Source organism: Bifidobacterium sp. N4G05 (assembly GCF_002742445.1).
GTDB lineage: Bacteria > Actinomycetota > Actinomycetes > Actinomycetales > Bifidobacteriaceae > Bifidobacterium > Bifidobacterium hominis.
The window spans coordinates 1-57,671 of record NZ_NJNQ01000002.1; the positions used below are offsets into that span (position 1 = coordinate 1).

The 57,671-nt window shown below is 56.4% G+C and carries 43 protein-coding genes and 2 pseudogenes; 21 read left to right on the forward strand and 24 right to left on the reverse strand.

What is annotated here, in order from left to right; translation table 11 throughout:
- Both CE153_RS08935 and CE153_RS08940 read right to left on the reverse strand, forming a co-directional pair.
- The coding region (locus CE153_RS08935) for a hypothetical protein (RefSeq protein WP_236824426.1) at positions 1-238 on the reverse strand (238 nt) is incomplete at its 3' end.
- Positions 239-353: 115 nt separating this feature from the next.
- Positions 354-650 carry an alpha/beta hydrolase family protein gene (locus tag CE153_RS08940; RefSeq protein WP_236824427.1) on the reverse strand — a complete coding sequence of 99 codons (297 nt, stop codon included), beginning with the start codon at positions 648-650 and terminating at the stop codon, positions 354-356.
- Between the two features lie 128 nt (positions 651-778).
- Here CE153_RS08940 and CE153_RS01890 point away from each other — a divergent pair, with 128 nt between their 5' ends.
- The gene (locus CE153_RS01890) at positions 779-1,540 is read left to right on the forward strand and encodes an SIR2 family NAD-dependent protein deacylase (RefSeq protein WP_099594954.1); all 762 of its coding nucleotides are present in this window, start codon (positions 779-781) and stop codon (positions 1,538-1,540) included.
- A 106-nt stretch (positions 1,541-1,646) separates the two neighbouring features.
- Here the strand turns inward: CE153_RS01890 and ilvA are convergent, their stop codons facing one another.
- The 5 genes from ilvA to CE153_RS01915 all read right to left on the reverse strand — a co-directional run bounded on the left by ilvA (position 1,647) and on the right by CE153_RS01915 (position 8,536).
- Positions 1,647-2,912 (reverse strand): threonine ammonia-lyase, encoded by a 1,266-nt coding sequence (gene ilvA / locus CE153_RS01895; RefSeq protein WP_099571442.1) that lies wholly within the window; start codon positions 2,910-2,912, stop codon positions 1,647-1,649.
- 236 nt (positions 2,913-3,148) lie between these two features.
- Complete coding sequence (locus CE153_RS01900) at positions 3,149-4,969, reverse strand: alpha-glucosidase (protein ID WP_099594955.1); 1,821 nt, start codon at positions 4,967-4,969, stop codon at positions 3,149-3,151.
- A gap of 401 nt (positions 4,970-5,370) precedes the next feature.
- Entirely contained in the window at positions 5,371-6,255 is an 885-nt protein-coding gene (locus CE153_RS01905; RefSeq protein ID WP_099594956.1) for a carbohydrate ABC transporter permease, read from the reverse strand.
- A 38-nt stretch (positions 6,256-6,293) separates the two neighbouring features.
- Complete coding sequence (locus CE153_RS01910) at positions 6,294-7,229, reverse strand: carbohydrate ABC transporter permease (RefSeq protein ID WP_099594957.1); 936 nt, start codon at positions 7,227-7,229, stop codon at positions 6,294-6,296.
- Positions 7,230-7,243: 14 nt separating this feature from the next.
- Complete coding sequence (locus tag CE153_RS01915) at positions 7,244-8,536, reverse strand: ABC transporter substrate-binding protein (protein ID WP_099594958.1); 1,293 nt, start codon at positions 8,534-8,536, stop codon at positions 7,244-7,246.
- 207 nt (positions 8,537-8,743) lie between these two features.
- Between CE153_RS01915 and CE153_RS01920 the strand changes: the two genes are divergently transcribed.
- A complete protein-coding gene (locus CE153_RS01920) occupies positions 8,744-9,946 on the forward strand; it encodes an ROK family protein (RefSeq protein ID WP_099571447.1) in 1,203 nt (400 codons plus the stop codon).
- A 184-nt stretch (positions 9,947-10,130) separates the two neighbouring features.
- On the opposite strand, the gene CE153_RS01925 is transcribed toward CE153_RS01920, so the two are convergent.
- The gene (locus tag CE153_RS01925; protein ID WP_099594959.1) at positions 10,131-12,443 is read right to left on the reverse strand and encodes an alpha-galactosidase; all 2,313 of its coding nucleotides are present in this window, start codon (positions 12,441-12,443) and stop codon (positions 10,131-10,133) included.
- A 234-nt stretch (positions 12,444-12,677) separates the two neighbouring features.
- Positions 12,678-13,127 (reverse strand): nucleoside deaminase, encoded by a 450-nt coding sequence (locus tag CE153_RS01930; protein ID WP_003835363.1) that lies wholly within the window; start codon positions 13,125-13,127, stop codon positions 12,678-12,680.
- A 107-nt stretch (positions 13,128-13,234) separates the two neighbouring features.
- Between CE153_RS01930 and CE153_RS01935 the strand changes: the two genes are divergently transcribed.
- The 3 genes from CE153_RS01935 to dcd all read left to right on the forward strand — a co-directional run bounded on the left by CE153_RS01935 (position 13,235) and on the right by dcd (position 17,541).
- Positions 13,235-15,307, forward strand: coding sequence for a cation:proton antiporter (locus CE153_RS01935; RefSeq protein ID WP_099594960.1), 2,073 nt, complete (start codon positions 13,235-13,237; stop codon positions 15,305-15,307).
- A gap of 628 nt (positions 15,308-15,935) precedes the next feature.
- A complete protein-coding gene (locus CE153_RS01940; protein ID WP_099594961.1) occupies positions 15,936-16,739 on the forward strand; it encodes an alpha/beta hydrolase in 804 nt (267 codons plus the stop codon).
- 220 nt (positions 16,740-16,959) lie between these two features.
- Positions 16,960-17,541: a dCTP deaminase gene (dcd, locus tag CE153_RS01945; RefSeq protein WP_055063865.1), complete on the forward strand. Its 582-nt coding sequence runs from the start codon at positions 16,960-16,962 to the stop codon at positions 17,539-17,541.
- 288 nt (positions 17,542-17,829) lie between these two features.
- Here dcd and CE153_RS01950 read toward each other — a convergent pair.
- Positions 17,830-20,742, reverse strand: a pseudogene (locus CE153_RS01950) (cation-translocating P-type ATPase); the annotation flags it as partial.
- Between the two features lie 644 nt (positions 20,743-21,386).
- Here CE153_RS01950 and CE153_RS01955 point away from each other — a divergent pair.
- The 4 genes from CE153_RS01955 to CE153_RS09075 all read left to right on the forward strand — a co-directional run bounded on the left by CE153_RS01955 (position 21,387) and on the right by CE153_RS09075 (position 23,482).
- On the forward strand, positions 21,387-22,307 hold the full coding sequence (locus CE153_RS01955) for an HdeD family acid-resistance protein (protein WP_099594963.1): 921 nt from the start codon (positions 21,387-21,389) through the stop codon (positions 22,305-22,307).
- A gap of 183 nt (positions 22,308-22,490) precedes the next feature.
- Positions 22,491-22,808 (forward strand): type II toxin-antitoxin system Phd/YefM family antitoxin, encoded by a 318-nt coding sequence (locus CE153_RS01960; RefSeq protein ID WP_099594964.1) that lies wholly within the window; start codon positions 22,491-22,493, stop codon positions 22,806-22,808.
- The gene (locus tag CE153_RS01965; protein ID WP_099594965.1) at positions 22,805-23,134 is read left to right on the forward strand and encodes a type II toxin-antitoxin system RelE family toxin; all 330 of its coding nucleotides are present in this window, start codon (positions 22,805-22,807) and stop codon (positions 23,132-23,134) included. Before CE153_RS01960 ends, CE153_RS01965 begins: the two co-directional genes overlap by 4 nt.
- A 225-nt stretch (positions 23,135-23,359) precedes the next feature.
- Entirely contained in the window at positions 23,360-23,482 is a 123-nt protein-coding gene (locus tag CE153_RS09075; protein WP_260847255.1) for a hypothetical protein, read from the forward strand.
- A gap of 134 nt (positions 23,483-23,616) precedes the next feature.
- Here the strand turns inward: CE153_RS09075 and CE153_RS01970 are convergent, their stop codons facing one another.
- A complete protein-coding gene (locus CE153_RS01970) occupies positions 23,617-24,897 on the reverse strand; it encodes an MDR family MFS transporter (protein ID WP_236824332.1) in 1,281 nt (426 codons plus the stop codon).
- A 67-nt stretch (positions 24,898-24,964) separates the two neighbouring features.
- Between CE153_RS01970 and rlmB the strand changes: the two genes are divergently transcribed.
- Entirely contained in the window at positions 24,965-25,966 is a 1,002-nt protein-coding gene (gene rlmB / locus CE153_RS01975) for a 23S rRNA (guanosine(2251)-2'-O)-methyltransferase RlmB (protein WP_099571454.1), read from the forward strand.
- A gap of 407 nt (positions 25,967-26,373) precedes the next feature.
- Here rlmB and CE153_RS01980 read toward each other — a convergent pair whose 3' ends face one another.
- Positions 26,374-27,783 (reverse strand): DUF4032 domain-containing protein, encoded by a 1,410-nt coding sequence (locus CE153_RS01980; RefSeq protein ID WP_099571455.1) that lies wholly within the window; start codon positions 27,781-27,783, stop codon positions 26,374-26,376.
- 383 nt (positions 27,784-28,166) lie between these two features.
- Positions 28,167-29,294 carry an ABC transporter ATP-binding protein gene (locus CE153_RS01985; RefSeq protein ID WP_039199539.1) on the reverse strand — a complete coding sequence of 376 codons (1,128 nt, stop codon included), beginning with the start codon at positions 29,292-29,294 and terminating at the stop codon, positions 28,167-28,169.
- Positions 29,295-29,612: 318 nt separating this feature from the next.
- Here CE153_RS01985 and CE153_RS01990 point away from each other — a divergent pair, with 318 nt between their 5' ends.
- Both CE153_RS01990 and CE153_RS01995 read left to right on the forward strand, forming a co-directional pair.
- Positions 29,613-30,329 carry a LytR/AlgR family response regulator transcription factor gene (locus CE153_RS01990; RefSeq protein ID WP_180753368.1) on the forward strand — a complete coding sequence of 239 codons (717 nt, stop codon included), beginning with the start codon at positions 29,613-29,615 and terminating at the stop codon, positions 30,327-30,329.
- 89 nt (positions 30,330-30,418) lie between these two features.
- Entirely contained in the window at positions 30,419-31,762 is a 1,344-nt protein-coding gene (locus tag CE153_RS01995; protein WP_099595091.1) for a sensor histidine kinase, read from the forward strand.
- A gap of 234 nt (positions 31,763-31,996) precedes the next feature.
- On the opposite strand, the gene CE153_RS02000 is transcribed toward CE153_RS01995, so the two are convergent.
- The 5 genes from CE153_RS02000 to CE153_RS08750 all read right to left on the reverse strand — a co-directional run bounded on the left by CE153_RS02000 (position 31,997) and on the right by CE153_RS08750 (position 38,651).
- Positions 31,997-33,337: a chloride channel protein gene (locus CE153_RS02000; RefSeq protein ID WP_099594967.1), complete on the reverse strand. Its 1,341-nt coding sequence runs from the start codon at positions 33,335-33,337 to the stop codon at positions 31,997-31,999.
- A 77-nt stretch (positions 33,338-33,414) separates the two neighbouring features.
- Positions 33,415-34,704, reverse strand: a complete 1,290-nt coding sequence (locus tag CE153_RS02005) for an ATP-binding protein (protein WP_099594968.1) — start codon at positions 34,702-34,704, stop codon at positions 33,415-33,417.
- A gap of 230 nt (positions 34,705-34,934) precedes the next feature.
- Positions 34,935-35,492: a GtrA family protein gene (locus tag CE153_RS02010; RefSeq protein ID WP_099594969.1), complete on the reverse strand. Its 558-nt coding sequence runs from the start codon at positions 35,490-35,492 to the stop codon at positions 34,935-34,937.
- Entirely contained in the window at positions 35,485-37,914 is a 2,430-nt protein-coding gene (gluB, locus tag CE153_RS02015) for a beta-glucosidase GluB (RefSeq protein WP_099594970.1), read from the reverse strand. The genes CE153_RS02010 and gluB overlap by 8 nt, the downstream gene beginning before the upstream one ends.
- 329 nt (positions 37,915-38,243) lie before the next feature.
- On the reverse strand, positions 38,244-38,651 hold the full coding sequence (locus CE153_RS08750; RefSeq protein ID WP_143433062.1) for a hypothetical protein: 408 nt from the start codon (positions 38,649-38,651) through the stop codon (positions 38,244-38,246).
- Positions 38,652-38,666: 15 nt separating this feature from the next.
- Here CE153_RS08750 and CE153_RS02025 point away from each other — a divergent pair, with 15 nt between their 5' ends.
- Together CE153_RS02025 and CE153_RS02030 are read left to right on the forward strand one after the other, a co-directional pair.
- A complete protein-coding gene (locus CE153_RS02025) occupies positions 38,667-41,192 on the forward strand; it encodes a glycoside hydrolase family 31 protein (protein WP_099571463.1) in 2,526 nt (841 codons plus the stop codon).
- 587 nt (positions 41,193-41,779) lie between these two features.
- Entirely contained in the window at positions 41,780-43,621 is a 1,842-nt protein-coding gene (locus tag CE153_RS02030) for a glycoside hydrolase family 13 protein (RefSeq protein ID WP_099571464.1), read from the forward strand.
- A 431-nt stretch (positions 43,622-44,052) separates the two neighbouring features.
- On the opposite strand, the gene CE153_RS02035 is transcribed toward CE153_RS02030, so the two are convergent.
- Positions 44,053-45,066, reverse strand: coding sequence for a LacI family DNA-binding transcriptional regulator (locus CE153_RS02035; RefSeq protein ID WP_039776024.1), 1,014 nt, complete (start codon positions 45,064-45,066; stop codon positions 44,053-44,055).
- A 186-nt stretch (positions 45,067-45,252) separates the two neighbouring features.
- On the opposite strand from CE153_RS02035, the gene CE153_RS02040 reads away from it, so the two are divergent.
- The 6 genes and pseudogenes from CE153_RS02040 to CE153_RS08950 form a co-directional block, all read left to right on the forward strand.
- Positions 45,253-46,602: an ABC transporter substrate-binding protein gene (locus tag CE153_RS02040; RefSeq protein ID WP_226560252.1), complete on the forward strand. Its 1,350-nt coding sequence runs from the start codon at positions 45,253-45,255 to the stop codon at positions 46,600-46,602.
- Between the two features lie 12 nt (positions 46,603-46,614).
- The gene (locus CE153_RS02045; protein ID WP_039776028.1) at positions 46,615-47,469 is read left to right on the forward strand and encodes a carbohydrate ABC transporter permease; all 855 of its coding nucleotides are present in this window, start codon (positions 46,615-46,617) and stop codon (positions 47,467-47,469) included.
- Positions 47,466-48,302: a carbohydrate ABC transporter permease gene (locus CE153_RS02050; protein WP_021913073.1), complete on the forward strand. Its 837-nt coding sequence runs from the start codon at positions 47,466-47,468 to the stop codon at positions 48,300-48,302. Before CE153_RS02045 ends, CE153_RS02050 begins: the two co-directional genes overlap by 4 nt.
- Positions 48,303-48,308: 6 nt before the next feature.
- Positions 48,309-48,923: a YesL family protein gene (locus CE153_RS02055; RefSeq protein ID WP_099571466.1), complete on the forward strand. Its 615-nt coding sequence runs from the start codon at positions 48,309-48,311 to the stop codon at positions 48,921-48,923.
- A 183-nt stretch (positions 48,924-49,106) separates the two neighbouring features.
- Positions 49,107-49,925, forward strand: coding sequence for a hypothetical protein (locus CE153_RS08945; protein ID WP_236824428.1), 819 nt, complete (start codon positions 49,107-49,109; stop codon positions 49,923-49,925).
- 7 nt (positions 49,926-49,932) lie between these two features.
- A pseudogene (locus CE153_RS08950) lies at positions 49,933-50,715 on the forward strand (IS3 family transposase); the annotation flags it as partial.
- A gap of 311 nt (positions 50,716-51,026) precedes the next feature.
- Here the strand turns inward: CE153_RS08950 and CE153_RS02065 are convergent.
- Entirely contained in the window at positions 51,027-51,728 is a 702-nt protein-coding gene (locus tag CE153_RS02065; RefSeq protein WP_099594971.1) for a phosphatase PAP2 family protein, read from the reverse strand.
- A 213-nt stretch (positions 51,729-51,941) separates the two neighbouring features.
- Between CE153_RS02065 and CE153_RS02070 the strand changes: the two genes are divergently transcribed.
- Positions 51,942-52,379 carry a GNAT family N-acetyltransferase gene (locus CE153_RS02070; protein ID WP_099594972.1) on the forward strand — a complete coding sequence of 146 codons (438 nt, stop codon included), beginning with the start codon at positions 51,942-51,944 and terminating at the stop codon, positions 52,377-52,379.
- Positions 52,380-52,624: 245 nt separating this feature from the next.
- Here CE153_RS02070 and CE153_RS02075 read toward each other — a convergent pair whose 3' ends face one another.
- The 4 genes from CE153_RS02075 to CE153_RS02090 form a co-directional block, all read right to left on the reverse strand.
- On the reverse strand, positions 52,625-53,260 hold the full coding sequence (locus CE153_RS02075) for an ABC transporter ATP-binding protein (protein WP_099594973.1): 636 nt from the start codon (positions 53,258-53,260) through the stop codon (positions 52,625-52,627).
- Positions 53,261-53,272: 12 nt separating this feature from the next.
- A complete protein-coding gene (locus CE153_RS02080) occupies positions 53,273-54,496 on the reverse strand; it encodes an ABC transporter permease (protein ID WP_099594974.1) in 1,224 nt (407 codons plus the stop codon).
- The gene (locus tag CE153_RS02085; RefSeq protein ID WP_099594975.1) at positions 54,493-55,860 is read right to left on the reverse strand and encodes an ABC transporter permease; all 1,368 of its coding nucleotides are present in this window, start codon (positions 55,858-55,860) and stop codon (positions 54,493-54,495) included. The genes CE153_RS02080 and CE153_RS02085 overlap by 4 nt, the downstream gene beginning before the upstream one ends.
- Positions 55,861-56,147: 287 nt before the next feature.
- Complete coding sequence (locus CE153_RS02090) at positions 56,148-57,668, reverse strand: glycoside-pentoside-hexuronide (GPH):cation symporter (protein ID WP_099594976.1); 1,521 nt, start codon at positions 57,666-57,668, stop codon at positions 56,148-56,150.
- Positions 57,669-57,671 lie beyond the last annotated feature (3 nt).

Here is a 57,671-nt window from a genome sequence, read left to right on the forward strand (position 1 = left end):
GGCAATCATTGACTATAAAGAAGTAGTACAAATACGCTTTTGAGTTCTCAAACCACCACCACTCACCCACCTCAGGGAACCCCAGCCGGGGAACCACTCGCTGAGCGGCAGCAAGAGATAAACCTACAGCACAACGGCCGGCAACGCAAATCGGACATCCACGAACACCACGAAAACCATTGAAAACACTGGACTCCACCGGCGTGTCGAAAACGGCCTTCCACGCGCCGCGAATCACAAAACAAACCCCACCACCGCCCAAAAACCGTCAGAAAAAGCTGGCAGCCGCGTGTCGCACACCGCAACAACGCGGCAACCACACGGCAACCAGCAAATCAATACATCACAGCAGATCACAAACGATCGGAAAGCCAATCAAACACTAAACGCAATGCGCGGGTGCTACAGAATCCATAACAGGCATGGCAAGTGTTATCGAGTTTGTAGAACGTCACATCCTTGCCAAGCGACTTCAACGTGGCATACAGACGACACCTTTGATTGAACGGCACCAACTGATCGCGGCCACCATGCATGATCAGCGACGGCGGCATCGCCATCGATTCGATATCGATCGCTGCAACTGCTGGAGCCGTTTCGGTCGTATCAGCGCCGTCATCCGCAATATGCCGTGCAATGTCAGTAGTCATAATGCACCTCTTATTCCATTCCTGTTCCGTATATGATTATCGAAATGGTTTTTCTCAGATTTGATTGCCTGACATTCCCTGTTTCACGTGAAACATCGGAAGTTACGATATGCGGCTATACCTAAGATATGAGCAAAAAGATCGCAGTATTGACGGGGGCGGGGATTTCCACGTCCGCAGGTATTCCCGACTTCCGTGGACCGGACGGTGTCTGGACCAAACACCCTGAACAAACGAAAGTGTATGATATCGAAGCGTTCCTTTACCACAAGGAAGACCGCGAGTATTCCTGGCGCTGGCAGAAGGAATCGCCCGTATGGAACGCGCAGCCAGGCACCGCGCACAAAGCGCTCGTCAAACTGGAACAGGCTGGACTGCTAACACTGCTCGCCACACAGAATTTCGACGCACTCCATGAAAAAGCCGGCAATAGCAGCGACATCATCGTCAATCTGCATGGCACCATCGGCACCTCGCACTGCATGAAATGTCATGCGAAATACGACACCGCCGATATTATGGCGAATCTCGACAACGAACCAGACCCGCACTGCCATCGCAGACTGCCATACAACGGCAACATGCCATGCAACGGACTCATCAAAACCGACGTAGTCTACTTCGGCGAAGCTCTGCCGGACGGCGCGCTCGAAAAATCATATCGCCTCGCGACGCAAGCCGACGAACTGTGGGTCATCGGATCCACGCTGGAAGTCATGCCCGCGGCAAGCATCGTGCCCCTGGCCGCAGAGGCTGGCGTGCCGATCACCATTATGAACATGGGGCGCACGCAATACGACCGCTTGGCAGACCGGCTCATCCACGACGATATCGCGATCTCTCTGCCGCAACTCGTTGATGAGACAATCGCCGCAGAACAAGGCAAGTGACGTCAAGTACGCAAAAGTACACGAAAAGGCTCCTCGACCCGATTGGATCGAGGAGCCTTTTTGATGCGGAAGATATGCGAAATCCGCACTTATCCACCGTGGACGATCAGTAAATACGCTTGGGCTGGAAACCGGCTTCGCGCAACGCCTCGAGCACACGATCGATGTGATCGGGACCATTCGTTTCAATAGTCACACCCAACGCCACAGCGTTCGCGTAGTGGCTGGACGCCTTGAACTGGTCGTGATCCAGCGCGATGACGTTCGCGCGCTGCTCGGCCAGCAACGTGGCAACCTTCACCAGCTGGCCCGGCGTATCAGGCAGCTCGACCTCGAAATGCATGATGCGGCCGCGGGTGATCATACCCTTTTGAATCACAGCGCCGATGGATACCGTATCTTCGTTGCCGCCAGACATGATCGGCACCACCACATGCGGGCCCTTCGCCTCGGCGAACTTGCGCGAGCGCAGGTTGAGATGCTCAAGCGCAGCCAGAGACACGGCGCCAGCAGCTTCGACAACCAGCTTGTGCTTTTCGAGCATGAGCAGGATCATCTCGTTGATGTCACGCTCGGTCACGGTAACGATGTCATCAAGGAATTCATTGAGCAGCGCGAACGTGAGATCGCCCGGACGCTTCACAGCAACGCCTTCGGCAGACGTACGCACCTGGTCGGCGGCAACCACATGCCCCGCGGCCAGCGAGTTCTTCCACGCTGGGCTGCCTTCCGGAATCGCGCCAATCACGCGCACTTCCGGCTTGAACGTCTTGATGGCAAGCGCCACGCCGGCACCGAGGCCGCCACCACCCAGCGGCACGACCACATCGGTGACGTTCGGCACGTCTTCGAGGATCTCGAGACCAATAGTGCCTTGACCGCACAGCACCTCGTAATCGTCGAACGGCGGCACGTAAATCATGCCTTCCTTGTCGCTCAATTCCTGGGCGCGGGCTGCGGATTCGTCAAATACTTCGCCGTACAGCACCACGTCTGCGCCGTACGCCTTAGTGGCGTCGACCTTCAGCGGCGGGGTGATCTGCGGCATGCAGATTGTTGCTTTTGCGCCGCGTTCGCGAGCCGCATATGCCACGCCCTGCGCATGGTTACCGGCGGAAGCGGTGACAATGCCGTGAGCCAGCTGCTCGTCGCTCAGGGATGCGATCTTGTTGTACGCGCCACGAATCTTGAACGATCCAGTGACCTGGAGATTCTCAGGCTTGAGCAGAATCTCATGTCCGGTCATGTCGGACAGCACCTTGGACGGAATGATTGCCGTGTGGCGTGCAGTGCCCTTGAGCCGTTCGGCGGCTAGTTTCAGTTCAGCTGCGTGATCGCGCTGCAATGCTTTGAGAACCTCGTTTTGTTCCATGAACGTTATTGTAAGCGCACGTCTGCCGAAACTACCTGATCATGCGGATTCTGCCATGAAAAGTGAGATTATTTTTGCAAATACTTGCGAAATTGAGATTGCTTACAAACGCAATCGGAGCAATCGGAGATAATCAGGAATAATCGCAATACAACAATCGCAATAAAAAAGCGTTCGTACGATTCCGTGATGAATCGCACGAACGCTTTTTGCAGAGAGTTTATAGGAAAGATCGATCAGAGCTGAATCACGACCCCCTCCCAGCGAGCGAGCTCGCCGCGAGCGACCGACTTTACGCTATGCACGGCATCATAGGTGCTGAGCAGTACCTGCGACTCGCCCACGCCATTTCCGAGCAATTGCGCGACCTCCGCCGGCACCCGCGCCGTCTTATCAGTGAGATTGACGATGACGAGAATCGTATCGTCGCCGCCGGTACGGGTGAAGGCATACACCTGCTCGCTGTCTGCCGCGACTAGATTCCATTCGCCCGTCGCGATGGTCGCGTTGTTGTGACGCATGGCGATGAGCTTCTTGTAGAAGCTGTACACGGATCCGGGATCGTCGAATTCCTCGGCTGCGTTGATCTCGACATGATTCGGATTGACGCCGATCCACGGTTCCGTCGCCGCGTCCGGCGCGGTGAAACCTGCATACCTGGAAGCATCCCACTGCATCGGCGTGCGTGCGTTGTCGCGGCCGATGAGCGCGAGCGCCGCCATCATCGATTCCGGCGACTGGCATTTTGCTTCTTCCACGCGCTGACGGTAGGCGTTGACGGCCTCCAGATCGCGATACTGCTCGAGCGTGGTGAAGTGTGCGTTGGTCATGCCCAGCTCCTCGCCCTCGTAAATGTACGGGGTGCCGCGGTGCATGTGCAGCAGCATGCCGAACGCCTTGGCGCTCAGCTCGCGCGACTCGCGGTCCGTGTCATTGCCCCAACGGGAGACGACGCGCGGCTGATCATGGTTGCAGAAGAACAGGCTGGCCCAGCCGGCGTTCTTCACAGCCTCCTGCTGGTCGGCGAGGCGGGCGCGCAGATTCTTGACTTCGAACGGCACGGTGTTCCACTTGGAACCTTCCTGGTCGATGCCCACGTGGTCGAAGAGGAACAGCATGTCAAGTTCGCCGTTCTTCGGATCGGTGACATGCTCGTTGCGTGCCGGAGTGATGCCCGGCGCTTCGCCGACGTTCATATAGCCTTCGCGGCCTTCGAACACTTCGCGGCGCATTTCAGCGAGGAACTCGTCGATGCGCGGACCGTCGGAGCACCATGGGAACGGGCTGGAATAGCCTTCCTCACCAACCGGATAATCCTCAATCTCGCAGCCGTCTTCTCCCGGCAGCTTGCCGTTCTTATCAACAGTCTTCGAAACCTGCGTGATCACATCCATACGGAAGCCGTCAATGCCGCGATCCATCCACCAATTCATCATCTTGTAGACGGCCTTGCGCACTTCCGGATTCTCCCAATTCAAATCCGGCTGCTTCTTGGAATACTGGTGGAAGAAATACTCGCCGCGCTTCGGATCGTACTCCCAAGCGGAACCGCCGAAATAGGAACCCCACTGGTTCGGCTCGGCACCCGGAGTGCCCGGCTCATGCCCCGGCCTGGCTGGACGCCACCAATACCAGTCGGCATGCGGATCGTCCTTGTCGCGGGAAGCCTGGAACCAAGCATGCTCGTCGGACGTGTGGTTGACCACCAAATCCATCACGATCTTCAGACCGCGCCTGTGCGCTTCGGCAAGCAGCTCGTCCATATCCTCCAAGGTGCCGAACAGCGGATCGATATCCTGATAATCGGAAATATCGTAGCCGTTGTCGTCCTGCGGCGACCTGTAGACCGGGCTCAACCACACCACGTCCACGCCAAGATCGGCCAAATAGTCAAGACGGCTGGTGATGCCCTTCAGATCGCCGACGCCGTCGCCGTTCGTGTCTTGGAAGGAACGAGGATACACCTGATACACCACCGCGTTGGCCCACCACGGGTTCGGGGTCGCGCCGTTGGAACGCACGGTGTCGGGAAGGGTGGAACGATTGAAATTCGTCATGTCGTGGAGCTCCTTTGCTTGACGTTTGTTGGATTTTCGTTCGATCTTTCGTGACTGACTCTGCCCGTTTTCAGCTCATGTCAGCTTCATGCAGAAGATCGATTTTGCCTACTCCCCTATGGTATGCAACCCTGTTTTTCTTTCTTTCCCGCGGCGAGTTGTGCAAAGCAAGAAAAGAATACGCTTCTTACGGACGCGAAAAACCAATCCGCAAAAATAAAAACGCGGGACGTTCCAGAAAGGGAAATGGAACGTCCCGCGCTGGGGAGTGGGATAGGCCAGTCCCGCTCAGAGCGGTGAAGTGTTACTTCCTGAACGGACGGCCTACGGCCGCGTTGTCCCTGCCTTCACTCGCCTATCGGCTCGCTCAGGGAGAGCCTATGAACAGACCACTGGGCTGTTCACTTAACGGCTCCCCTCATCACTCCACCGACGACCCACTTTTGGGCGAAGATGTAGACGATGAGGACCGGAGCCATGGCCATCAGATAGGACGCGAAGGCCATCGGATAGTTCGACGTGAACTGGCTTTGGAACACGTACTGTGCGAGCGGAATCGTCTGATTGCTCTGATCAGTCAGCGTGATCAACGGCAGCAGGAAGTCGTTCCAAGCCCACAGTGCGGTCAAAATCGCAATCGTGGCATTAATCGGACCCATCAGCGGGAAAATGATTGTCCAGAAAATACGCCAGGTGGAAGCACCGTCGATACGAGCCGCCTCTTCCAACGAAATCGGAATCGAACGAATAAAACCAATCGCAATAAACAGGTTGGTGCCGATGCCAAGAATCGTGTACAGAATAATCAAACCAAGCTGATTATCAAGATGCAACGAACCCATTTCCTTCGCGATCGGAAGCATGATCACCGTGAACGGCACGAACATCATCGCAAGGAAGAAGTAGTACAGGAAACGGAAGAATCGCTTATCCATATTCCTTGCCACAGCATACGCGACGAACGTGTTCGTCAGCAGCGTCAACACCACTGCGCACACGGTGATGATTGCGGAATTAAGCGCGGCCTTCGGATAGTTCACCTTATTCCACGCATCGGCGAAATTATGCCATTCCCATGTGGCCGGCAAGCTGAACGTACCAGCCTCGCTCGGAGTCTTCAACGCGGTGACCACAGCGAAATACAACGGCACGAGCACGGTAAGGCTCAACACGGCCACAGCCGCGGTCAGCCACCAGTTGACCTTATGATCCCTGCGGATTTTCTCCGGCTTTTCCTGCGATTGAGTAGTCTTGGCTGCAGTCTTTGCAACAGTTGCGCTAGTCATGATATTTCCTCTTTACCTTCAGACTTTCAGACCCTTGCTCAGACCTTTTCCTTGCCGCTGAAGAACTTCAGCTGCACGAAGGCCAGGATTGCCAGCACGATGAAGAACGTGACCGCGTTCGCCATCTGGTAGGAGTATTCGCCATTGCCAAGGCCGTTCTGGAAGATCAGATACGAGACGGTTTCGGTCTTGGAATCCGGACCGCCCTTGGTCAATGCCATGATCTGGTCGAACGCGCCGAGCGAATTCTTGAGGCTCAACACCATGTTGATGGTGAAGAACGGGCCAATCAGCGGGAAGGTGATCTGCCAGAAGTTCTGCCAAGCGTTCACGCCATCAATCGCGGCCGCCTCGTAAATCTCGTTGTCGATGGTCTGTAGGCCAGCCAAGTACAGCAGTGTGGAGTAGGCAACGCCCTGCCAGATCGACAGGAACACAATCGGGAACCATGCCAAATCCGGATTGGAAATCATTGACGTCGACAGCCAATCAATATGCAGCGCCTGACCGAGCGCCGGCAGCGGCGTCATGAAAATGTACTTGAACACATAGCCGATCACTAACACCGACAAGGTGTACGGAATGAAGAAGATCGCACGGAACCCGTTTTTGAACGCGATTTTCGAATTCAGCAGCACTGCAAGGAACATGCCAAGAAAATTCGTGCCGATCGTAATCAAAATTGCGATGAAAATAGTAAACAGGTACGCGTGACCAACGCGAGAATCCTGGAACATCGCAATGTAATTCTTCAATCCGATGAATTTGAAATCACCGTAACCCTGCGAATTGGTGAACGAGTATGCCGCGCCCTGCAGGAACGGCCAATACAGGAAGATGGACACCAGAATCACAGCCGGAACGGTCATCCAATAAAATGCCGGATCGACCTTGCGCTTGGAATATTTCGAAACCTTATTCTTGGAAGTTTTTGCCGAGTTCTTCGCAGTATTTGCAGTATGTGCGGTAGTCATGTCCGTTCCTCCTCTCACCTGAAGTTTCTGGCTTCGATCTTGTCGTATTCGGATTGCACGCTGTTCAGGAATTTTTCGGTGTTGCCCGACTGAACCAGCGTCTGCAGGAAGCCTGCGAGGTTGATGCTGGCTGGCACGTAATGGTCGCAGAAGTCGGCCAGTTTGCCCGCCTGGTAGAAGTCAAGCACACCGTTCAGCGCTTCATCGCCCACATACGTGTCTTTGTAAGGGGTAAATGCGGACTGCTGCTTGGAGTAGTCCTTGATGTTTTCGTCGTTCATCAGGAAGTCGATGAATTCGCGCGCTTCCTTCTCATGCTTGGTATGCGCACCCATGGTCAGGATCACGTCATCGCCTGCGGTGAGCTGCTGTTCTTTGGCATCATCAGTTGCCGGCATTTGCGCGAAACGCAGGTTGGCGTCGCTGTTGATGAGTCGGATCTGCGGAATCGCGTAGGTGCCGAGTGGCAGAATCGCGGCTTTGCCTGCGGCCAGATCCTGCGTGGCCTGCTGGTAAGTGACGGCCGGATTCTTCTGCGTGTAGTTCTGGTAGATCTCGACCAGCTGATCGCTGACAGTGCCCCACAGGTCGGAGAATTTCTTCGATCCGTCTTTGAGGGAAAGATATTCGGATTCCGGTACCAGCGTGGAGTTGAGTGACGCCAGCGGCGCCTGGAGTGTCCACGGATCGGCGGTGCTCGCTTCGATCGGTACAATGCCCTTGCTCTTGAAGCGTTGCAGCAGGTCGATGAATTCGCTCCACGTCTGCGGTGGATTGTCGGGATCCTCGCCCGCTTCCTCCCACACGTCGGCGTTGATGATGTAGCCGGACGCGTTGCCCGCATACGGCAGGCCGTACAGGCGCTTCTTGGATTCGTCGTTGGTTTGTACAAGGCTCTTGGCGATGTTCACCATGCCTGGATTGAGTTCGTCGACGATGTCGTCGTTGGTAAAATCGTGGAAGACACCTGCTTCGGCGAGCATACCGAAATTAATATCGCCATTGATAGTGATGACATCGGGTTCGCGATTTTTCACCAGTCGAGTACGCAAATCGGTGGTTGCGTCGGACGAATTGTTGACGTTGACTTTGATGTTGGGATGGGTTTTCTCGAATTCCTTTGCTTTTGCGGTGAACCAGTCCGCCGCTTCGGCTTTAAACTGGAAGAAATCCAAAGTGACAGTTCCAGCGGTGCTGTTGCCGCAACCGGCAAGACCGGCAGTCAATGCGACTGCGCATACGGCTGTGAGCGTACGGTATACAATCCTCCTGAATTTACCTACACTAGTGGTGGAATCAGGTTTCATTCTCGACTCCTTTGTATCTTTTCTCCATTACGGTGAAGCAGCTTCCTTACCGCATCACCGTTACTGGAAATTGTAGAAGGAGACAGTTTTCATTCCCAGCTCAGCGCGCCTGTGCGGGGCGGAAAACAAAAACGACGAGATTTTGTTACTCTGAGAAAGTAATTTGATGCACGATGTGCGCGAACGGGAGTACGAAGGATGGTGCAGATGGCGGTTTCACCTCTGCCACAGTGGTTTGAAGGCTCGGAATATACCCATAAAGTCGCGACTTGCGTCATGAAATACGGTCCGATTTCGCGTATTACTTTGGCGCAGATTTTAGGACTTTCACAGGGCGCGGTTTCCCGTATTACCAGCGATCTGATTTATGCTGGCGTGATCGAGGAGACGCCGATGCCGTCCGGCAAGGCCGGTAAACTGCCGAAAGGTTTCGTTCAGAAAGAAAATGCGGAACGTCGCGGCCGCCCGCAAACGGGATTGCGAATAATCGAGAACGCGCGATCTTTCGTCGGTATGAAAATCAATGCGACGCATATTTCGGCGGTTGCGGTCAACGCAATCGGGCAGATTATCACCGGATGCCACGATTTGGAAATCGAAGACACGTCGCCGCAAGCCGTGGTCGCGCTGATCAAACAACTAACGATCGACTGTTCCGACGAGGCGGAGATGGCGGGATGGCCGAAACCGTGCGCCGTGGGAATCTCACTGGGCGGGCATATCGTCGACAATGCCGTAGTGACGTTCGCACCGTTCATGCACTGGTCTCAGCCCGTGGAGCTCTCCGCTATGGTTCGCGAGGCTACTGGATTGCCGACGGGCATTTACAACGATATCGATTCGTTGGTCGTTGATGCCTGCATGTTTGGGTCCGGCGTTGGATTGGGTAGCTTCGCGGTACTGACGTTCGGCGCAGGCGTCGGCTATTCGTTGACGGTCAACGGCGAGCTGGTGAGCTGTCCGGATAAAAGTTACGGTTTGGTCGGGCATATTCTGGTCGATCCGGATGGACCGCGTTGTGTTTCCGGACACAAGGGATGCGCGCAATGCCTGTCCGACAACTCAATCGCGGCGGAATATTCGCAGATTATCGGACATCCCGCATCATTCGACGATTTCGCACGTGACGCACGCACGAACAAACCGCAGGCGACGAATCTGGTGAACCGCACCTGCTTCCGTCTCGGCACCATGGTGGCGACCATAGCCAATCTTGCCATGCCAGACAAAATCATGATCGCTGGAGAATCGTCGTTCATCGCGAAATTCGGCATTGACGACTTGCGCAACGGCATCAACATGTATCGGCATAGCCAGGCCGCGCCAGTGGATTTTGAAATTCCCGACCATGATTGGGCATTGTGGGCCAAGGCTGCCGCAGCGCAGGCGATTCGGCAATATGTTGGCTGATTGATTACTTGATTGTTTTTTAATGCAAAAATCCTCCCTTTTGTTCAGGGAGGATTTTTGTTATGCGATTACGGCTTATTCAGCGCTCTCGACGGGCGCAAGCACGGCCTTGAAAAGGACTGCTTGCTGAGCCGTCAAGCAGAGAGCCCAGTGGGGCTCTCTGTAGGCGAAGTGAGAAGACGCGCTATTCAGCGTCTTCGAAGGGCGCAAGCACGGCCTTGAAAAGGACTGCTTGCGCCGGATGCAATGCCGGCGGGCGGATGCCGTACGTGGCGAGCGCACGTCCGGTCATCTTCACACCTTCGACCTTCCACCAGCCGAGCGGGCTCTGTCCGTTGGTGATGTCTTGCTTGGCAAGGTCGAGGCTCACGTCGAGCGGAGACACCTCATACACCTTGTCGGGGTCGAGGCCGGGCAGGCGTACCGGCGAGGCCGGGTAGGTCTGCGAGGTGGTGAGCTGGGTGAAACGGTAGATGGCGGCTGCCTTGTTGGGCATGACCACACCGTCCAAGCGCACTGCCGGATCGGCGGCGTCGGAATGCACGACTGTGTCGACGGCGAACCATTCGCGATGCTTCTTGAATTCGGCGACCCATTCGGCGAGCTTGTCGATGTCTTCCTGCGGTTCCTTGAGCAGGTTCCATTCGATGCCCATGTGTCCGAAGAAGGCCATGGCCATGCGCAATTCCTGCGTGGTTGCGCGATGCGTGGAGTGCGCCGGTGATGCGCCCACGTGTTCGCCGATCATTTCCGGAGGCACGAGCAGCGATGTATAGCGCTGGATGTCGGCGCGTTCCACCGGATCGACGCAGTCGGATCCCCAAATGCGGTCGGCTACTTCGAGAATGCCGAGGTCCACGCGGCCACCGCCGGAAGAGCAGCTTTCGATTTCAAGTCCCGGATGTGCGGCCTTCAGATCGGTGAAAATACGATATACGGCGAGCGTCTGCTGGTGCACTGCCGGGCGTCCGGTGCGCGGGGAGACGGCTTCGGTGACGAGCTTGTTGTGATCCCACTTGATGTAGTCGATGCCGAGTTCACCAACGAGCTTGTCCATTGCGTCGTAAATGTAGTCGTAGGCGTCCGGATTGGTCAGGTCCACAACCTGCTGGGTACGTCCCTGCATTGGCAGACGGCCTTCAGTGGGCTTCAACACCCAGTCGGGATGCGTGCGGAACAGGTCGGAATCCAGGTTGACCATTTCCGGCTCGAACCACAGGCCGAATTCGAGTCCCTTGCCGTGCACATAATCGGCGAGCGCCTTGAGTGACTTGTCGCCGTCGGGCCACACGTCCTGCGAGATCTGCCAGTCGCCGAGGCCGGAGGTGTCGTCGCGGCGGGAGCCGAACCAGCCATCGTCCACCACGAAACGTTCCACGCCGCTTTCCACTGCCTTGTCTGCGAGGGCGGTGAGGGTGTCGTAATCGTGGTTGAAGTAGACGGCTTCCCACGTGTTGAGAATGACCGGGCGTGGCTTGGGTGCGATGTTGTGTTCAACGAGCCAGTCGCGGTGCACGCGGCGAATGTAGCCGTGGAAGCGGGCTGCGACTTCGTTGAGGCCTTCGCCATAGGAGCCGATGAGCCATGGGGTGGTGTAGGACTCTCCGTTGGCGAGGCTGATTTCACCGCCGAACAGCACTTCGCCGCCGCCAATCACGCCGCTGGTATAGGGCAGGCGTTCCGCGGAAAGCACGCTGTTGCCGCTCCAGGCCACGTGTGCGGAGTAGACGTTGCCGTGCGTGAAGCCGAAGCCTTTTTCGCCGACGCTGAGCAGCAGGGTGGCATCGAAGTCTGGGCGTCCGGCCATGGATGCTTTGGCGAAGCGGCCGAGGGTGAAGTCTTGACGCTGTGGGGAGCGTTCGCGCAGATGGTGGCCGGTGGTGGTGAGGATTTCGTTGGCGTCGGCCGGCACGGTGAATGCGAGTTCGATCTTGCCGACTTCGAGCTGGCCTTCGCCGGTGTTCACGACTTCGGCGTTCTGGCGGATGAGGCCGGTTTCGTCGAGTTCGCAGGTCCAGATGAGTTTCACATGCTGTTCCACGTCTTCTGCGGTGACGGTAACGGTTGGGGTCTGCTTGGGTTCGTCGGCCACGCTCCAGCTCGGGTATCCGTCTTTTTCACCCATGACGCAGGTTTTGCCAGCTGCCACGGTTTCGGCGGTGATGTTGCTGACTGCGAACTTGCAGAACAGTTCCACGCCGTCGCGGCGCACGTCGAAGCGGGTTGCGCCAATCCAGGATTCGGATTGCGTGGGCAGTACGCTCGGCCATGGGGTGTAGTCGAGCGCGCCGGAAACGCGCTGTGGCATTTGCGCGTCGAACATGTCGATCACGGTTGCCGGGGCTGCGAGCGGACGGCCCCAGTGCACAAGTCGCGGCAGATCATTGCCGGGGAATACGAGTGCGAACGCCACGTTCGCGGCTGGCTGTTCGGCGTAGACCGCAGTGAGTTCGGTACCGTTGGTAGCGTTGCCATGGAAGGTCTGAATGAGCGTCATTGCAGCATCCTTTACATATTGCGATTGCCTTGTATTGTCACCTTCGATGATATGTCAAGCTTTATTTGTTGACGTCGTCGAGCGTGTTTCTTTCTTTCGGAAAGTATTTCTTGCGACCGTCAAATCACCGCAATCTTCTTCGTGAACGTTACTGCGCAGTCAGCAATCATCTTTACCGAGATTTACTTGGTATTTCAATATTTCTTACGTTTTTCTTGCGACTGCAAAATCGAGTTACCGTTTTCCAGCAAAAAAATCAGTCATTAATCGTGCGCATTCCATTTCGCACACACCACCGACGACTTCCGGAACATGGCCGACGTGAGGGTCACGCGGAATGTCCCAAATCGAACCGCATGCACCCAACTTGGCATCCCACGCGCCGAACACGATTCGTCCGACATGCGTTTGCAGACACGCGCCGGCGCACATCGGGCACGGCTCCAAGGTAACAATCAACGTGCAATCGGCAAGATTCCACGTACCAAGCGACCGAGCGGCCTGCGTCATGGCCTTGACCTCGGCGTGCGCCAACGGATCGGCATGCGCCTCACGCAGATTACGCCCCCGACCAATCACCGCTCCCCCAGCGTCAAGCACGACGGCACCGACCGGCACCTCACCCTCCGCTGCGGCTTCACGAGCCAACTCGATCGCAAGTCCCATGTCGTCACTCCACTGCATATCCGCCACTATACGGTTCCATTCACGTGAAGCAAAAGGCGAAACACACCCATAAATACCTCTTGGTAGGCTGGAAGAGTTTGGAAAATGCGCGCAAAGGAGGCACGTTGGCGGTATTCGAATTGATTGTATGTATTATCGCCGCGGTTGTGCTGTCTTCCTTTATCAGCCGTTTCATTCCCAAGGTTTCCACGCCTCTTGTACAGATCGCGTTGGGTGCGTTGGCATCGCAATTGCCGTTTTTCCCGAACGTCACGCTCGACCCGGAACTGTTTATGGTGCTGTTCATTGCGCCACTGCTGTATTTGGAAGCGCATGAGATCGACAAAAATGAGCTGTTGAAATCCGTTAAATTGTCGCTTTCATTGGCGATTGGATTAGCGATCGCCACGATGGTTGCCGTTGGTTTCGCACTGCATGCCGTATGGCCCGCAATTCCCCTTGCCGCGGCTTTGGCGCTCGGCGCAGCACTTGGGCCGACCGACGCGGTCGCCGTATCTTCGCTTGGCAAAGAAGCCGCCCTTACGCAACGGCAAACCAGCGTGCTCAAGGGTGAATCCCTGTTCAACGACGCGTCCGGCATCGTCGGCTTCCAGTTTGCGATTGCGGCGGCCATCAGCGGCGTATTCGAAGTGGGCGATTCAGCCGCACAGTTCGTATTCTCGTTCTTCGGAGGCGCTATTTTCGGCCTCGCAGTAGGCATGGTTGCCGACATGCTGTTCGAAACGCTCCGATCCTTCGGCTGGGAGACGACCACAAGCCGTATTTTGATGGAATTGTTCCTACCGTTCATTCTGTATTTGGGTGCGGAAGCGGTGCATGTTTCCGGCATTCTTTCAGTGGTGGCGGCCGGTTTGATCATCCGTTTCGACCGCACCGGCATCGGCCCGAACGTGGCTCGCACCAACATTGTCTCATCGAGCGTATGGGGGGTATTCTCGTTCACGCTCAACGGCACGGTGTTCATTCTGCTCGGCATGCTGCTGCCGAATGCGATGAGCGCAAGTTGGGATGATCCTCAGGTCAGCAATTGGCTGCTGCTGGTTGCGATTCTTGCGGTTTCCGCAGTGGTGATCGTCATGCGGTTCCTGTGGATTTCATTGATGCTGCGTCTTGCGCGAGATACCGTCACCGGCAAACGACGCAAGATGACGGCGCAACGTTGGCGTTCGGCGGCGGTTATGACGTTTGGCGGACCGAAAGGCACCATCACCCTGTCGTTGATGTTCACGATCCCGTACACCATTACGGGAGGCGCATGGTTCCCCATGCGTGACGAACTGATCTTCATCGCCGGCGGCGTGATCGTCGTAACCTTGCTGCTTGCCAACTTCCTGCTGCCGCTGCTGGCGCCGAATCGCAATAAAGACACTTCCGTGGAAATGACCGAAATCACCATCGAAGTGCTGCGACGGACCGTGGAGGAACTGACGGGACGAGTCACACCCGACAATCGTCGCGCGGTATTGATGATCATCGACTCGTATACGAAACGTATTACGCGACTGAAGCAGCGCATCGGAGAAATCGACCCGCAAGGGTATATGCAACTGCAGATCAACGCGCTCAACTGGGAGAAGGAATACGTCAAGACGCGACTGGCGAAAGTCAAGGCGACGCCAAGCGACGACAAGGCAGCGCACGATTTGGAAATCGAAGCATGCGAGCGCCTGCTCGACCAAATCATGAGCTCGCTGCGCCATATCGAAACGGAACATAATTCCGGACGTACCATTTGGCGGGTCAAAGGCCGTTTCAGGGCGTTGCAGAGACGCTTGGGCACGGTGGTGAAGCGTGTGAACAGCCGCATTCGCCGCACTACCCCGCTGTTCAGCGACGATGAGCTGTTCGCGCACGTCCGCGTGGTACAGGTGGATGCCATCGAACATGTGATCGACCGCCTGTATGAGGAGATGGGCCGCGACACGTACAACACGGAACATTGCTCAGCACTGCTGCTGGATTATCGACGAGGCGAGGCTACGCTGAGGGCGCGCCCGAATGTGGGCACGAGCGCGGAGGCGCAGGCGCAGGCGGAAGACGTGAAGCGCGAAAGCTACGGTATCGAATTGGGCGTGATTCAGGATATGTACGAAGCGGGCGACATTACGCGCGCGCAGTCCAAGCAGCTGCGACGCAACGTGTATGTGATGAGTGTGGACGCCGACGCGCAGATCTAGCATCCAGCTGATCTGATGGGGTTAGCAAGCTGGCGTGAGCCGGCGGTCTGCCGTAGGTTTGTTTGCGGACGAGCTGTGTGGACGTGGAGAACGAGACAATTGCGGAAACGGAACACGCGTATAACGTGGCAAACTGAAGGCTATTCCACAATCCAAAACATGGGGAATTGAAATTCTCAGAAAGTTCCCAGAAAACACCAGACATGTACTCAGCATCGTCTGCTTATATAGGAGATGTCAGCAAAAGAGCCGACCAGGAACCCACAGCAGTTCCCGACAATTGAACCCTTTCTTCTTCTCTCTCCTTTCTCTCCCCGGTGGTCTTCTCTCCACCGGGGTTTCTTTTTGCCTTCAGCGGGGTGGATTCCTCCAGTCAGTGGAAGAATCCACCCGCCGGCAAGTCGCCCAGCGTCCCAAACCCTCCACCCACTGGAACAATCTGCCCGCTGACAGCCCACTCAAAGTCCAGATTCCCCCAGTCAGTGGAAGAATCCACCCGCTGGCAAGCCATCCAGAGTCCAGAAACCCCCACCCACTGGAACAATCTGCCCGCTTACAGGCCGCTCGGCGTCCTAATCCTTCCAGTGACTGGGAGAATTACCCCCGCTGGAACAGGTATATTGGAGGCATGAGTGAAATACGCGAGCACAAAACCAGCGATTCCCACTACTCCAGCAACCCAAACACTCCGACCGGTCTGATCGGGCGCGAATCGCAGGTGGTTCCGGGACGCTTCGGCGAGCCGCTGCAGGTCACGCACGTGCAGTATTCGCGAGGGGGTGGCAATGCGGCTCCACGACGCCCGCTGTTCCTCTGCCTGCACGGCTGGGGTTCCAATGAGGCCGATCTGGCAGACATGATGCGTTACGTGGCTCCCTACAACGATTTCGCTTCATTGCGCGCGCCGCTCGTGCTGCAGGAGGCCGGTTCCGGTGAATTCGGCTTCGGCCAGGGCGCGTACTCGTGGTTCCATGATTGCGTGCCGTCCGGCGAAGATCTGGATCGTGACGCGTATGCCGCCGCCCAAGCCATCGACAATTGGGTTGCGCACAATGTTCCCGAAGATCGTGCTGTAGTGCCGATCGGTTTTTCGCAGGGCGGTTTGCTGGCGATTCAATTGCTGCGCGTTCATCCGGAACGGTACGCCGCGTCGATTTCGCTTTCCGGCTTCCTTGCTCCAGGAATCGTTGCCGGCAGTGCACCTGCCGACAGTCGTATTGCGGAATTGAACATTCCCGTGTTCTACGGTTACGGCAAAAACGATACTGTGATTCCGATGCCTGAGATTTTTGCAACCACCGCTTGGCTGGACGAACATACGTTCCTCACGTCGAAAAGCTACCGCGGACTTGATCATGCGGTCAGTCTCAATGAGTTCAGCGATTTACGCGACTGGCTTGCAGCACACAATATCGCACCGGGAATCCTGTAAGAAATCCTGCAGAAAATCCGAAGCAACGGATTTTGCGCACCAAGCACACGGCAATCGTTACAGCCCAATATAAGCCACGATATAGCGATACCGCGTTAGACTAGAGCCAGCTAATAATCGTCGCGCAATTGCCGACATTCGTACGCTCAACCATACGAACATTCGAATGTCGGCGAGCGCCATACCGGCACATTCGCGTGCCTGGCAATAAGGAGTTTCGATGCTGCTGTCCGATCGCGACATTCTCGCCGCGCAGGCCGAAGGTCATATTTCACTCGATCCGTGGACCCCGGAAATGGTGCAGCCTGCTTCCATTGACGTGCGTTTGGACCGTTTCTTCCGCCTGTTCAATAATCATGCGTACACGTATGTCGATCCGGCTGAGAATCAGGGCGAGCTGACCGAGCAGTTCGAAGTGGCTCCGGGCGAACCGTGGATTCTGCATCCAGGTGAGTTCGCGTTGGGTTCCACGTGGGAGTATGTGAAGCTTGATCCGACGATTGCCGCCCGCTTGGAAGGCAAGAGCTCGCTGGGCCGCTTGGGTATTCTCACGCATTCCACCGCAGGCTTCATCGACCCTGGCTTCGAGGGGCATATCACGTTGGAATTGTCGAATGTGTCGACGTTGCCGGTGAAGTTGTGGCCGGGCATGAAGATCGGTCAGATGTGCTTCTTCCAGCTCAGCTCCCCCGCCGAACATCCTTACGGTTCACAAGGCACTGGCTCGCATTATCAGGGTCAGCGCGGTCCGACGCCGAGCCGTTCCTACGTGAACTTCTACAAAGCCGACATCGCCGACTGATTACCGAATATTCAGCACGGATTGCTGAACGCGGAATAGACAATACCGTTGCAGTCAGCCGCAAACACGGCCAGTCATGGAACACTATCGGTCGTGCGCTTGGCGTCACCGCCGAAGCCGCACGTCGCAAGTATGGGAAGCGCCAACTGCAGACGGCGTGATTGAAACGCATCAAAACGACGAATGCGTCTGCGATAAACATCGCACGGCGCGTGGAGTACAGCGAGCGGGGCTATTCTCGATTAGGAATAGCCCCGCTCGCTGTTTATGGCTTATGACTAGTGCCCTTTAGCGCTTGTGCATGGCGCGAAGGACGCATTTGCGCAGTTCGGAGGCGATGAGCACGATCATGGCAAGACCCAAGCATTCGACCCATGCGCCGGCGCTGAGCGGTACCGTCCCAAAAGCGGTGTTGAGGAACGGAATGTAGATCACCGCCAACTGCAGCACCGTGCTCAGTGCGAGCGCGCCCCATAGCCACTTGTTGGAGAACAGGCCGACGAACGCCGACTGCAAGTGCGAGCGCGAGGCAAGCGCGTTCAGCATTTGGGCGAATACGAGAATCGTGAAGCCCATGGTGCGCGCTTCAGTCATTTGCGCGTCGTGGCCGATCACATCGACGGAGCGGTCGGTGAACAGGCCTCCGGCCAAATGCATGTCCATGCCGATCAGGGTGACGGCCGCCATAATCACACCAATGAAAATGATGTCGCCCCACATTTCGGCGTCGATCACACGATCCGTGAGTTTACGCGGTTTGCGTGCCATCACGTCATCGGTAGACGGGTCAACGCCCATAGCGAGCGCGGGCGCGGCATCGGTGAGCAGGTTGATCCACAGCAGCTGCGTGGCGAGCAGCGGGACGATAACGCCTTGGCTGCCGGGCTGGGTGATGCCAAGGAATCCGGCAAGCATCACGCCGCCGAACACGGTGAACACTTCGCCCACATTGGAGCTAAGCAGGTAGCGCAGGAACTTGCGGATGTTGTCGAAAATGCCTCGTCCTTCGCGGACCGCTGCAACGATGGTGCTGAAGTTGTCGTCGGCGAGAATCATTTTCGCGCTTTGCTTGGTTACTTCAGTGCCGGTAATGCCCATGGCGACGCCGATATCGGCGGTTTTGACGGCAGGAGCGTCGTTCACACCATCGCCGGTCATGGCCACGATGTTACCTTGCCGCTGCAACGATTCGACGATCTTCAGCTTGTGTTCCGGCGCGACTCGCGCGTAGACGGACACTTCACTGGTCACCTTGTCGAAGGCCGCTTCGTCGGGCAGTTCGTCAAGCTGGCTGCCGGTCATGGCCTTGCCACCCTTGTCGATAATGCCCAAGTCGGTGGCGATGCGAGCCGCGGTCAGCGGGTGGTCACCGGTAATCATTACCGTGCGAATGCCGGCGCGATGCGCCTCTGCCACGGAATCACGCACTTCCGTACGCGGCGGATCGATGATGCCGACCATGCCGACCCAAATCAAATCCTTCTCAAGCACATCGCTTTGTTCCGCAATATCGGCAACATGGCCCGCGGAATTCAGCATTACTCCCGGCACTTGCGCAAGCGAAGCGGTACCGAGCGGACGGTAGGCCTGGCCCAACGTGCGGTACGCATCGGAAGAAAGCTGTTCGACAGTCGCAAGAATCTGCTGACGATCACCTTCCGTAAGTGGGCGAACGGCACCGCCGACCGCAATTCTGCTGCAATATCCAAGAAGCACGTCGGGGGCACCCTTGGAGAAGACGGTCAGACGGCCAGCGTCGGCGTTGTCTTGCGCCACGATGGACATGCGCTTACGTTCGGAAGTAAACGGGATTTCGCCGACGCGCCCGTAGTTGGCATACTTGCGATTCGCTTTCACTTTTTGTGCTGCGACGATGAGTGAGACTTCGGTCGGGTCGCCGACCGCTTCCCACGTTACGTTTTCCGTATTTCCGGCAGAAGCGGCGGCTTCGCGCAGTTCGCCGTCGTTCGCCAACGCACCTACGGCAAGGGTTACGACGGCCTCCGATTCGATGATCTCGCGTATTTGCGCATGTTCCATGATCTGCGGATCGACCACCATGCGGCCTTCCGGCGCATAGCCGGTGCCAGTGAGCTGCACTTCGCCGCTCGGCGTGACCACACGTTCCACGGTCATCTCATTGCGGGTGAGCGTACCGGTTTTGTCGGAGCAGATCACCGACGCGGAACCGAGCGTTTCCACCGAATGCAGCTTCTTGACGATCGCATTATGCATGGCCATGCGCTGCACACCGAGTGCAAGCACTACCGTAAGAATCGCAGCCAAACCTTCCGGCACGGCCGCGACCGCCAACGAAACGGCCAACAGCAGCGAATCGATCACATCGTGAACGTCGTGGAAGCCTTCGGTAAGCGCGAGCGCGACCAGCACCACGACCGCGATGATGCATACCGCGGTGCCGAGGATTTTGGAAACGTAGTTCATTTCCTTTTGCAGCGGGGTTTCGTCGTCTTCCGTGGCTTGCAGCAGATCCGCGATTTTGCCGACCTGCGTACCCATGCCGGTACTGGTTACGATGGCTCGGCCGGTGCCTTGCGTTATGGACGTGCCGTTGAATACCATGTTGGCGCGGTCGCCGAGGGCTTTCGCCTGTGCGAGGGTGTCGGTCTTTTTGCCGACGGGCACGCTTTCGCCGGTAAGGCTGGCTTCCGCGACGCGCAGGCTGGCGGCCGCGAAGAGGCGTCCGTCCGCGGAGACGGAGTCGCCTTCACCGAGCACGATAATGTCGCCGGGCACCACGTCAACCGTGTTGATGCGGGCGATTTGGCCGTCACGCAGCACGTTGGTCTGCGGCGCGGTCATGTTGGAGAGAGCTTCGACGGCCGCTTCCGCCTTCGATTCCTGAATGTAGCCGAGCACCGCGTTGACGATGAGGATGAGCACGATGACGATGGCGTCGAACGGCAATGCTTCGCCGCCTTCCGCACCCGGTACGGCGTTGGCCCGTTCGATGAACCATGCGACGAGCGAAATGCCGGTTGCAGCCAACAGCAGGTAGACAAGGGGGTCTTTGAATTGTTCGAGGAATTTCTTCCATTTCGGCACCGGTGGTGCGGACGCGAGTTCATTCGGTCCGTACTTGTCGAGTCGCCGCTTGGCTTCCGCTTGGCTCAGGCCGGTATTCAAATCGACGCCAAGCGATTGCGCTACGGTTTGCGCATCGGCAAGCGACGGATCAACTTGCTTTTGCGTAACGGTTTTCGTTGCTTGTTCGAAATTGTCCGCACTGGTATCGCGGAATTGGGTGGATTGATCTTCCTTGCGATCAACCATGATGATCTCCTTGGGAGCGCCGCGGAGTAGTCAGCTCTCCCCTGCCGTTGCGATAGTGCGAAAATCGCGGAAAATTGCGATTTCACAAACACTCGCCAAGCTGGGCAATGCTGCGCGGTTGCGGACACCGGGCGTACGCCATCGGTGCATTCCTGCCATTATTGCACACCGTGACCATTTTGCAAGAGTGCCACACACCGTCTTTTGTCAAAATTTCGCAAATTCGTGAAACATGTCGTGAAACACAATTCGCAATCCCGCTTCAATCACATACCCAATCGATTGTCCCACCGCAAGACAACATGGGCCGCAACGTCGCTACCATTTTTATTGGAAAAACGTGAGGTCACCAGATCGAAATCGTGCGGCAATCTGTTCAAATCGTGCGGCCCGTCCGCCAAAATGGACGATGAGGGGGATTTTGTTGATGGCTTAAATTAGACAGATTGCCTAGAATGAGGGGTAGGGCTTCCGAAACGTTTGAGCGCAGGCGAACACATTCATGCTTGTCCGAACGTCACGAAGCAAGCTCTTCAAGGAAAGGGGCCGTCATGAGCGACGCAATGAACAACCCGTATGCGAACGATCCGAACACAAACAATCCAAGTCAAAACGACAGCAACGGACAGCAGCCGCAAGGCCAGCCGGAATATGGAGCATACGCGCCAAATCAACAATCGCAAGGCCAGCAGCAGAGCGGCAATCCCAACAATTCGGGCAATTCAGGCAATCCATATCAGAGCGAACCGCAGACCCCACTCTACTTCGGCGATCCCAACGCCAACCAAAACCCGAACCAAAACGGCTTCTTCTACGCGAGCTACACCACCGGACAACCGTACGGACAGCAGTATGGCCAGCAGAACAGCCAGCCAGGAACCGGCAATTGGCAGCCGATCAGCCCGTTCAAACTTGCGGAGGAATGGCTGCCGAAGAAGGCGAAGAACGCGATCCGCGGCACCTATGCAATACTTGGCATCGCCGCCATCATCCTCGGCCTAGCACTGCTAATCTGGCCTGGTGCTACACTGAAAGTCGCCGCGATCGCCCTCGGCGCATACTTCGTGGTTTCCGGCGTGGTTCGCATTGTGACCGCAATCGTGGAACTCGGACTTCCGGGCGGATGGCGCGTGCTTGACATTCTGATCGGCCTGATGCTGGCCGTCGGCGGTGTGGTCACGTTGAAGAACGCGGCGCTTTCCGGAGCCACGCTCGCTATGCTCATCACCATGGTGGTCGGCCTCGGCTGGATGCTGGAAGGCGTGATGGCGCTCGTGGAATCATGGCGCATGCCAAGCTCCGCATGGGCCGTGATTTACGCGCTGCTGTCAATTATCGCCGGCTTCATCGTGCTGTTCTCCCCCATCAGCTCCACAACCTGGCTGATCCTGTTCGGCGGATGCGCGCTTGTGGTGATCGGCATCGTCGCAATCGTGCGCGCATTCACGTTTGGCAAACCCAATCGCAAGTAATTTTCACGGCGCAGGTCGTAAAGTCTGATTATTGTTTTCCCAAGGGCACCGAGCATCCGCAAGGTGCCCTTTTCATAGCAAAATCGTTCTTTATACCAAGATTCAAAGTCGCACAACCATGAATCTTGGTATTAATACTGGTATATAATTGGGTATGAAATTCGGTTTTAAGAAAGGTTTATCATGGCAAGCGCACTTGACATACTCGATGACCTTGCTCCAATCAGCGATCTCAGCAATGGTCGTACTTCCGCATTGTTGCAGCGGGCCGACCGCGATCCAGTCATTTTGATCAAACGAAACAAGCCGTCCTACGTTCTCATGAATATCGAAAACTATCGAGCTCTCATGGAACGAATCGAAGACAACGAAGACTTGCTTCTTGCCGAAAAAAGACTCGCCAACCGCACTGGCACAACTATCAGCAACGAAGAGGTCATGTTCGATCTCGGCATTTCCCCAAGCGACCTCGCCGAGGCACCTGAGCCGGAACTCGCATGAACTGGCAAGTTGAATGGCTTGACGAAGCCAAGAAAGACATGCGCAAACTCGGCAAAGCCGAGCAAATCCAAGTACTCAAGGGAATCGAGAAAGTTCGTACAAACCCACTGCCCACCTCGCAAGGCGGGTATGGCAAACCGTTACGAAATGCCGAACGAACGAAACTTTCCGGGCTTTGCAAAATCAAATTCAGGGATATCGGCATTCGAGTTGTTTACAAACCGTTACTGCGAGATGGAATCATGACCATCATCGTCGTTGGCATTCGTTCCGACAGTGACGCCTACATCAAAGCCGACAAGAGACGCAAAGAATATGGACTATAGGATACGTCCGCCAATTTTCGACGAATGTTACTTTTCTTCAAGATTAGCCGATGATTTTACAAAAGAAGTGACGATCGTCGCATGACATTGATGGTTTGCCCGGCTTAGAATGAAGGCACAACAGAAGAACGAAGAAAAAGACAAACACAATACAGACTTACGGCAGCGGCCAGAGGAATGACAAGAAGAAAAGACGCGCCGCCAAGCCAAGTGAAAGGAAACATCATGAAGAACAACACTTTCGATCAGATCATCAACGCCAACCTCGCCTCCATCGATCCGGGTTTCGGCCAGTTCGCCCTCGCCAAGGCTTCCGCTGACCTCTTCAAGAAGGTTCTCAACAAGTAAGACCGCTTCCTAGACAGGAGGCAAGGCGCAGGCGCGGCAGCATCCCGCTCCTCTTCTTTCCAATCCTTAAATCACATAGCGGGAGGCCGCGGTTCCAAACGGAATCGCGGCCTCCCGCTTTTCACGTACGCCGGCTACACCTCCTCAGCAGCGAGATTACGGGCTGCGGCACGTTCACGGGGACCGCGTGTCACATAGAAACCAATCGCCACAATCACGAACATCACCGTGCAGCAGGTCCACAGCACGTGGCTGCCGAACGCGTTCAGAATCCAACCTCCGACAAGCGGCGAGAACGCATTGGACAGCGACCACACCAGGTTGTACAGGCCCTGATACGTGCCACGCACATCCTTTGGCGCGATGTTCGCCACCGTCGTGGCGGCAATCGGGAACGTGCCAAGCTCGCCGAGAGTCCACAACACGGTCGCAATCGCAAACGTCACCCACGAATCGGCGCCGATTTGGAACGCGTAACCAACCGCCGTGATGGACATGCCAAGCACCAGCACACGGGTGTTGCTCATCCGCTGAAACAACGCGATCGCTGGAATCTGCAGCAAGCACAGAATGCCACCGTTGATGGTCAGCAGGCTGGAATATTCGTCCGTGCCGAGCCCAATCTGCGTCATGGAGATCGGCAGGCCGCTGACGATCTGGTAATACGCCAGCGTGTACAGGAACATCAGCACCACCATCGACATGAGCGCTTTGTCGGCGCACGCGCGACGATAGCTACGCCATATGGAGAATTGCTGCGATTGGGTAGTTTGTGAAGTTTCAGAACGTTCCATAGGTTGTTTCACGACGCGTTTCACAAACCGTCCGGCAACGCGCACACCCAATCCGGCTTCCTTGAAGAACACCATCATCAGCAACGTGGCGAACACCAGCACCGCCGCTTCCACATAGAACATCAGCGAATAGGAAATCTTGACAAGCTGGTTGGCGATGATCGGCCCTATCGCAAAACCGAAATTCACAGCCCACGTCTGCAACGAATACGCGCGCTTCTGCTTACGGAACGGGACAACGTCGGAAACGTACGCCGAGACCGCGGGCGTCGGCATGGAGGAAATCACACCGTATATCAGCAACGCAATCGCCATAATCCAAGGATCGCCGATAAAAGCCAGCAAAACCAGCATCGCAGCGGAACCCAAGTTGCCGATGACAATCATCGCAGGCCGCCCGAATCGGTCAGACAACGCGCCACCGTACAGACAGCCGAAAATGCCACCGAAACCGTACATGGAAACGATGGTGCCGGCCACGCCCGCACTCACATGCATGTCGGAAACAAGATACATGGAAAGGAACGATGTGACGAAACGGCCCATCCACAGGATGAGCAACGTGACCCACAAACCCCAGAACATGACGGGCAAACCAAAAATCTCTCTTCTTTTCTCCATTCCATCCATCATATCGGTTAGGAGCGAAGCAGCCGCTTTTCCCGGGGTGCTGGGAGAATGGACAACTATGGCAATGAAAAAAGGACCGACCAAGGGGTCGGGTGGAAAGCATCGTAACTCGCTGAGGGGCAAGGGACCGACTCCCAAGGCCGAAGACCGCGTGTATCACAAGGCTTACAAGGAAAAGCAGGCCACTAATCGCCGTAAGATGGCTGATCCGCGGCTGGCAGCACGCCGTCGCGCGGCAAAGTTCAGCTCGGAATCCGATGATCTCGTCATCGGCCGCAATGCCGTGCTCGAGGCGCTGCGCTGCGGTGTGCCCGCAAGCACGCTGTATGTGGCCGCGCGCATTGAACATGATGACCGCACGCGCGAAATCATTCGTCTCGCCGGCATTCATGGACTGAACCTTATGGAAGCCGACCGTTTGGAAATGGATCGCATCGCACGCTCCTCCAACCATCAGGGCGTGGTGATGAAGGCGCAGCCGTTCCAGTATTCCTCGCTCGCCGAGCTGGTGGAACGCGCCGACAAGAAGTCCCGCGCCATGGAAGCGGCCAACTCCGCAAGCGCACGCATTGCGGCACGTCCGCTGTTCATCGCGCTTGATGGCGTCACCGATCCGCAGAATCTGGGTGCGGTCATCCGTTCCGCAGCCGCATTCGGCGCCAACGGCGTGATTCTGCCGGAACGTCGCTCCGCTTCAGTCACCGCAGCCGCATGGAAGGTGTCCGCAGGCGCAGCCGCACACATGCCGGTCGCCCGCGTGGTAAATCTCACCAAAGCCATTGAAAGCCTGAAGGAACGCGGATACTACAGCGTCGGCCTCGACGGTGGCGGTGACGCCCTCGTTGGCGAAACCGGTTTCGAAACCGACCCGCTGGTCGTAGTGCTCGGTTCCGAAGGCAACGGCTTGAGCCGTCTCGTACGCGAGGCATGCGATTCCATCGCAGGCATTCCAATGTCGAACATGGTCGAGTCACTGAACGCTTCCGTCGCAGCAGGCATCACGCTGTATTCCGTCGTACGTGCCCGCCGCGAAGCCGGTGCCGCAGCCGACGCGAAGTAGACAACGCGCAAAGCAACAGCAAGCACAGCGAAACTGCGGAAGCAAACACGGCAAAGCAGCACGTCTGAAATGATTATGAGCGGATAGTCCATACGGATTATCCGCTCATTTGTTATGCAAGTCTGTACTTGGATTGATCCAGCGCTTCTGCAGACCTACTCTCCCACCATCGCTCTCTCGCAGTATATGTCTCACTTTCAAAAGTCAAATATTTTTTGAGTTTTGAAAGTGGGAAGGTGATTAGCGTAGCAAAAAGCGGAGGATCAAGATCCTCCGCTTGCGTTCGACTGTCAGTACGCCTCTGACCCTGCAATTAAGGGTGTGCTACGCGCAGACTCAATACCGTCTTCGTTCGGCTACCGCCTCACTCAGGACACATTGGAAAAGCTCCACTGGCGCTTTTTCCATCAATGTGCCCATACAGCTGCATCGGGATCGTCGTCGGGGTTGTAGCCGTCGTCAGGATCGTCATAGGTGTATTCGTCGTCGATCACACCGGAATCGGCTTCGGCGTTCAGGGCGGCCACATCCTTCGTGGTGAGCTTGTACTGCGGAAGAACCTTGTCCACATAGCTTTGCACAGCCTCGGCCATCGGCACATCATGACCGGCACTCTCGGCCAGGAACCAACGGTGGTCAAGCACCTCATGGAAGAACTGCGCCGGTTCGATCTGCGAACGGTATTCGCGCGGAATCATGCGCACGGTCGGCTCGAACACTTCACGCATCCAATCGGTGGCAACAATCTCAAGATCCTCACCATCACGCCATGTGGAAGCACGGTAGGCATCCAAATCGTTGAGAAGTCGACGAGCCTGATTCTCCTGCACATCAAGACCAGTCAAACGCAGCAGCTTACGATTCGCATAACCGGCATCGACCACACGCGGACGCACCAACACACGCTTGCCATCCTCAGCGGTCTTCATTTCCAGCTCATCCACATCAAAACCAAGCTCATTCAGCTTGTTAACGCGCTTCTCAATCTTCCACATCTCATCCGGACCGAACTTGTCGGTATCAGTCAGCGCGCTCCACAGCGAATGATAACGATCCACCAAACGGTTGCCGATCTCAATCTCATCAACACCGCTCGGCAGCAGCGAACCGGACGAAAGATCCATCAATTCGCCAATAATGTTCGTACGAGCCAAATCAACATCGTATTCGCGCTGGCCTTCCGTCAGGTTAATCTGCAGATCACCGGTTTCCGCATCAACCAAAAATGCGGAGAACGCGTAGGCATCACGCAGGAACAACACGTTCGACAGCGACACATCGCCCCAATAGAAGCCGGCCAAATGCAAGCGCACCATCAGCACAGCCAGCGCGTCGATCAGTCGTTCCGCGGTATCAGGGCGCAGATTACGCGCGAACAGCGCACGATACGGCAGTGAGAACTTCAAATGCTTGGTAACAAGAATCGCTTCCAGCGGCTCGCCTTCACGGCTATGACGGCCCGTGACCACGGCAATCGGCTGCACGGTCGGCAGTTCCAGCTTCTGCAGGCGACGCAGCAGCTCGTATTCTCGTTCCGCCACATTGCGCGTGATTTCCTTCATAGCGTACACTTCGTCACCCACGTGCACGAAACGCACCACGTGCCTGGAAATACCACGCGGAAGATTGGCCAGCAGGTCTTCCGGCCAAGTAGCCAGCGGCTTTTCCCACGGCAGAGTGAACATCTTCGGATTCGAGCTTGCGGCGGTGATTTTCAACGCCTGCGGCTCCGGAGATTGTGCGGCCGGATCTCCGGCCTGCACGGAAGTTGCTTTCAGCACACGGGGATCCATCTGTGGCAATTCAAGAGATTCCATAAAACAATAATTTACCTGTTGACCTACCCGAAGAAGCAAGTATGGACGAATCCGTTTCACCTGCCGATATTTCATTCATCAATATGCGATGATCATCATTGAAATTCCAATATCGCATTTCATTTGAGATCTCACCATTGCAATCTCAATAATAGAATCTCACTACAGGAAAACAAATTTCACTATTGCAGATACAACAAAAGAAGCCCCGCACCAACGCGGGGCTTCTCCAACGAGACGGTAAGAGAGGAAGAGTACGTCTCGTTTAATGGTTGACGGAAGTTCGCGCTTCCGCCAAGTTCTTATTCAGCCACCCGCCAGCCGATTTCCGCAAAGGATATCCCCCTGGAGAAATAGCCAACGGTTGGTTACTCGGTATCAGCTCAGTTCAGGCGCAGCTCAGTCGACGGAGCGAACAGGTGCATCTTGGACGGGTCGATCTTGATCTTGACGGTATCGCCGACCTTCGGGAGAGCACGCGGGTTCACGCGGATCGTGGTGAGCTTGTTCTGGTCGGACATCATGGTGGATGCCTCAGCAGCGGAGCCATCGGTGATGATGTTGCCGTAGATGTAGCCATCGGAGCCCAGATCCTCAACGTTCATGACCTTGAGGGAGAAGGCGTTGGCGTCATCCGGGGCAGCCAAGGAAGCGTCTTCCGGACGGAAGCCGACAACGATCTGGCTGTTGTCTTCAGCGGTGAGCTTGTTGACAGCCTCGGCCGGCAGATCCACGGTGTCTTCGCCGATCTTTGCCTTGCCGTTGACCACCGGGTGGGTGTTGATGTTCATCGACGGGGAGCCGATGAAGCCAGCGACGAAGACGTTGGCCGGACGATCGTACAGCTCGGTCGGGGCGCCGACCTGCTGCAGGACACCGAGCTTGATAACGGCGATGCGGTCACCCATGGTCAGAGCTTCGGTCTGATCGTGGGTCACGTACAGGGTGGTGACACCCAGCTGGCGCTGCAGAGCAGCGATCTGGGTACGGGTCTGCACGCGGAGCTTGGCATCGAGGTTGGACAGAGGCTCATCCATGAGGAAGACCTTCGGCTCACGGACGATTGCACGACCCATAGCCACACGCTGACGCTGACCACCGGACAGAGCCTTCGGCTTACGATCAAGGTACTCGGTCAGGTCGAGGATCTCAGCGGCCTTCTCGACGCGCTTGCGAATCTCTTCCTTCGGGGTGCCGGCGATCTTCAGAGCGAAGCCCATGTTGTCGGCCACGGTCATGTGCGGATACAGAGCGTAGTTCTGGAACACCATTGCGATGTCGCGGTCCTTCGGCTGCATCGTGGTGACGTCCTTGCCACCGATGAGGATGCGGCCCTTGTTGACCTCTTCAAGGCCAGCGAGCATACGCAGAGTAGTGGACTTGCCGCAGCCAGACGGGCCAACCAGCACCAGGAACTCGCCGTCCTTGATGTCCATATTCAAATCATCCACCGACGGCTTATCGTTGCCCGGGTAGATACGAGTAACATGGTCGAATACGACTTCTGCCATGATTTGTCATCCTTTCAGAGGCAGGTACGTGCCTCACGATCCGTTGTAAAGGGATTTCTTTCGGTGCCTCGCCTTGCGGCTTACAACTTCGACAAAGCCACAATTCAAAGCGTTAATTTATTTCTTTGGTTTAGCGAAGGTTCTCTTCGTTGAGCCACGTTCCATGATACATACAACGCTAAAACTGTCAATGCGTGTCGCGAGTCGTGCTGTTTGTCTCCGCCGGCAAAAAGGGGTTAACGGCGTAGTAAATACACGCATTTATCGCCATCATGCAAGACAATGGTGCGAAGCGAAAGACAGAACAGGGAGGTTGCAATGCGCAATATTCGAATCGGCGTGGTCGAGGACGATCCCGCAAGCTGCCAGCTGGTGCTCGACTATCTCAATCGATATCAACAGGAAAATGGTGAGCAATTTACCGTTTCCGTATTCGACGACGGCGCACGAATCGTAGAAAAATATACCCCCGTTTACGATATTTTACTGCTCGACATCGAGATGAACGAAATGGACGGCATGGCCGCCGCGAGACGTATCCGCGAGCGCGACGACAAAGTCGTAATCGTGTTCATCACCGCTGCCCCGCAGTATGCGATCAGCGGGTATGAGGTGCGCGCATTGTCGTACCTGCTTAAACCTCTACCGTGGTTCGCGTTTTCGCAGGAGCTCAAAAAATCGATCGACATGGTGCGACGCAATGGCGACGATTCCATGCTCATCGAAACCGGCAACGGACAGATGCGCCTAAATCTTGCCGACATTCTGTATCTTGAATCGATTCGGCACACCATCGTCATCCACACGCTGGAAGACAAACTGTCGATCAACGGAACGCTCAAAGACATGGAAGCCAAGCTTACCGACCATCATTTCTTCCGCTCGAACTCCTGCTATCTGGTGAACCTCAAGCATGTGACGGGCGTTGCCGACCAAGATTGCGTGATGTCGAACGGTGAACAGCTGCGCGCGAGCCGCCCACGCAAGAAGGCGTTCCTGACCGCACTGACCGACTATATGGGGGGTGGCAGGTGATCGGCGCAGTATTGCCGAATATGCTGGCCGGATTGGCAAACGCACCTTCCGTGTCTTCCGCTGCGGTAACCGTGCTTTCGGTGCCGTCGATGACGCCGATCACCAATGCCCTGCCCGACATTCCCCGTTCATATACGGCGATCTGCGAATGGGCCGCCTGTATGGTGTATATCGCAGTGCTGTATCGGCGCGTTCCACTCCAGCGGTCGATCATCGTCAGCGCGGCCGGACTGCTGTTGCTGACTGCAGTGCAGTATTTTGACGGCAGTATGCCAATCTGGTTCTGGATTATCGGCATGCTACTCGCCTTCGCCTGCATGTATGCGACGATTCTGCTTGGCGCGGGCACCGGCAAGCGCGAAGGCCTGTACATTACGGCGCGCGCGTTCGTGCTGGCCGAATTGGTAGCGTCACTGCATTGGCAGATCGTTACGTTCATTGGCGTGCGAGATGGTTTCGCCGATTACGATTGGCGTGCGATCGCGCTGCTGGTCGTTACGTATGCATTGTGCTTCAGTTTGGCTTGGCTGGTTGAACGCGGCAATTTCAGCCAGACCACGCCGACTTTGCCGACCGCTTCCGCCGCGATTGCGACGATGGCCATCATGATTGTCACATTCGCCATGAGCAATTTGAGTTTCGTATCGACGAACACGCCGTTTTCCGGTTCGGTCGGCCAGGAGATTTTCTACATTCGCACGCTGATTGATTTCTGCGGTTTCGCGATTCTGTACGCGCAGCAGGAGCAGGCACGTCGCATCGGAGCGAACACGGAACTTGCGTCCATCAACGCGCAGTTGGAAAGCCAGCATCAGGAATACCTGCAATCGAAGGAAAATATCGAATCGTTGGGCCGCCTTGCGCACGATCTGAAGCATCAGATCACCGCATTGCGTGCCGAAGTCGATCCGAAGCATGCCGCGGCCGGCTTCGAGCAATTGGAGCAATCCGTGCAGCGCTACAGCGCGCAGCAACATACGGGAAATCCCGTGCTTGACGTTATTCTGACCACGAAAGAGCGCACGTGCGCCGATCGCGGAATCACGTTCACCGCGGTCGCGGACGGATCGCTGTTAAGCGGCATGTCGTCGATGGATATCGCGTCGTTGTTCGGCAACGCGCTCGACAATGCGATTGAAGCGACGTCGAAACTGCCGAAACGTGAACAACGACTGATCAAACTTGCGTTATACGAGCAAAACCACTTTATCGTCATCCGTGTTGAAAATTATTACGATTCCCGGCTGAAGAAAGATGCGGAAGGCAATTTGCGCACCACCAAGCGCGACGATCAGCACCGGCACGGATTCGGTGTGAAATCGATTCGTCATATCGCGCAACAGTATGGCGGCGAAGTGACGATCCGCACCGAGGACCACTGGTTCGTGCTGACCGCGCTCATTCCGCGAAAAACCGGCCTTATGGCCATGTAAAAACCGCGCCTGATTCATGCGGAACCTGCGAGGCCACGCACGACTCAGACGCTGTGTTTGGGTGAGATTTGAGCGGCTTGGACGACTGGAAGACGACTCCACTAATTCTCAGGGTTTTGCGGCGCGGTGTCTCCACCCGCCTCACCTTCATTATCGGGCGCTCAGCAGCGGCCACCCGTATGCCAACCCCCTAGTCTACCGTCTAATGCACCCTTGCATGCGCATTCTCCTCAATTAGTTTTCTTTTTTCGCACTTTTCGATAGATGTACAGCGGCAAGCGGTCCACCTAAACGGCTTGCGACGAACGCACTGACCGCAACCGCGAAACCAATGGGCACAAACAGATTAATCGGAGCATCCGCAAGTTCCATCACTAAACAAATCGCCATAAGCGGAGCCTGCTGGGACGCAGCCAACAGCGCGCACGCACCCAGCAGAGCATACATGCCAATCGAATTCGTGTGGAAAACCTGCATCCACAGAACGCCAAGCAACGCACCCCCCGAAGCACCGAGCGCAATACCCGGTTGCAATACACCGCCGGCAGCGCCGGAACGGATCGTCAACAGTGTGACAATCGCCTTCGCAAGGAATGAAACCAACAAAATCGGCAGCACAGCCAAATCAACGTCGGACGAGAAACTCAATTGCGCGGTGGCGCGACCATTGCCCATAACCTGCGGCACCCAAATCGCCACCACACCGGTCAGCAAGCCAACGAGCGGCAGCATCCACAGAATGCCAACGCCCGACGGCTTGGATTTCTCAGCCCACTGCGAGCCGCGACGGAACAGCGCGCCGGCAACGCCGAGAATCATGCCGGCAACCAGTGCGAACGCCATGTAATCGGGGGTAAACAAACCGTCGGTTTCACCAATCAAATAGAACGTGTGTGTGCCCTTGACCAGCGACGCCACCCACGAAGCCAGCGCGGAACAGGCGAATGCGAGCGTCACCGTTTCGAGGGTTATGTCGGCGAGCAGAATCTCGACCGCGAAAAACGTGCCTGCAAGCGGCGCGTTATACACGCCCGCAAGGCCGGCCGCAGCCGTGATCGCCACCAGCATGCGAGTGTCTTTTGCGTCAAGATGCACCCAACGCGCGAACCGTTGACCGAACATCGCACCCAACTCGCGCGGCGCCACTTCTCGACCGATCGACATGCCCGCACCGACAATGAAAATCTGCAGCAGCACATGCACGACGGTCTGCCAAATCGGCATAATATCGCCATTTACCGCCTTTTTAACGGACGGAACTTTCGTGCTGCGCGTACGCAACAGCCACCAAATCACGGCCGCAATGGCCGCACCCGCGGTCACGGAAATCAGTCGACGAATCACAGGAACGTTGAACGGGCCGGATTCCTGCGAATTCTCAACATAGCCGAGTGCAAGATGCTCGACGCCGTACAGCATCAACGTCAGCAGACCAGCGGCCGCACCAATGGCCACTCCCACAATCACCACCGCCGCAATCAACGCCGGAATTCTGCCAATCTTTGGCTGCGTTCCGTGAGAATTCTGCGACTCCTGCGATTCTCGTGTTTTTTGCGATTCCTGCGATTCCCGCATCTGCCGCACTCCTTGCACACCGTCTCCTTCGTTCAATTCATCCCCCCAATTGTCCCACCTGCCGCAACGTCCATTTGTTACGCCCCAAGCGTGGCGATCGGCAGCACCAGAATGCCATCATCACGACGGTATGCAATATCACCACGCCCGACAATAAACGCCATGAATTCAGGCTCACGAACTTGAGATAGAGGATTTCCGCACACTTTTTCTTTGAAAGCATGTAGTTTGTCTACATTTTTCTCCGTGACTTTCAAATCGCTCAGCTTAATCTCCACCGCAGCCCAGCGACCATCCACCAATTCAAGAATCACATCAACTTCAAGACCTTTTTCATCCCGATAATATGCGATTCGATTCGCACCACCCATCGATTCGAGATACACGCGCAAATCACGAATCACCAATGTTTCAAACAAATCTCCCAGCGTTTGCGTGTCACGCGCAAGGACAGCCGGAGTCGCCCCCAGTAACGCGCTCGGCAGCGACGGATCCACGAAATAACGTTTCGGCTTCGTGCGAACTCGAGATTTTGCACGAAGAGAAGGTTCCCATCCTTCCAAATCGTCAATCAGATAGAGACTTTTCAGCTCATCCATATATCGTTTCAGCGTCGGAGCGCTGATGCTGACGCCTTCATCACCGTATGACATGTCTTTCATCAGCGTCTCGTAGGTAGGCGCCTGAGCCACATTCATGGCAAGTGCTTTCATGAGAACCCGCATTATTTCCGGGTTAAGACCAAGCTTAGGAATATTGACGTCCAGTATGCTCCGTACATATTCAGCCGAAGTCTCCAGAGCGAACTCGTCTTCAACATCAAGGTTTGACGGCCATCCACCTCGGCAACACCACCGAGCCACATTCATAATGCCCGTCTTGTTTCTGGAAGGTTCAAACTCGCCTTCAAAAAGTTTGCCGAGACTTACGCTCCCTGTTGATTCACCGGATTCAGCCAAGCTCATCGGACGCATATGAAGTCTCGCAATGCGACCGGTTCCGCTATGGTGTATTTTCTCAGTTTCCTTAGGTTGGCTGGAACCTGTAAGGATTAGCTGCCCTTTACGATTGGCGTTATCGTCAACATGCCGGCGAGCAGCATCCCACACAGCCGGAACTTCCTGCCACTCGTCCACGAGATGCGGCTCTTCACCCATGAGCACCAAATTCGGATCGTTAGACGCGGCGTCGTAGGTAGCGGAATCATCGAGACGATCCACACTGGATGCATGCGCCAAAGCCGTCCACGTTTTGCCACACCATTTTGGACCTACAATCTCAACGGCACCAAAAGCGCGCAGCAGTTTTTCCAGCCGCCGGTCTGCAACGCGAGGACGATATTCCGCCATTTTTAAATCACTCATCATTCCGCACTTTCAAGTTTACGCCAATCTCATTTTCGATTTTACGCTGTTTTGACTTTCGATTTTACGCCAATCTCACTTTCGATTTTACGCCGACAGCACTGCTGACGATTACATTTTCGATATTGAGAAATCACGAGAAAGCAGCAAAAGTCATAAGAAAACCCGCCCGGGAAAAGGAGGAAGACCGGGCGGGTTGAGGAGAGGAAGAAAGGGAAGTCAGCTATGAAGGGTTACTTAGTGGCCTCCTTGGAGTCCTTGCTCTTCGGCATAACCCAGAACTTGAGCAGCGGGTAGCTCACGATCACGGCGAGCAGGGTGTTGACCACGGAGGCAATGGTGCCGGCGATGCCAGCGCCCATGCCCCAACCCTGGCACAGACCAGTCACGTAGCCCGGCAGCACGAGGTTCACAACCACGATGATCACAGCGAGGATCACATACTTCCAAGCGGCGTCCTTGAAGCTGGAGTCAGACTTGAACACCCACTTCATCTGCACGAAGAAGTTCACCACCTGGGCGAGCACCTCGGCAAGCAGGAAGGTGAGGAAGCCGCCCAGACCGTTGCCCTGGGTGTCGTAGTTGAAAATCAGAAAGTGGAACGGCTGAGTCAGGCCCATGCCACTGATGAAGATGGCGGTGCCAATCCACGTCACCACGAAACGGGTGATGGTGGAGATGTTTGACAGCAGGTTGAACAGGATGAATTCCCAGATGTTCGGGTGATCCTTGATCCACTGGCGGATCGGACCGACCTTCTCGGCCGTCTGCGTTGCGTTGTTATCAGTCATTGTTCAGCTCCCTTGTAGTGCGCCTGTTTGCGGATTGGTTGCGGAAGAAGCCGGCAATCACGCCGCCCAATCCGCGGAAGGTGTGGCCGTTGGCGATTTTGACGATGGCGTCGACCATCGCGGAATCGACCATGCCTTGGGTCATCTTGCTCATGGCTCGCGGAGGCATGTTCAGGATGAACAGGGTATTGAGGTCCGGGGCACCGGTCTTCTGGCGGATCTTGGCTTCCTGCTTGGCGAGCGTCTTGGCGACGGTACGCGCCACGAAGCCTTTGGAATCCACCCAAGACATAATCGGATCGTTCACATCGAACGTCACCGGCTTGCCCGGAGCCACAACCTCATGACCAAACAGAATGGCCATTTCAGCATCGGTCACTTCCTTGACGTGACCGCTGAGGTAATGTCCGAGTGCAACATCCGCGGCAACGGGCTCGATATCGCCGGCAACAGTGAGTGGAATCGAAAGCGGCAGATGCTCGGCGTTGTCGCCCACCATCAGCGTCCACTCGCCGGATTCCGTCTTCCATTCGTTGCAGGCAACGTCGAAGTGACGGAAGGTGTAACGATCGAAATCAATGTGCACGCTCTTGCTTTCATGAGCAGCAAGCGAGACCTTGGCGAAGCCCTTGAGTTCGCGATCGGGGCGCAATACGCCGCCCTGCGGACCGCGCACATACAGCTGTACAACGGCTGAACCGGCAACGTCGGAATCGTTGCCGACCATCACGTCAACGCCCTTTTCACCGGCAGTTGCGGCGCTGTAGGTGAACTTGGAATAGCTCAGGCCATAGCCGAACGGGAAGCGCACCGGCACACCGGCGGTTTCGTAATAACGATAACCAACGAATGGGCCTTCGCGGTAGATCGCATCGCGGCCGATTGCCGGATACCAACCGGAGCTCGGGCAATCCTCGTAACGCACCGGCCAGGTTTCAGCCAAATGGCCGGACGGATTGACTTCGCCGGTCAGTGCACGTACGGCTGCGGAAGCGCCGGCCTGACCGGACAGGCCCACGTAAAGTACTGCGGCAACATCATCGATCCACGGCAGTTCCACCGGAGAACCGGCAACAAGCACGATCACGATCGGCTTGCCAGTACCCTTCAGCGCCTCAACCAGATCGTTCTGCACCTGCGGAATCGCCATGGTGGAACGGTCAAGACCTTCGGATTCGCTACGCTCATCAAGACCGACGACCGCAAGCACCACATCCACATCATCCTTACCGGCCAGTGCGACGGCGTCTTCCACGAGCACGCGATCAGCCTTGCCTTGGCGGTCGTAGCCCTGCTCGTAGCCGGCCAATACCAGTCCTTCGGCGTTCTTGACCTCGTCGAGGATGTTCTCCTCCTTGGTGGCGTTCACCTTGGATGAGCCGGAACCCTGATAGCGTGCGGTCGCGGCCATATCTCCGATGACGGCCACGCGAGTGCCCGGCTTGAGCGGCAGCGTGGCGGCGTCGTTCTTCAGCAGCACGCTGGAATGTTCCGCGACCGTTCTGGCGATATCATGGTGCGCCTTCGCGATGTCGTCCGACAGCAGATCGTCGCGGCCGACGCCGACGAGCTTGGTCGCCGCCGCGATTTTGGCGACTTCCGCGGCACGCTTGTTGATGTCCGCCTCGGCGAGCGTGCCCGCTTTGACCGCGCCTTCCAGCTCGCGCACGGAGGTGAAACCTGGCGACGGCATTTCCAGCGAGCCGCCGGCTTTGACGGCTGCGACGGCGGAGTTGGAGCCGCCCCAATCGGAGACGACCATGCCGTCGAAGCCCCATTCGTCGCGCAGGATCTCCTGCAGCAGATGCTTGTTTTCGTGGGCGTAGACGCCGTTGACCTCGTTGTAGGAGGTCATGATGCTCATCGGCTTGGCCTCGCGCACGGCGATTTCAAAACCGGTCAGATACAATTCGCGCATGGTACGTTCGTCCACCACGGAGTTGCTGGCCTGGCGGCGCAGCTCCTGGCTGTTGACCGCGAAATGCTTCGGGCATGCGGAGACGCCGTTGCTCTGGATGCCGCGAATGAGGCCGGCGGCCATACGGCCGGCGACGATCGGATCTTCCGAATAGTACTCGAAGTTGCGTCCGCACAGCGGGTTGCGTTTGACGTTCATGCCCGGTCCAAGCAACACGTTCACGTCGAGATCGTGAGCTTCCTTGCCGAGCGCCTCGCCCATCTCTTCGGCGAGCGCCGGATCCCAGGTGTTGGCCACGGTGCAGGCGGTCGGGAAGCAGGTGGCCGGCTTGGATGCGCCGATGCCGAGGTGGTCGCCTTCGCCAAGCTGCCTGCGCACGCCGTGTGGGCCGTCGCTCATGACGAAGCCGGGAATGTCGGCGCGATCGTTGCCGCGCGAATCCCATTCGGATCCGCCGGACAGCATCGCCGCCTTTTCAACGATCGAAAGATCTTCAAGTTCCATGGGTTCTCCCTCGCACTAGGTGTTGCCAAAACCTGCTTTGCCGAGCCTGCCCTGTCCGCTCCGCCCGACTGCGCTGTTTTCTTGCGATTTCCCGCTGCCGTACCGCGCTGCATCGCACCGTGCCGCACGCGGGATTTCGCCGCTAGTTTGATTGAACCAGCTTTTGCGATGCCATCACCGCCGTATTACACAACCTGTCGTTTTGCTCGCACAATCGGCATATGGGCGCGGTGAAGAGGGTATGCGGTGGCGCAGAACGCGCATAAAATCGCATCGTTCCATTTTGCAATCGATGGCAAGCGTTTCGATATGCGTATATCGTTGCAATTTCAAGCGACTCGCCGATATTGATACCTTTTTGCACAAGCGCTATCTTTCTTAACGAAAGTAAGTTTTGCTGACTTTTCTTCAATGCGGAACATGCTTTGATCACTCAACGCGGAGAGCGATGTTTCGCAGCGCACAGAAAGGATAATGAGATACGCGACCAGCAAAGCAGCGACACGAGCATCGCCTTGGACGCCAATACGGACGTCCAGCAGGAGGCCGATAAACCGGCAGTCAAGTGGAGGTACCTCTTCGGCTTCCTCGCCTGGACCGTGCTTAACGCCATCGTCATCGCACTGTGCGCTGGCGCGTCGGTCTTGACCATCAAGCGCATCAAGTAATTCAAACAGGACCGTACCGTCGCATATGATGACACGGCCCCAATCCAGTTCTCCCGATTTTTCCCACACTCAAAGGAGCCCCACATGGTAGACAGCACACTGTTCTCGCTGGCCACGCTCAACGCCCATCCGGCAATGAATCCGGATTCGGTGATCCAGGGCGATCATTGGCGCATCGGCCTCATCACGGACGCGCTCGTCCGTTTCGAATGGTCCGACAGCGGCCGTTTCGTGGATGACGCCACGCAGATGGCGATGGTCCGTGATTTCGGCGAAAAGCCTGAATTCACCGTCACCGAACGTAATGGCTGGCTGGAAATCGACACCCCGTCGCTGCATATCTCCTACAACCAGCGCAAGTTCTCTCCGGAAGGCCTGTACGCAACCGTCAAGCACGTCAACGCCATCGAAAACACTTGGCATTACGGCGACGTGCAGCGCAGGAACCTCGGCGGCACCTACCGTACGCTCGACGAGGCGAACGGCCGCATCCCCGTCGATCCGGGCGTCAACAGCACCGACGGTTGGGCGATCATCGACGATTCCAAGTCGAACGTCATCCGCGAAACCGCCGAAGTGAACGGCAACCACAACGATTTCGGCACGTGGGTGACCCCGAAGGAAGAGCCGACCACCGACCTGTATCTGTTCGGCTACGGCCACCGCTACCGCGAGGCCGTGCACGCCCTGTACCGCCTGACCGGCCCGACCCCGCTGCTGCCGCGCTTCGTGCTGGGCAACTGGTGGAGCCGCTACCACCGCTATACCGAAACCGAATACCGTCAGCTCGTCGAACGTTTCGAAAAGGAAGGCATCCCGTTCACCACGGCCGTCATCGATATGGACTGGCACCTGGTTGACGACGTCGACCCGAAGTACGGCTCCGGCTGGACCGGCTACACGTGGAACAAGGACTTCTTCCCGGATCCGAAGCGCTTCCTCAACTGGCTGCACGAGCATGGCATGAAGGCCACGCTCAACGTCCACCCGAGGGACGGCGTGCGCGCGTTCGAAGAGCTGTATCCGCAGGTCGCCAAGGCCATGAACATCGATCCGGAAAGCGGCGAGGCCGTGCAGTTCGACCTGACCGATCCGAAGTTCATGGAGGTCTACTTCGACCAGCTCCACCACCCGATGGAGGAAGATGGCGTCGACTTCTGGTGGATTGACTGGCAGCAGGGCGGCCTGACGCGGCAGCCGGGCCTCGACCCGCTGTGGGGCCTGAACCACCTGCATTACCTCGATTCCGCCCGCAACGACGGCAGCGACTACAGCGAACGCAACCCGCGCCCGCTCACCTTCTCGCGTTACGCCGGCCCGGGCTCGCACCGCTACCCGATCGGCTTCTCCGGCGACACCGTCGTGACGTGGGAGTCGCTGAAGTTCCAGCCGGAATTCACCGCCTGCGCTTCCAACATCGGCTACGGCTGGTGGAGCCACGACATCGGCGGCCACATGTTCGGCTACCGTGACGAGGAGCTGGAGGTCCGCTGGTACCAGCTGGGCGCGTTCAGCCCGATCAACCGTCTGCACTCCACCGATTCGCCGTTCAACGGCAAGGAGCCGTGGAACTTCCACGGCGATGCGGAACGTGCGATGACGTCCGCGCTGCGCCTGCGCCATGCGATGATCCCGTACCTGTACACGATGAACCGTCGCGCCGCATTCGACAACGAGCCGCTCGTGCAGCCGCTGTACTGGGACTATCCGGAAATCGAAGCCGCATACAAGCTCACCGACGAATTCCGTTTCGGCACCGAGCTGCTGGTCGCGCCGATCGTCGATCCAGCCGAGCGTTCCGTGCAGCGTGCGAAGGCCGACGTGTGGCTGCCGCAGGGCGAATGGTTCGATTTCTTCGACGGTCGCCATTACACGTCTCGTCCGGCCGAAGGCCGCCGTCTGGAGGCTTGGCGCGATCTCGACCGCATGCCGGTGTTCGCCAAGCCCGGCGCGATCGTGCCGCTGCAGATTCCCGCCGAGGGTGAGGCGCTCAACTCCGTGGCCAACCCGCGCGCACTGCAGGTAGTGGTGTTCCCGGGTGCCGAAAACAGCTTCACGCTGTGGGAGGATGACGGTGCCGCACAGAGCAAGGATCGTTGGGCATCCACCGAAATGGCGCTGCGTTTTGAGGGCGATTCCGCACAGTTCTCGATCGCCCCTGCGGAAGGTGCGACGGACGTCATTCCGGCTTCCCGCGATTGGACGGTCACGTTCCGTGGCATCGCTCCGGAAGCGATGCACGCCGTCCGCGCGACCGTCGACGGCTCTGCCGCCGCTCCGGAAGTCGCGTACGATGCGGAAACGCTGAGCCTGACCGTCACGCTGCGTGACGTGCCGACGAGCTCCGCAATCGCCATCGATTTCGCCGACGGTCTTGCCGTTGCGGACGATCCGGTTGAAGCCGACGCGTTCGCCGTGCTGAAGGATGCGCAGATGCTGTACATGACCAAGGAGCTCGCATACCGCGCGATCCGCGAGCTGGGCAAGGATGCGCTGCCAGCACTGAGCACGCTGGAGGATCTGCACGGCGTTGGCGCGCAGACCAAACACCAGTCCCACATGCCGCAGCCGGTCATCCAGGCCCTGGCCGAAGTGCTGACCCGCAACTGACCTCATCGCAATAATTCAAAATAAAACGCGTGCGCGTCCGGATGGTTTCCGCCCGGACGCACACGCGTTTTGTTTTATGTACGAAATTAGTATGACTCGACATTCCGCATAGATTCGAAGAAGAATCAATGACACGCCCATCGCAAATGCGATAATTCCATAATCACAACAGGCATGTTGCAGCTTCTCTCGCTTGAGAAAGGTAAAGCATTAAAACCCTAAAGTGTATACGTTTACAAATAACAATCTAGATATTGACTTTGAGACTTATATACTATAATGTTATCGTATACATGATAGCTTTATGAGCTACTCACTTCGACGAAGAAAGAAAGGAGCAAATATGCAGAACGGGGATTTTCGCTAAACCGGCTGCAGCGCCAATGATGTACGTCCAATTACTTCAGCCAGTACAACGCAGCAACATCTACAGCAGGTAACCCCGTCTGCCACCTAGCTGTTAAGGCAACGGTGCCTATGTATGCCATCGCAGCACATTTCAACAGCAATCATGAGAGGTGCTGCCCATAGATGAACAACACCTCTCATACAAACTGCATCTAGCAACGTCAAAGAAGAAGGCTTTCATGACTGATTTCAATCGTTCCAAGCTTCCCGACAGCGTCCGTTCGAACGGCGCGACCCCGAATCCGTGGTGGGCGAACGCGGTGGTCTACCAGATCTACCCGCGTTCCTTCCAGGATTCCAACGGCGACGGCATCGGCGACCTGAAGGGCATCACCAGCCGTCTCGACTACCTCTCCGACCTCGGCGTGGACGTGCTGTGGCTGTCCCCGGTGTACAGGTCCCCGCAGGACGACAACGGCTACGACATCTCCGACTACCAGGACATCGACCCGCTGTTCGGCACCTTGGAGGACATGGACGAGCTTCTCGACGAGGCGCACAAGCGCGGCCTGAGGATCGTAATGGACCTGGTCGTCAACCACACGTCCGACGAGCACGCCTGGTTCCAGGCCTCCCGCGACAAGGACGACCCGCACGCCGACTGGTACTGGTGGCGTCCCGCCAGGCCGGGCCACGAGCCGGGCACCCCGGGCGCCGAGCCGAACCAGTGGGGCTCCTACTTCGGCGGCTCCGCATGGGAGTACGATCCGAAGCGCGGCGAATACTATTTCCACCAATTCTCTAAGAAGCAGCCGGATTTGAATTGGGAGAATCCGGAGGTGCGCAAGGCCGTCTACAAGATGATGAACTGGTGGATGGACCGCGGCATCGACGGCTTCCGCATGGACGTCATCACCCTCATTTCGAAGAAGGTCGACAAGAACGGACGTCTGCCGGGTGAGGAAGGTTCCGAAATCGCCGATCTGCCGGTCGGAGAGGAAGGGTATTCGAATCCGAACCCGTTCTGCGCGGACGGCCCAAGGCAGGACGAGTTTCTTGCCGAAATGCGTCACGAGGTCTTCGACGGTCGCGAAGGGTTCCTGACTGTAGGCGAGGCTCCGGGCATCACCCCAGCTCGCAACGAGCACATCACTGACCCAGAAAACGGCGAACTAGACATGCTGTTCCTGTTTGAGCATCTGGATGCCGATTGCGAGGACAATACCAAGTGGAAGCCGACCAAGCTCGAACTCCCCAAGCTGAAGGAGATTCTCAACGGCCAACAGAATGCGGTATCCAAAGCCGGCTGGGCCAGCCTGTTCTTCGATAACCATGACCAGCCACGCATCGTCTCCCGCTGGGGCGACGACTCCACCAAGGAGACTCGCGAGGCATCGGCGAAGGCGCTTGCCCTGCTGCTGCACATGCACCGCGGCACCCCGTACATCTACGAAGGCGAGGAACTGGGCATGACCAATGCCCACTTCACCGAACTCGACCAGTACCGCGACCTCGAATCCCTAAACGCCTACAGGCAGAGAGTTATCGAAACCGGAGTGCAGGACTGCAAATCCATGATGCATGGAATCGCAGAACGCAGCCGAGACAACGCGCGTACGCCGATGCAGTGGGACGGCTCCAAGTACGCCGGCTTCACCGCGCCGGACGCAGCCACCGAACCGTGGATCAGCGTCAACCCGAACCACGTGGAAATCAACGCCGCAGCGCAATGCGATGACCCGGAATCCGTGCACGCTTTCTATAAGCAACTCATAGATCTAAGGCACAGGAATCCAGTCGTGGCCGCAGGAGATTTCCGGCTACTGGACGCGTCAGATCGACAGGTGTATTCGTTTGTCCGCGCTCTTTCGTCCAAGGACGGGCAGGTCGCTAAACGACTTCTCGTCATGGTCAATGTCTCGGGAGAGATTGCACGTATTCCGTCGGAAACAGCGGCCTTGCTTCCCCTCGATGTCGACGAATCCCATATCGTCATAACAACGCACGATTCAGCTCACACCAAACTTTCGCTTACGAAGCGTGAACTGGCTCCATGGGAGGGAGTGGCGATCGAACTTTAATTACCATGCTTAGCATGTAACGTTTCACTCATCATAAGTGGACAGATGGCGGGCAAAATTCCATTCCCCTCAACCCGCCATAGCCCTTCCGACAAACGGTATCAATAACCGGAAATCGGAACGTGCTCTCATCCTGGTGACATGGATTTGGTTTCCTTCTCTTTCCCAAGTCCTCGCCACCAGGATGTTTTTCTTTAGGAACAACAAAGGGTCAGCCCCATCTGCGAGGCAAGACATTCGCCAATCAAGAATAGGGGAACCGCAACTACGAGCCTTCTCAAAATTCAGATGCTCTTCCCTTGCTTTTATGCATCCTGCATATTCTCCTAAGCATCGACAAAATCAGGAGCATATACGCATAGGACGCACATCCGAGCAGAGAATTTCGCCGTCACATACCCATATGGCATCTCATGACTTCTCCATCAGACTTATGACAGAGGAGCAGTTGAAGCCCTCAATGCAAGATATGTATCCAAAACCCTATTCTGAACTTCAGGCTGTTGTCCACGGATAAGATCCAACACCAGACGCCCTGCCTCAGCACCAAGAAAATCCACTTCCTGATGAACGGTGGTGAGATTGAATTGCTTTGCATAGGTGCTGTCATCAAAACCGACAAGCGACATGTCCTGAGGAACTTTAATACCGCTCCGCATCAGCTTGAATAACAGCGGAATGGCCATCCCATCACTCAAACAACAGACTGCCGTAGGCCGCGGCGAGCATGTCAGCAATTGCGATATCGCGTAATTCTCCGGTTCATCAACTTCACGTGGCACATGAATCAACAAAGGCTCAATGGATTCGCCAACGTCATGGCATGCACGCAGGAAGGCATCGGAACGTAAATCAGCGCTATACGGCAAGGGTGCATGCTTCAATTCGGAACATACAAAACAAACTCTGTGGTGTCCAAGATCATGCAGATGCTTAACAACCAAGCGCATACTGGCATATTCATCAATGCCGATGGTGGCGCTAAAACCCTGTGTAACAGGCACATTGATACCAATCAACGGTATATCAAGACGTCTAAGATCCTCGATTTCCATCACGTCTACACCGAACGACGAGACGACCACGGCATCAACGTTGTGCCGCAATGGAATCTCCTCAAACAGTTGCCGACGATTGGTTACATCGGGAATGTAATACGTACAAATGTCATAGCCCTCCGGCTGCAACACATCATTCAACGCCCCACAAATGTGAGAGTTAAACCAAGTGGCCACCGGCTCGCTAATCAGCACGGCAATACGGAACGATTGTTGTGATTTCAACGCCGAAGCGGAACGCGAGATAGTGAATCCAAGCTCCTGTGCCGCAGTCATAACCTTTTCACGCGTTTCCTGCAACACCTTGTCAGGATGAGCGAATGTTCTCGAAACAGTGGCCGTCGACACGCCGGCTTTATTCGCGACATCTTGCGTCGTGGGCTTCAAATTGATGCCTCATTTCTGTTGTTTTTCAAAGGATAAAACCTGTGTTCTCCAAGAAGGGGTTTCTCCGATGAACTCGTATACATCTAAAACCAGTATACATTATTTGACGGTTGGAAAACCTGATGATATCGTATACATTGTTCCCGCAAATCGAAGTAGATCACAGGGAACAAAGGAGGATTGAAAATGAAAAACAAGCAATGGATGCTTCGTGCAGTCGGCGTGATTTCTGCTCTTGCTTTGGGCCTCGGCGGACTTGCCGCATGCGGCAACAGTTCCTCGGCGGAAAGCAAGAACGGACGCGTCTACTATCTCAACAAGAAAGCCGAAGAGCAGTCGACATGGGTTAAGCTCGGCAAGGCATTCGAGAAGGAAACCGGCATTCCGGTTCAGATTCAGACCGGCGGCACCGATTACGATGCGACGTTGCGTTCGGAGCTTTCCAAGAAGGCCGCTCCTACGATGTTCCAGGCTGATGGCCCGAGCTTCATGAGCAGCTTCAAGAAGTACGCCAAGGATTTGTCCAACAGCGACATCTACAAGCAGCTTGACAAGAATTACAAGAATCGTGTGCTGACCAACGATGAGGGCAAGCCAATCGCCATTCCTTACGCAACCGAAAGCTATGGCATCATCTACAACAAGTCTTTGCTCAAGAAGTATTTCGACGCCAGCTGGTCAACGGTGAAGTCCGCCGAAGACATCAACAACTTCAAGGCGTTGAAGACCGTCGCGGACGAGATTCAAGCGCACAAGGACGAAATTGGCGTCAAGGGAGCGTTCAGCTCCGCAGGTCTCGACACCAGCTCGGCTTTCCGCTATAACTTCCATCTCCCCAGCGTGCCGCTGTACTACGAATACGCCGATGACGGTGTCGACATGACCAAGGTTCCGTCCAGCGTCAAGGGCACCTATGTCAAGAAGATGAAGAACATCTTCGATCTGTACATTAAGGATTCCACGGTCGAGCCCAGCTCCTTGTCCGGTAAGACCATGGATGATTCAATCGCCGAATTCGCCACAGGCCAGGCCGTGTTCTTCCAGGATGGCGTGTGGGCCTACAACCAGATCAAGGGTCAATCCGTGTCTGACAACGATCTGGGAGTGTTCCCCATCTACATTGGCGCCAAGGGCGAAGAGAACCAGGGTCTGAATCAGGTGATCAGCAATTACTGGTGCGTGAACTCCAAGGTCTCCGAAAAGGATCAGCAAGCCACTGAAAAGTTCCTGAGCTGGCTAGTCACTTCCGATACCGCGCTTAAGGCCATCTCCCAGGACATGGGACTGGTGTCTCCGTTCAAGGGCTTCGACAACGAGAAGTACCAAGTTACCAATCCGCTGGTGGGCGTCAATCGTGAATACCAGAAGGCCGGAAAGACCGATGTAATCAGCGTTCCTACCGTTTCTCACCAGTGGGAGCAGAATCTCGGTTCCGCAGAGCTTAACTACGCTCAGGGCAATGGCAGCTGGGATGATGTTGTCAAGGTATTCACCAATGACTGGGCCAGCGAATACAAGCTTGCTTACGGCGAGTGAGGAAACCCTGTCATGATCACTATGACCGGTCGGGCCATCAGGCGCTGGTGGCCCCTGTTTGTACTACCGACATGCTTCGCTTTCGCCCTCGGCTTCGTAGTGCCGCTGGTGATGGGTATCTATCTCAGCTTCACCGAATTCACCACGATCACCGATGCCGAATTCGTAGGCTTGAAAAATTATGTCAGAGCATTCCAGGATCCCGACTTCCTGCATGCGCTGCTGTTCACTCTGGCCTTCACCATCGTCACCACCATATTGATCAATGTCGCCGCATTCTTCGTCGCTTATATGTTCACGAAGGCGATGCGCGGTGCGAAACTGTTCCGTTCGGTGTTCTTTATGCCTAACCTCATCGGCGGCATCGTGCTGGGCTATATCTGGCAGCTGCTGTTGAACGGCGTTCTGGCCCACTGGAACATCTCGCTGACATATCACGCCAAATACGGATTCATCGGCATGGTAATCCTAGTTTGTTGGCAACAAATCGGCTACATGATGGTGATTTACATCGCCGGACTGCAAAACGTTCCTGGCGACGTGATAGAGGCCGCTTCCGTGGATGGTGCCACTCCGAAACAGATTCTATGGAGCATCACCATTCCGCTGATGATGCCAAGCATCACCGTCTGCTCGTTCCTTACCGTGACCGGTGGATTCAAGCTCTTCGATCAGAACCTCGCTCTGACCAACGGCGCTCCGAGTAACACCTCGGAAATGCTGGCCTTGAATATCTACCGCACGTTCTACGGACGAGCCGGATTCGAGGGCGTAGGCCAGGCAAAGGCAGTGATGTTCTTCGTCCTCGTTGCCCTGATTGCCATCATCCAGAACAAACTCACCACCAGTAAGGAGGTCCAAGCATGAACCAGCGCATCAAGCACGGCCCATTCTGGACCGGACTGTTCTCGGTCATTTCTTTGGCGTGGTTGTTCCCGCTTGCTCTAGTGCTGATTAATTCCTTCAAAAAGAAGGTCTACATCTCCGCGGACACCTTCTCCTTGCCAACTGGTAAGGAATTTGCGGGACTCTTCAACTACAAGGATGGCATCGAGAAGACCAACTTCATTGCCAGCTTTGGGTGGAGCCTTGTCATTACGGTCGGTGCAGTGCTTCTCATCCTCCTTTGCACCTCGATGTGCGCTTGGTGGATTGTGCGAGTGAACAACGTCGCATCGAAAATCATCTACGTGTTGTTCCTGTTGAACATGATTGTTCCATTCCAGATGGTGATGTTCCCTCTGTCGAAGATGGCTGACATGCTTGGCCTGAACACCCCATGGGGCGTCTGCCTTGTGTATCTGGGATTCGGCGCAGGACTTCCCGTATTCATCTTCACAGGTACGATCAAATCCATTCCGCAGGAAATCGAAGAATCCGCAATGATTGATGGCGCCGGAGCGGTGCGTACATTCTTCACCATCGTTGTGCCGATGATGCGCTCGTCGATTATCACCGTGGCGATTCTGCAGACCATGTGGATTTGGAATGACTACCTGCTGCCGTATCTGACCTTGGATCTGCAAAGGTTCAAGACCATTCCAATCGTGATCCAGTATCTGCGTGGAGGCTACGGCAGTATCGATATGGGCGCCCTGATGGCATGCCTGGTGCTGGCGATTATTCCAATCGTCATCTTCTTCGCACTATGCCAGAAGTACATCATCCAAGGCATCACCGCCGGTGCGGTGAAGGGCTGATCCAATATGAACACAGTGTTCGCTAAGGACTCTGTTTTCATGCGAGGCCTTGATATGGTGGCCAACGCCGCGGTACTCACTCTACTTACAGCAGTGTGCAGCATCCCGTTGGTCACCATTGGGGCCGCGCTATCGGCTTCCTACGAAGCTGCTTGGGCGGCAAAAGAAGGTCGAGGATACCTGCTTCGCACATATTTCTCGGCATTTAAAAGAAACTTCCCAGTTGCAACGGCCATATGGTCAGTGCTCGCCGCAACTGGATTGATGCTCATTGCTTTATGGCTTTTCACTACCAGCATGGCTGCGATGATAGTGAAAATCATGCTAACGCTGCTATGGCTCATCATCATGGTCTGGGCTTGGCCGTTAACGGCACGCTTCGAAAACTCAGTGATGGCTACTTTACGCAACGCGCTACTGTTCGGTGGCACATCGCCGTTTACGACTTTGGTTGCTCTTATCATTCCAGCCATCGCAATCGGACTAACAGTGGCCAGTCTGCAATGGCTTCCCAAAGGATTGTATCTATTGCTGATACTGGGCTTCGGCATAGTGGTACAACTGCAAATACCACTGTTCGAACATGCACTAAAACCCTATGTAAATAAGGTGGCCGCATAGCAGCAAGCAAGTTTCCAAGCTTTTGAGCAAATACAATAAAGCTCAATCTTTCGGGCGGTAGCAGTGCTACCGCCCATTTACGTTTTCATTCGCATTTCGTATGAACCGCATGACACTTTTCTCTTTAAGGCATCGAGATGGTGACGTTTTCTTGGACTTCCCGACCGGGAGGAGAACCCCCTTATGGCAAAGTGCAGCAGGGAGCAGCGTGACAGGGCCGTGGACCTGTACGTCAGATACGAGCGCTACGCCGCGGACGTGATCCGCGAGCTCGGCTATCCCAGCAGAGGGATGCTGCCGGTGTGGTACCAGGAACGCCTCGAGGAGGAACGCACCGGCGTCCCCTCCAGGCGCGGCGAACGCTACAGGCGCTACACGGACGAGCAGAAGCGGGCCGCGGTGGACCATTACCTCGGACACGGCAGGCGTCTGAAACGCACCATGCGCGCGCTCGGCTATCCGAAAAGCCATGAGCTGCTCACCGCGTGGATCGACGAGCTCGCTCCCGGCCGACGCAAGCTGAGGCACGGCCCGGTTCCCGAGGAATTGAAGCGGAAGGCGGTGGTCGCGGCCGCGTCCGGAAGGTCGGAATCACGCGATGCCGCCGCCGGACTGGGCGTGGAGGCGTCCGTCGTCGGGAAACTGGAAACGGCAGATGCTCGCCGGATCCAAGGAGACGCACGTGACGAAGACACCTGGAGAGAAGCCCCCGACGGCCGGGGAAGGGAAAACCAGCGTGGAGCCCTCTACGCCGGCGGCCCGCGGGACGCGGCCGGCCTGGCGGACGCGGTGGCGGCGCTGGAGAAGAGGCTGGCGGAGACGCGGACCCGTCTGGACGAGTTGGACGCCGATGTCGAGCGGCAGCGGCGGGAGAAGAGGGAACTGGACATCGAGATCGCGATCCGGAAGGGCACGTTGGAGCTGTTGGGAAAAGAGCCGGGCGCAGACCCGAAAAAGCCCGGCCAGCCGAGAGAAGGCCGTCCTCGTCAAACAGACCAGTGAGAGGCTCGGCGTGACCGCCGGAAGCCTGCTGCCCGTGGTCGGCATCGCGCGCGGCACGTACCATTACCAGCTCAACGCCATGAAACGTCCCGACAAGGACTCCGGTCTACTGGAGCTCGTGCGCGAGGCGTTCGAGAACAGCAAGCGCGGGTACGGGTACAAGCGGGTCCACCTGGAGCCGGAAAGCATGGGCGTCAGGGTATCGGCGAAACGGGTCATGCGGCTGACGGCCAGGCATGGCCTGGCGCCCCTGTTCAAGAGCGCGAAGCGGTACGGCTCATACAAGGGCGAGCCCGCCAAGGCGCCGAAGAATCTGGCGGACAGGGATTTCCACGCCGAGCGTCCGAACCGGCTGTGGATCACGGACCCGGCCGGGTTCTCGATTCCCGCGGGCAAGGCCTATCTGTCGCCCGTGATCGACTGCCACGACGGGCTTCCCGTCGCGTGGACGATCGGCACCAGCCCGAACGCGGCGTTGGCCAACGGCATGCTCGCCGACGCGTGCTCCACGCTCAGGGACGGGGAGAAGCCGATCATCCATTCCGACCGTGGCTGCCGCTACCGGTGGCCCGAGTGGATCCGCATCTGCAAGGAGCATGGTCTGACGCGTTCGATGAGCGCGAAAGGCTGTTCTCCGGACAACGCGGCCGCGGAGGGGTTCTTCGGCCGTCTCAAGCAGGAGTTCTTCCATAAGCGGAGCTTCGCGGGCGTTGCCTCGCGAATCCCATTCGGACCCACCGGAAAGCATTGCGGCCTTTTCAACGACCGAAAGTTCTTCGAGTTCCATTAGCTCTCCCTTGCACTAAGTATGTCGCAAACCCGCTTCGTCAGGTCTGTCTTGCTCGGCTTCACTGTGGTTTTTCTTGCGATTTTCCCGCTGCCGCACCGCGCTGCATCGTGCCGTGCCGCACGCAGGTTTTCGCCGCTAGTTTGATTGAACCAGCTTTTGTCACACCACCACTGCCGTATTACACAACCTGCCGTTTTGCACGCACAATCGGATATCCCCAAACTGATTTCAGAATCAAAGGAACTCACATGGCAGATAGCACTCTGTTTGGAATTGGCATCTGATCGACGACGTCGACCCAGCGCACGATTTTACCGCTCCCCCGCGCTTTCGCATGCGTTCCATACACACCACACGGCGTAGGAAATGAGCGGACAGATGGTGGCGGAAATAATCACGTCGGTCGGATAGTGCAAGCCGAGCAGTAGTCGCGAACAGGCAACCGCCACGACAAGCGCGACAGCGCCAATGATCGCCCTGCGGAGGAATACCCGTCTTCGGTTTGCACGCCCGTCATCTTCTCCGTCGGGGAAGCATTTGTGCGCGAAATTACGTACGGTAAGAATCATCATGACAGATACGATCACCGCGGCCGCCGTGTGACCACTCGGAAAACTTGGATCGCCCGGCAACAGGCCACTGCCGACGGACGTGATCGGACGGGGGCGTTCGACCAGCCATTTGACGCCGGTCACGTACAGTATTGGCGCCGCCGACACGACGACATCGCGGATGACGACGCGCCTACTGCCGGTAATACGCGAATCGATAGCGGCGAGCGCGGCAACGATTGCGATGCAGCCTGCTGTTGAAAACAGGTACGCAAGTACCGTGGAGCAGTCACGCAACCCTTCTGGCAGCGTCGCTAAAGTCTGCAAAATATTGGTTTCACGCATTGTTGCGATTGTCGAATTGCGCAGTGCGACGCCAATCATAGGCACAATGCCGCACAATATGGCGGTTGCGATTACCACAGCCACCGCTCTCGCGATACTTCCGTTCTTCACATGCATGATTCCAGTTAAGCACAGTTCACCGTGCCGTTGCCGTGTGTTCACATCCGGAGTATCCCCGAAAAACGACGGATTGTCCTTCAAGGTACTTCCACGGCTTCCCCGACACGCACGCCACGAACGGCTGGGCAACGCAAATATGGCATACCCGCACAGAAAATACCGGAACGATGCGAGAATCGAAGTTGGCGTTCAAAAAGAAAGGCAAGAAATATGACCGAACCGACAGCACTGACCATACGCCATATGAAAATCGAGGATTATCCGCTGGTATACGGACTGTGGACGCGATGCACAGGTTTCACTATGAGGGATATAGACGATTGCAAGGATGCAATAAAGACGTTTCTCAAACGCAATCCCGACACCTGTTTCGTAGCCGAGGACGATGGCGGAAGGATCATTGGCGCGATTCTTGCCGGCCACGACGGAAGACGGTCGCGCATCTACCACACGGCGGTTGACCCCGACGCGCGCGGTAGGGGCATTGGCTCGATGTTGGTGGGCCGTGTGGCTGAAACGCTTCGTACGATCGGTCTGCCGAAAGTCGCTGTCGGAGTGCCCGCAGACAACGATGCCGGCAACGATTTCTGGGAACGGCAAGGCTTTGCAGTCCGTGACGATTTGGTTTATCGGGAACTGCCGTTGTAATAACGAACCATCCACGATGCCGTGCACGTCGCCTCAGCCCACGTTGTTCGCGGACAGCGAGTAGAAGCCGCAGCATGCCGCCCCGCCCATGGACACGTAGGCAACGACGGCGGTGCCGCGGCCCAACGCGTTCATCGCGTGGCGCAGCAGCCACGCGTCAAGAGGGCCCCTGCCGCGATGGAAGTCCGAGAGGCCATCGATGGTGAATCGCTATTCGGACAGAAGACGCGGTCTGTGCGAGCGAACTATGCTTTGGCTAGCTTCTTGTGCCTGAGAGTGTAAACGGCATCGGCGGAATCGGCGACACGCTTGGAATGTGTCACCACAATGACACATTTACCGAGTTGATGAGCGGCATGACGCAAAAGATCAATCACCTCATCAGTCATTTCCGGATCCAGGCTGCCAGTCGGTTCATCCGCCAGAATCGCGCGACCAGGCGCCACTAGGGCGCGACCGACCGCCACACGCTGACGTTGGCCACCCGACAAGTGCATAATGTTGCGCTTCGATTCCTCACGGCTCAGCCCCAGATCTTCGAGGATCTTCATATCGGCCTTGGGATTGACCAGGCGCAGATTCTCTTCGGGAGTGAGATAGTCGATCAGATTATGGTCCTGGAACACCAAGGACACGTGCTCGCGACGGTGCTTTGAATAACCCGTCGCAGCTATATCCTCGCCCTCAAAACGGACCACTCCATCAGAGGGGGCATCCAGACCGGCCAGCAGGGACAACAAAGTGCTCTTTCCCGCTCCCGATGGGCCGGTTATCGCATACATCTTTCCGGATTCGAAATCTACGTTTACGTCCGAAAGAACGCGGATCTTCGCCGCGCCATATGAGTAATTGACATGGTCCAATTGCAGACAGATAGTCATGATTAATATCTCCTAACGCATAGAGGAAAGAATGGATTTCGGGGATTTGGCCAGCACTGCGGCGCACGACACGGCGAGCGCGATCGCGATGACCGCGCATCCGAGCAGCAGGATGAGCAGCGTCTGTTCTGGCGGCAGAGCCTCCACCTGCAATGATTCAAGAGGCGCGACTCCCGAATCGTGCAGCAGGAGCGAGGACACGTATCCAGACAATAGGGAACCCGTGCCCAGCGAGCATAGGGCGGCGACCACAGCCATGAGACCGGTTTCGATTGCGAACTGGGCGACAATCTGCATCTTGCCGACGCCGAGAGCCAGAAGGGTGCCTATCTCATGGATACGTGAGCGAATCCAGAAGACAAGCGCCATGCCCAGTACCAACACATCAGCCAAGCAAACGGACAGCAGCACCATACGGACCAGATCGCGCACCGTTTCCACCGACTGCAGCACGCCGGAAAGACGCGCCGAGTCATCGGTGACGCCATACTTGCTTCCAGCGATTTTTTTTGCTTGGGCCACTGCGGTGGAAAGAGCCTGCGGACTATCCGAAAGGCACCGGATCGTGCCGACCCGTTCCTCTCCAGTCAGCGCGGAAACCACTTGGGCACCCGCATAGATAAGATTCTCCGATGCATCTGATGGCATAGGGCTCTGTGCCTGTACATTGCCAGAGAAGATTCCGGCCACGCGAACGGTGGAATCGCGGTCTTCCTGACTGAGCCGGAGCGTTGATCCCACCGATAATCCATTCTCACGTGCGAAATCCCGGTGAATCAGTACATTCCGGCCATTACCTGAAATGTGGTGTCCTTGTTCCAACCGGTACAGACCGCTTTGGAACTCTTCGGACAACGAGGAGTCAGTAGTGCCCAGCACGCTGACCTGCGTGGATAGACCGGAATCCAGCCGAGGACCATGTTCGGGGACAACCGGATGCGCGCCATCCACCCCTGCCAAGGTCTTACGCTCGTAAACGGTTTTTCCTACACCGGGGATGCGCGAGAACCGGCTCGCTTCCTTTAGACTTGCAGGATTCTCGCCTGTGTCGACGGTAAAACCTATTCCCATGCTTCTGCCGATATCGTCGGACATCTTCTGAAGCGCCGTTGACACTCCGACCTGAGCCACAAGACTGGTGAAAACCATCAGCATCAACAGTCCGATGATTCCGCTGCGTACCGGTTTACGCACGATTGCCAGCGTGGCACGATTCCACACGTTCATGCCCGTCATCGCAGCTCCGACAGGCTTCGCGGCGACTTGCGCAGCATCGGTATGCACGATATGGCGACGCATACCAGCATCACCGCCAGCAGGCCGAGCGACACATACAGTACGGCAGTCGTGTCGATCGATACCGTGAGCGAATCCAAGGTACGAACCGACATATTGGATTCGAGATCGCCGCCAACCTGTCCCATGCTGCTCAGCTCCTTCGCCGCGGAGGCGTTCACGGAACGGAGGGCCGAGGTGCCAAGCCATTGAGCCACTCCTCGTGCGCACAACCATCCGAGGACCAGGGACGGCAGGCCGATCAGAATCATTTCGGTTAGATATTGGGCGATCAGGGATGGCTTGCCGATGCCGAGGGACACCAGTACGCCCATCTCCTGACGTCGGTCGTTCATCCACAGTAAGAGCATGAGACTGAGAACTATCACGGCCGAAATGGTCACGCCGATCAAAGCGCTGAGCATCATGGAACGCACACCTCGGGCGGCATTCAGCATGCTCGACGTATATTGGTCATTGCGCGTGATCTGGTAGTTGTTCCAATCCACTGGAAGCTTCTTCGCCGCTTCCATGGTTTTCTCCACATCGATGCCCTTGCCCAGAACGAAAGTGGCATCCTGATATATTTCCTTGCCGGCCTTGTACTGGTACAGAGTACTTGTAGTGTCCAAATCGGTGTACACAGTGTTGGAGGTGAGTTCCGCGCGGCTGGCTACCTTCCTATCGCTGTCTCCTTTGAATATTCCAACGATGGTGGTTTTGACGGTTGCCGTCGAATGCGACTCATTGTCGGCATCATATGGATTGGCCTTGAGCGTGAGGGTATCACCTACTTTAAGCCCATTGGCTTTGGCGAGATCCTCATGGATCATCGACATATGCTTATCGGATGCCTTTAGATGGCGTCCTTCGACCATGCCGAGCGTGTGCGACGTGAACACATTGAGTTTTGACGAATCGTTTGTGCCCATGACGTTGGCCGCATTGCCGAACTGCTGTTCTTTCTCCGCATCATAATCATCGCCGCCAGGGACCTTCACCACGCTGGCTCCCACGAGATCGGCGGTGGCGTTCTGCCTGACCATGTACGAGTCAACCCCGGACAGCTTCGAGATTCGTTGCACATCAGCGGGACGGACCATTCCGCCTCCGCGAGGTGTCAGCATGCTGCCTTGCAGGTTACTGGCCAGCACGAATCCGCCGACCGCCTGTTTCTCAATCTGTCCGGCCTCATGTTGAGCTGCCCGAGAAACTGCGGTCGCGGACAGCATACTCGCCGTTATGATGGTCAGCACAATGAACAGCACCGCAGTGCGTACTCGTTTTCTGAGCACATAACGCGCCGCCCGTGAGATGAATGTCATTAATACCCCCTGTAAAGCTGGGATCTTCTCATCCGAAACAATGAAATCTAATTCGATCCTTCGATTGGTCATTCGCTAAAATACATGGTTCACCTCAGAACATGGCAAGATATGCCTTGAGCGAAAAAGCGAAACAACATTGGTTGCATTATGCTCCGGGACATCGTTCGTTTTGTTCATTTAACAAACTTTGAACGGTCATAAAACAGTGCATATACCAATGGAGGCCCCAATCGAAATTGGGGCCTCCATCAGAGAGAAAGGAAGGAGTGGCAAGTATTGGTTATTTACTCAGTCAGAGTCTTAGCCTTTTCGTTGACGGCTTCAACCGTCTCGACCGTCTTGGCTTCCTCGTCGGAGACCTCACCGGCCGCGAGCTTGGCTTCGAGCTGCTCGACGATTTCGGCGTGCATCTTCTCGTTGATCTTCACCTTGAAGGCGAACACCAGCAGGCTGAGCACAATCAGAACGAGCGGCGTCCAGAAGGCGCAGACTTCGAAGGTGTGGATGTTCGCGGGGGTCATATCGGCTGCAGTGGCGCTGCCGGTCATACCTGCCGCGACGGCGATGAAGCCAGTGATGCCGTTCGACAGGGCGCCACCGATCTTGTCGAGCATCGGGCGGACGGACAGAGTGACGGCCTCGTTACGCTTACCGTTCTTCAGCTGGCCGTATTCGATGGAGTCGGTCAGGGAGAGGATGGCGGTCATCTGGATGAGCGTGCCCGGCACGTAGAAGAGCACCAGTGCGATGAACACTACGACGATGTTGGTGGAGAAAAGACCCAGCAGAACGTAAGCGACAATCATGGAGATCATGCCACTGATGTACAGGTAGCGGCGTGGGATGCGCTTGTTCAGAATCGGGTACAGCGGAGCCATGATGAGGCCAGCCACCAGTGCGATGACGCCGGTCGCGGAGTAGGCGGCCGGGTTGTCGAGCACGAACTTGAACAGGAAGAGGAGCACGCCGGTAGTGGCCACGTTGGCGATGGCGTACAGCAGGTAGGACAGGGCGACCCACAGCAGCTGGTCGTTCTGGAACAGTGCCTTGAATGCCTCGAGCGGGTTGCCGTTCTTCTGGGCCTTGGAACGCAGGGCGCTGGTGCTTTCCTTGGTGCCGAAGGCAACGGTCCAAGCAGTGATGATGCCGAGCAGCATAACGATGATGCCGAATGCGGTCCAGCCGCTCTGGCTTTCAGCCTGCTTACCGGTGAACATGTAGCTGAAGTAGGTGACAATCGGGATGACGAAGATAGTGATGCCGTTGTAACCGATGGAACCGGTGAAGGATCCCAGAGAGGTGTAGGTGGAACGCTCATGGGAGTCGGAGGACAGTGCCGGAATCATGCCCCAGTAGGAGATGTCACGCAGGGAGTAGAACACGTCGAGCACGACGAAGGTGATGACGAACAGCACGATGAACAGCGTGGTGTTGACATTCACCAGACCGAACATGCCGCTGAAGACGATGGCGAGCAGCACGGCCGAGACGGCACCGCCGATGAACTGCCAAGGACGGAAGCGTCCCCATTTGGTGGTGGTGTTGTCGACGATGTTGCCCAGCAACGGGTCGATGAAGATTTCTGCGATACGGATAATCACCACAAGGCTGGTGATGACGCCGATAAGCTTGGCCGCCAACGCCTTGTCGACGCCAGAGAACAGGCAGCTGGTCACGTACACAACAAAGTACGTGCTCATAGCGTTGTAGAAGGCAGCTTGACCCAAGTTACCGCATGCGTAGGCAATGCGCTGACCGAGCTTTCCCTTGCGGACTCCACCGTCCGCGGCTGTTGCGTTGCTCATTTT

Coding starts and splice junctions, on each gene's coding strand:
- CE153_RS01965 (WP_099594965.1), top strand. CDS start 22,805: ATGAACTGGCAAGTTGAATGGCTTGACGAAGCCAAGAAAGACATGCGC.
- CE153_RS01940 (WP_099594961.1), top strand. CDS start 15,936: ATGAGTGAAATACGCGAGCACAAAACCAGCGATTCCCACTACTCCAGC.
- CE153_RS02050 (WP_021913073.1), top strand. CDS start 47,466: ATGAACCAGCGCATCAAGCACGGCCCATTCTGGACCGGACTGTTCTCG.
- CE153_RS02040 (WP_226560252.1), top strand. CDS start 45,253: ATGAAAAACAAGCAATGGATGCTTCGTGCAGTCGGCGTGATTTCTGCT.
- CE153_RS01905 (WP_099594956.1), bottom strand. CDS start 6,255: ATGACTAGCGCAACTGTTGCAAAGACTGCAGCCAAGACTACTCAATCG.
- CE153_RS01980 (WP_099571455.1), bottom strand. CDS start 27,783: ATGGAATCTCTTGAATTGCCACAGATGGATCCCCGTGTGCTGAAAGCA.
- CE153_RS02010 (WP_099594969.1), bottom strand. CDS start 35,492: ATGACTGATAACAACGCAACGCAGACGGCCGAGAAGGTCGGTCCGATC.
- ilvA (WP_099571442.1), bottom strand. CDS start 2,912: ATGGAACAAAACGAGGTTCTCAAAGCATTGCAGCGCGATCACGCAGCT.
- CE153_RS02000 (WP_099594967.1), bottom strand. CDS start 33,337: ATGCGGGAATCGCAGGAATCGCAAAAAACACGAGAATCGCAGGAGTCG.
- CE153_RS01990 (WP_180753368.1), top strand. CDS start 29,613: ATGCGCAATATTCGAATCGGCGTGGTCGAGGACGATCCCGCAAGCTGC.
- CE153_RS02070 (WP_099594972.1), top strand. CDS start 51,942: ATGACCGAACCGACAGCACTGACCATACGCCATATGAAAATCGAGGAT.
- CE153_RS02045 (WP_039776028.1), top strand. CDS start 46,615: ATGATCACTATGACCGGTCGGGCCATCAGGCGCTGGTGGCCCCTGTTT.
- CE153_RS08945 (WP_236824428.1), top strand. CDS start 49,107: ATGGCAAAGTGCAGCAGGGAGCAGCGTGACAGGGCCGTGGACCTGTAC.
- CE153_RS02065 (WP_099594971.1), bottom strand. CDS start 51,728: ATGCATGTGAAGAACGGAAGTATCGCGAGAGCGGTGGCTGTGGTAATC.
- CE153_RS01970 (WP_236824332.1), bottom strand. CDS start 24,897: ATGGAGAAAAGAAGAGAGATTTTTGGTTTGCCCGTCATGTTCTGGGGT.
- CE153_RS02075 (WP_099594973.1), bottom strand. CDS start 53,260: ATGACTATCTGTCTGCAATTGGACCATGTCAATTACTCATATGGCGCG.
- CE153_RS01900 (WP_099594955.1), bottom strand. CDS start 4,969: ATGACGAATTTCAATCGTTCCACCCTTCCCGACACCGTGCGTTCCAAC.
- CE153_RS01985 (WP_039199539.1), bottom strand. CDS start 29,294: ATGGCAGAAGTCGTATTCGACCATGTTACTCGTATCTACCCGGGCAAC.
- gluB (WP_099594970.1), bottom strand. CDS start 37,914: ATGGAACTTGAAGATCTTTCGATCGTTGAAAAGGCGGCGATGCTGTCC.
- CE153_RS02005 (WP_099594968.1), bottom strand. CDS start 34,704: ATGATGAGTGATTTAAAAATGGCGGAATATCGTCCTCGCGTTGCAGAC.
- CE153_RS01955 (WP_099594963.1), top strand. CDS start 21,387: ATGAGCGACGCAATGAACAACCCGTATGCGAACGATCCGAACACAAAC.
- rlmB (WP_099571454.1), top strand. CDS start 24,965: ATGGCAATGAAAAAAGGACCGACCAAGGGGTCGGGTGGAAAGCATCGT.
- CE153_RS02090 (WP_099594976.1), bottom strand. CDS start 57,668: ATGAGCAACGCAACAGCCGCGGACGGTGGAGTCCGCAAGGGAAAGCTC.
- dcd (WP_055063865.1), top strand. CDS start 16,960: ATGCTGCTGTCCGATCGCGACATTCTCGCCGCGCAGGCCGAAGGTCAT.
- CE153_RS01915 (WP_099594958.1), bottom strand. CDS start 8,536: ATGAAACCTGATTCCACCACTAGTGTAGGTAAATTCAGGAGGATTGTA.
- CE153_RS01995 (WP_099595091.1), top strand. CDS start 30,419: ATGACGCCGATCACCAATGCCCTGCCCGACATTCCCCGTTCATATACG.
- CE153_RS01910 (WP_099594957.1), bottom strand. CDS start 7,229: ATGACTACCGCACATACTGCAAATACTGCGAAGAACTCGGCAAAAACT.
- CE153_RS01890 (WP_099594954.1), top strand. CDS start 779: ATGAGCAAAAAGATCGCAGTATTGACGGGGGCGGGGATTTCCACGTCC.
- CE153_RS01920 (WP_099571447.1), top strand. CDS start 8,744: ATGGCGGTTTCACCTCTGCCACAGTGGTTTGAAGGCTCGGAATATACC.
- CE153_RS02085 (WP_099594975.1), bottom strand. CDS start 55,860: ATGACATTCATCTCACGGGCGGCGCGTTATGTGCTCAGAAAACGAGTA.
- CE153_RS01930 (WP_003835363.1), bottom strand. CDS start 13,127: ATGCAGTGGAGTGACGACATGGGACTTGCGATCGAGTTGGCTCGTGAA.
- CE153_RS09075 (WP_260847255.1), top strand. CDS start 23,360: ATGAAGAACAACACTTTCGATCAGATCATCAACGCCAACCTCGCCTCC.
- CE153_RS02030 (WP_099571464.1), top strand. CDS start 41,780: ATGACTGATTTCAATCGTTCCAAGCTTCCCGACAGCGTCCGTTCGAAC.
- CE153_RS02055 (WP_099571466.1), top strand. CDS start 48,309: ATGAACACAGTGTTCGCTAAGGACTCTGTTTTCATGCGAGGCCTTGAT.
- CE153_RS01925 (WP_099594959.1), bottom strand. CDS start 12,443: ATGACGCTCATTCAGACCTTCCATGGCAACGCTACCAACGGTACCGAA.
- CE153_RS08940 (WP_236824427.1), bottom strand. CDS start 650: ATGACTACTGACATTGCACGGCATATTGCGGATGACGGCGCTGATACG.
- CE153_RS02080 (WP_099594974.1), bottom strand. CDS start 54,496: ATGACGGGCATGAACGTGTGGAATCGTGCCACGCTGGCAATCGTGCGT.
- CE153_RS01960 (WP_099594964.1), top strand. CDS start 22,491: ATGGCAAGCGCACTTGACATACTCGATGACCTTGCTCCAATCAGCGAT.
- CE153_RS02025 (WP_099571463.1), top strand. CDS start 38,667: ATGGTAGACAGCACACTGTTCTCGCTGGCCACGCTCAACGCCCATCCG.